50 protein-coding genes and 1 tRNA gene (1 of these 51 running past the window's edge) are annotated in these 57,671 nt (G+C 61.1%); 27 read left to right on the forward strand and 24 right to left on the reverse strand.

Annotation, left to right across the window (positions count from 1 at the left end):
- Both ABR989_RS14785 and ABR989_RS14790 read left to right on the forward strand, forming a co-directional pair.
- On the forward strand, positions 1-439 hold a 439-nt coding region (locus ABR989_RS14785), incomplete at its 5' end, for a type II toxin-antitoxin system RelE/ParE family toxin (RefSeq protein WP_428130020.1).
- Between the two features lie 19 nt (positions 440-458).
- Positions 459-860: a HigA family addiction module antitoxin gene (locus tag ABR989_RS14790; RefSeq protein WP_428130022.1), complete on the forward strand. Its 402-nt coding sequence runs from the start codon at positions 459-461 to the stop codon at positions 858-860.
- Here the strand turns inward: ABR989_RS14790 and ABR989_RS14795 are convergent.
- Positions 838-2,421 carry a xylulokinase gene (locus ABR989_RS14795; RefSeq protein ID WP_428130024.1) on the reverse strand — a complete coding sequence of 528 codons (1,584 nt, stop codon included), beginning with the start codon at positions 2,419-2,421 and terminating at the stop codon, positions 838-840. The genes ABR989_RS14790 and ABR989_RS14795 overlap by 23 nt on opposite strands.
- Positions 2,422-2,662: 241 nt before the next feature.
- On the opposite strand from ABR989_RS14795, the gene ABR989_RS14800 reads away from it, so the two are divergent.
- On the forward strand, positions 2,663-3,946 hold the full coding sequence (locus ABR989_RS14800; RefSeq protein WP_428130025.1) for a class I SAM-dependent methyltransferase: 1,284 nt from the start codon (positions 2,663-2,665) through the stop codon (positions 3,944-3,946).
- Between the two features lie 300 nt (positions 3,947-4,246).
- Here the strand turns inward: ABR989_RS14800 and ABR989_RS14805 are convergent, their stop codons facing one another.
- Complete coding sequence (locus ABR989_RS14805; protein ID WP_428130026.1) at positions 4,247-4,795, reverse strand: hypothetical protein; 549 nt, start codon at positions 4,793-4,795, stop codon at positions 4,247-4,249.
- Between the two features lie 1,126 nt (positions 4,796-5,921).
- Between ABR989_RS14805 and ABR989_RS14810 the strand changes: the two genes are divergently transcribed.
- From ABR989_RS14810 to ABR989_RS14835, 6 genes are all read left to right on the forward strand, one after another.
- Positions 5,922-7,421, forward strand: a complete 1,500-nt coding sequence (locus ABR989_RS14810; protein WP_428130028.1) for an Eco57I restriction-modification methylase domain-containing protein — start codon at positions 5,922-5,924, stop codon at positions 7,419-7,421.
- A complete protein-coding gene (locus ABR989_RS14815; protein WP_428130029.1) occupies positions 7,418-8,368 on the forward strand; it encodes a BsuBI/PstI family type II restriction endonuclease in 951 nt (316 codons plus the stop codon). Before ABR989_RS14810 ends, ABR989_RS14815 begins: the two co-directional genes overlap by 4 nt.
- A 264-nt stretch (positions 8,369-8,632) precedes the next feature.
- A complete protein-coding gene (locus ABR989_RS14820) occupies positions 8,633-9,130 on the forward strand; it encodes a Fur family transcriptional regulator (RefSeq protein WP_428130031.1) in 498 nt (165 codons plus the stop codon).
- Positions 9,131-9,192: 62 nt separating this feature from the next.
- Entirely contained in the window at positions 9,193-9,609 is a 417-nt protein-coding gene (locus ABR989_RS14825; protein WP_428130033.1) for a rubrerythrin family protein, read from the forward strand.
- A gap of 175 nt (positions 9,610-9,784) precedes the next feature.
- A complete protein-coding gene (locus tag ABR989_RS14830; protein WP_428130034.1) occupies positions 9,785-11,134 on the forward strand; it encodes an anaerobic glycerol-3-phosphate dehydrogenase subunit C in 1,350 nt (449 codons plus the stop codon).
- A gap of 3 nt (positions 11,135-11,137) precedes the next feature.
- On the forward strand, positions 11,138-11,719 hold the full coding sequence (locus tag ABR989_RS14835) for a DUF3501 family protein (RefSeq protein WP_428130035.1): 582 nt from the start codon (positions 11,138-11,140) through the stop codon (positions 11,717-11,719).
- 111 nt (positions 11,720-11,830) lie between these two features.
- Here the strand turns inward: ABR989_RS14835 and ABR989_RS14840 are convergent, their stop codons facing one another.
- Positions 11,831-13,735 (reverse strand): NHL repeat-containing protein, encoded by a 1,905-nt coding sequence (locus ABR989_RS14840; RefSeq protein WP_428130037.1) that lies wholly within the window; start codon positions 13,733-13,735, stop codon positions 11,831-11,833.
- Between the two features lie 697 nt (positions 13,736-14,432).
- On the opposite strand from ABR989_RS14840, the gene ABR989_RS14845 reads away from it, so the two are divergent.
- The 4 genes from ABR989_RS14845 (at position 14,433) to gmd (ending at position 18,665) form a co-directional block, all read left to right on the forward strand.
- Positions 14,433-16,313: a DUF1302 domain-containing protein gene (locus ABR989_RS14845; RefSeq protein ID WP_428130038.1), complete on the forward strand. Its 1,881-nt coding sequence runs from the start codon at positions 14,433-14,435 to the stop codon at positions 16,311-16,313.
- A 144-nt stretch (positions 16,314-16,457) separates the two neighbouring features.
- Positions 16,458-16,973 carry a transcription termination/antitermination protein NusG gene (nusG, locus tag ABR989_RS14850; RefSeq protein ID WP_428130039.1) on the forward strand — a complete coding sequence of 172 codons (516 nt, stop codon included), beginning with the start codon at positions 16,458-16,460 and terminating at the stop codon, positions 16,971-16,973.
- A 169-nt stretch (positions 16,974-17,142) separates the two neighbouring features.
- The gene (locus ABR989_RS14855; protein WP_428130040.1) at positions 17,143-17,505 is read left to right on the forward strand and encodes a cupin domain-containing protein; all 363 of its coding nucleotides are present in this window, start codon (positions 17,143-17,145) and stop codon (positions 17,503-17,505) included.
- A gap of 143 nt (positions 17,506-17,648) precedes the next feature.
- Entirely contained in the window at positions 17,649-18,665 is a 1,017-nt protein-coding gene (gene gmd, locus ABR989_RS14860) for a GDP-mannose 4,6-dehydratase (protein ID WP_428130041.1), read from the forward strand.
- Positions 18,666-18,704: 39 nt separating this feature from the next.
- Here gmd and metH read toward each other — a convergent pair whose 3' ends face one another.
- Complete coding sequence (gene metH, locus ABR989_RS14865; protein WP_428130042.1) at positions 18,705-22,232, reverse strand: methionine synthase; 3,528 nt, start codon at positions 22,230-22,232, stop codon at positions 18,705-18,707.
- A gap of 123 nt (positions 22,233-22,355) precedes the next feature.
- On the opposite strand from metH, the gene ABR989_RS14870 reads away from it, so the two are divergent.
- Entirely contained in the window at positions 22,356-23,276 is a 921-nt protein-coding gene (locus ABR989_RS14870; protein WP_428130044.1) for an NAD-dependent epimerase/dehydratase family protein, read from the forward strand.
- A 77-nt stretch (positions 23,277-23,353) separates the two neighbouring features.
- Positions 23,354-23,914, forward strand: coding sequence for a hypothetical protein (locus ABR989_RS14875; RefSeq protein ID WP_428130045.1), 561 nt, complete (start codon positions 23,354-23,356; stop codon positions 23,912-23,914).
- A 197-nt stretch (positions 23,915-24,111) separates the two neighbouring features.
- Here ABR989_RS14875 and ABR989_RS14880 read toward each other — a convergent pair whose 3' ends face one another.
- From ABR989_RS14880 to dprA, 8 genes are all read right to left on the reverse strand, one after another.
- Positions 24,112-25,197: a Zn-dependent alcohol dehydrogenase gene (locus tag ABR989_RS14880; RefSeq protein ID WP_428130046.1), complete on the reverse strand. Its 1,086-nt coding sequence runs from the start codon at positions 25,195-25,197 to the stop codon at positions 24,112-24,114.
- A gap of 31 nt (positions 25,198-25,228) precedes the next feature.
- The gene (locus ABR989_RS14885) at positions 25,229-26,314 is read right to left on the reverse strand and encodes a Zn-dependent alcohol dehydrogenase (RefSeq protein ID WP_428130047.1); all 1,086 of its coding nucleotides are present in this window, start codon (positions 26,312-26,314) and stop codon (positions 25,229-25,231) included.
- Positions 26,315-26,474: 160 nt separating this feature from the next.
- Entirely contained in the window at positions 26,475-28,046 is a 1,572-nt protein-coding gene (locus tag ABR989_RS14890; protein ID WP_428130049.1) for a hypothetical protein, read from the reverse strand.
- 7 nt (positions 28,047-28,053) lie between these two features.
- A complete protein-coding gene (locus tag ABR989_RS14895; protein ID WP_428130050.1) occupies positions 28,054-29,367 on the reverse strand; it encodes a glycosyltransferase family 39 protein in 1,314 nt (437 codons plus the stop codon).
- 167 nt (positions 29,368-29,534) lie between these two features.
- The gene (locus ABR989_RS14900; protein ID WP_331957993.1) at positions 29,535-29,804 is read right to left on the reverse strand and encodes an HU family DNA-binding protein; all 270 of its coding nucleotides are present in this window, start codon (positions 29,802-29,804) and stop codon (positions 29,535-29,537) included.
- 23 nt (positions 29,805-29,827) lie between these two features.
- On the reverse strand, positions 29,828-31,204 hold the full coding sequence (gene trmFO, locus ABR989_RS14905; RefSeq protein ID WP_428130051.1) for a methylenetetrahydrofolate--tRNA-(uracil(54)-C(5))-methyltransferase (FADH(2)-oxidizing) TrmFO: 1,377 nt from the start codon (positions 31,202-31,204) through the stop codon (positions 29,828-29,830).
- Between the two features lie 23 nt (positions 31,205-31,227).
- A complete protein-coding gene (gene topA, locus ABR989_RS14910; RefSeq protein WP_428130053.1) occupies positions 31,228-33,552 on the reverse strand; it encodes a type I DNA topoisomerase in 2,325 nt (774 codons plus the stop codon).
- 102 nt (positions 33,553-33,654) lie between these two features.
- Entirely contained in the window at positions 33,655-34,839 is a 1,185-nt protein-coding gene (gene dprA, locus ABR989_RS14915; protein WP_428130055.1) for a DNA-processing protein DprA, read from the reverse strand.
- 307 nt (positions 34,840-35,146) lie between these two features.
- Between dprA and ABR989_RS14920 the strand changes: the two genes are divergently transcribed.
- Positions 35,147-35,692 (forward strand): ferritin-like domain-containing protein, encoded by a 546-nt coding sequence (locus tag ABR989_RS14920; protein WP_428130057.1) that lies wholly within the window; start codon positions 35,147-35,149, stop codon positions 35,690-35,692.
- Positions 35,693-35,727: 35 nt separating this feature from the next.
- Here the strand turns inward: ABR989_RS14920 and pyrF are convergent, their stop codons facing one another.
- Positions 35,728-36,618 (reverse strand): orotidine-5'-phosphate decarboxylase, encoded by an 891-nt coding sequence (gene pyrF, locus ABR989_RS14925; protein WP_428130058.1) that lies wholly within the window; start codon positions 36,616-36,618, stop codon positions 35,728-35,730.
- A 106-nt stretch (positions 36,619-36,724) separates the two neighbouring features.
- On the opposite strand from pyrF, the gene ABR989_RS14930 reads away from it, so the two are divergent.
- Complete coding sequence (locus tag ABR989_RS14930) at positions 36,725-37,432, forward strand: hypothetical protein (RefSeq protein WP_428130059.1); 708 nt, start codon at positions 36,725-36,727, stop codon at positions 37,430-37,432.
- Between the two features lie 14 nt (positions 37,433-37,446).
- Here ABR989_RS14930 and ABR989_RS14935 read toward each other — a convergent pair whose 3' ends face one another.
- A complete protein-coding gene (locus ABR989_RS14935; RefSeq protein WP_428130060.1) occupies positions 37,447-38,127 on the reverse strand; it encodes a DNA-3-methyladenine glycosylase family protein in 681 nt (226 codons plus the stop codon).
- A 60-nt stretch (positions 38,128-38,187) separates the two neighbouring features.
- Between ABR989_RS14935 and ABR989_RS14940 the strand changes: the two genes are divergently transcribed.
- Positions 38,188-39,231 (forward strand): lysylphosphatidylglycerol synthase domain-containing protein, encoded by a 1,044-nt coding sequence (locus ABR989_RS14940; protein ID WP_428130062.1) that lies wholly within the window; start codon positions 38,188-38,190, stop codon positions 39,229-39,231.
- 13 nt (positions 39,232-39,244) lie between these two features.
- On the opposite strand, the gene ABR989_RS14945 is transcribed toward ABR989_RS14940, so the two are convergent.
- Genes ABR989_RS14945 through ABR989_RS14970 form a run of 6 tightly spaced genes read right to left on the reverse strand, consistent with a single transcriptional unit; the run spans position 39,245 to position 44,123 of the window.
- Positions 39,245-40,861, reverse strand: coding sequence for an ABC transporter substrate-binding protein (locus tag ABR989_RS14945; RefSeq protein WP_428130064.1), 1,617 nt, complete (start codon positions 40,859-40,861; stop codon positions 39,245-39,247).
- Positions 40,858-41,670, reverse strand: a complete 813-nt coding sequence (locus ABR989_RS14950) for an ABC transporter permease (RefSeq protein ID WP_428130066.1) — start codon at positions 41,668-41,670, stop codon at positions 40,858-40,860. The genes ABR989_RS14945 and ABR989_RS14950 overlap by 4 nt, the downstream gene beginning before the upstream one ends.
- Entirely contained in the window at positions 41,667-42,596 is a 930-nt protein-coding gene (locus ABR989_RS14955; protein WP_428130067.1) for an ABC transporter permease, read from the reverse strand. The genes ABR989_RS14950 and ABR989_RS14955 overlap by 4 nt, the downstream gene beginning before the upstream one ends.
- Positions 42,597-42,599: 3 nt before the next feature.
- Positions 42,600-42,851, reverse strand: a complete 252-nt coding sequence (locus tag ABR989_RS14960) for a hypothetical protein (RefSeq protein WP_428130069.1) — start codon at positions 42,849-42,851, stop codon at positions 42,600-42,602.
- Positions 42,852-42,862: 11 nt separating this feature from the next.
- Positions 42,863-43,588: a VIT1/CCC1 transporter family protein gene (locus ABR989_RS14965; RefSeq protein WP_428130071.1), complete on the reverse strand. Its 726-nt coding sequence runs from the start codon at positions 43,586-43,588 to the stop codon at positions 42,863-42,865.
- Positions 43,589-43,595: 7 nt separating this feature from the next.
- Positions 43,596-44,123, reverse strand: coding sequence for a redoxin domain-containing protein (locus ABR989_RS14970; RefSeq protein WP_428130072.1), 528 nt, complete (start codon positions 44,121-44,123; stop codon positions 43,596-43,598).
- A 262-nt stretch (positions 44,124-44,385) separates the two neighbouring features.
- On the opposite strand from ABR989_RS14970, the gene proS reads away from it, so the two are divergent.
- Complete coding sequence (gene proS, locus ABR989_RS14975) at positions 44,386-45,858, forward strand: proline--tRNA ligase (protein WP_428130073.1); 1,473 nt, start codon at positions 44,386-44,388, stop codon at positions 45,856-45,858.
- Between the two features lie 210 nt (positions 45,859-46,068).
- Positions 46,069-46,899 (forward strand): alpha/beta hydrolase family protein, encoded by an 831-nt coding sequence (locus ABR989_RS14980; RefSeq protein WP_428130075.1) that lies wholly within the window; start codon positions 46,069-46,071, stop codon positions 46,897-46,899.
- A gap of 48 nt (positions 46,900-46,947) precedes the next feature.
- On the opposite strand, the gene trpS is transcribed toward ABR989_RS14980, so the two are convergent.
- A complete protein-coding gene (gene trpS, locus ABR989_RS14985; RefSeq protein ID WP_428130076.1) occupies positions 46,948-47,946 on the reverse strand; it encodes a tryptophan--tRNA ligase in 999 nt (332 codons plus the stop codon).
- 22 nt (positions 47,947-47,968) lie between these two features.
- A complete protein-coding gene (locus ABR989_RS14990; protein ID WP_428130078.1) occupies positions 47,969-48,844 on the reverse strand; it encodes a deoxyribonuclease IV in 876 nt (291 codons plus the stop codon).
- 141 nt (positions 48,845-48,985) lie between these two features.
- On the opposite strand from ABR989_RS14990, the gene ABR989_RS14995 reads away from it, so the two are divergent.
- The 4 genes from ABR989_RS14995 (at position 48,986) to ABR989_RS15010 (ending at position 52,220) form a co-directional block, all read left to right on the forward strand.
- Positions 48,986-49,384 (forward strand): hypothetical protein, encoded by a 399-nt coding sequence (locus ABR989_RS14995; protein WP_428130079.1) that lies wholly within the window; start codon positions 48,986-48,988, stop codon positions 49,382-49,384.
- Between the two features lie 69 nt (positions 49,385-49,453).
- Positions 49,454-50,314, forward strand: coding sequence for an NAD(+)/NADH kinase (locus ABR989_RS15000; RefSeq protein ID WP_428130081.1), 861 nt, complete (start codon positions 49,454-49,456; stop codon positions 50,312-50,314).
- A 15-nt stretch (positions 50,315-50,329) separates the two neighbouring features.
- On the forward strand, positions 50,330-52,027 hold the full coding sequence (gene recN, locus ABR989_RS15005; RefSeq protein WP_428130082.1) for a DNA repair protein RecN: 1,698 nt from the start codon (positions 50,330-50,332) through the stop codon (positions 52,025-52,027).
- A 116-nt stretch (positions 52,028-52,143) separates the two neighbouring features.
- Positions 52,144-52,220: transfer RNA gene (locus tag ABR989_RS15010), tRNA-Ala, on the forward strand.
- Between the two features lie 1,242 nt (positions 52,221-53,462).
- On the opposite strand, the gene ABR989_RS15015 is transcribed toward ABR989_RS15010, so the two are convergent.
- The gene (locus tag ABR989_RS15015; protein WP_428130083.1) at positions 53,463-54,488 is read right to left on the reverse strand and encodes a DUF1646 family protein; all 1,026 of its coding nucleotides are present in this window, start codon (positions 54,486-54,488) and stop codon (positions 53,463-53,465) included.
- A 494-nt stretch (positions 54,489-54,982) separates the two neighbouring features.
- On the opposite strand from ABR989_RS15015, the gene ABR989_RS15020 reads away from it, so the two are divergent.
- Genes ABR989_RS15020 through ABR989_RS15030 form a run of 3 tightly spaced genes read left to right on the forward strand, consistent with a single transcriptional unit; the run spans position 54,983 to position 56,575 of the window.
- Positions 54,983-55,657, forward strand: coding sequence for a TetR/AcrR family transcriptional regulator (locus tag ABR989_RS15020; RefSeq protein WP_428130085.1), 675 nt, complete (start codon positions 54,983-54,985; stop codon positions 55,655-55,657).
- On the forward strand, positions 55,654-56,019 hold the full coding sequence (locus tag ABR989_RS15025; RefSeq protein ID WP_428130086.1) for a SpoIIAA family protein: 366 nt from the start codon (positions 55,654-55,656) through the stop codon (positions 56,017-56,019). The genes ABR989_RS15020 and ABR989_RS15025 overlap by 4 nt, the downstream gene beginning before the upstream one ends.
- Before the next feature lie 13 nt (positions 56,020-56,032).
- Positions 56,033-56,575, forward strand: coding sequence for a methyltransferase family protein (locus ABR989_RS15030; protein ID WP_428130087.1), 543 nt, complete (start codon positions 56,033-56,035; stop codon positions 56,573-56,575).
- 178 nt (positions 56,576-56,753) lie between these two features.
- On the opposite strand, the gene ABR989_RS15035 is transcribed toward ABR989_RS15030, so the two are convergent.
- Positions 56,754-57,671 carry the end of a plasma-membrane proton-efflux P-type ATPase gene (locus tag ABR989_RS15035; RefSeq protein ID WP_428130088.1) on the reverse strand. The gene runs 1,881 nt beyond the window's last position, so 918 of the gene's 2,799 nt are visible here — the last part of the coding sequence; its start codon lies beyond the right edge, outside the window; its stop codon occupies positions 56,754-56,756.

A 57,671-nucleotide genomic window follows, 5' to 3' on the forward strand; every position in this document is an offset into this window, starting at 1 on the left:
GCCTTGGGCATGGAACGACTCCTTGGAAATTGCGCGCTTGGATAATCCGGCGCCGGGGCCAAATATAACTTATTGTCCGGCGCTTTCCGAATTCCCGGACAGGGCATCTCCGCCAACGGTATTCCTTGACAAATGTAAATTGTCATTTTACAATCAGCACGTGATAACGGGCTTTCGCCACCGCGGCCTGAGGCGGCTCTACGAAAAGGACGACCCCGCCAGAGTTCCGGCCCATGACTTAAGCCGCATCCGCCTCATCCTCGCCGCGCTTGATGCAGCGCAGAGCGCAAAGGACTTGGACATCCATACGTTCCATCTCCACGCGCTCAAGGGCGACCTGAAAGGCTTCTGGGCCATTACCGTGCGGGCCAACTGGCGGATTATTTTTCGCTTTGAAAGAGGCAGCGTTTGCGAGGTCGATCTCGCGGACTATCACTGAAAGACAGGAGTGCCAGACCATGCCAATGAAGAATCCGCCCCATCCCGGAGAGCTGATACGGGAAAATCTCAAGGACCTCGGCCTATCGGTGGCCGATGCCGCCGCGGGACTCGGGGTAACGCGCCAGCAGCTCTACAACGTCATCAACGGCAAGAGCGGTGTAACGCCGGAAATGGCGCTGCGCCTTGAAAAGGCTTTCGGCGGTTCCGCCGATATCTGGCTTCGGATGCAGGTTAACTATGACCTTGCCCGGGTCCGCCGGCACGCTGCGGAAATCACCGTCGAACGCCTGAGCCCGAGGCTTGGCGTAAATCGCTCGTCTATTCAGAACAGCCTGCCGGGTTCCGGTTCCCAAGAATCCCGCCGCGGAGATCTCGTTCCTCCCACCGGCAGCGGAGCTAAAGCAAGGCGGCCGGGTTGAGGCGCCGGTAGATCGCGCGGTTGCGCTTATAGAACTCGAGGAACTCGCGAAACTGGCGATCGTACAGGCGCCGGTTGATCTCGATCGGCCGATACTCGGCGGTGATCTTCACCCGTGCGGAGATTTCCTCAACTGCGATCTCGCCCAGCGCGGCAAACGCCGCCATCGCGGCGCCCACCGCGTTGGCATTGCGCGGATTGGCGACCTGCCGCACCGTGCATCCGAGCACGTCGGCCTGGATCTGGCACCACAGATCGGAGCTCGCGCCACCGCCGATGAAATTGAGCTGCTCGAACGGCCGCCCGATGAACTTCTCGACGTTACCCTTGAGCCATCGCAGGTTGTACGCGACCCCTTCCATCACTGCGCGCACGTAATGGCCGCGGCCGGTGCGCGCGTTCTGATTGAAGAAGGCGCTGCGCGTCGATGAATCCTCGTGCGGCGCGAGCACGCCGTTGATCCATGGCGTGAAGATCAATCCGTCGCTCCCCGGCGCAACCTCCGCGGCGAGCCGGTTCATGTCGCCGTAAACGTCGATGGGAGAATTCGCGCCGCCGGTGGGATACAGGATGTCTTTCAGGAACTCGAGACTGCGTCCCGCGGCGCCCTGTTCCGCGCTGACCATGTAGCGGCCCGGCAGCGCGGCCGGCATCGCGCTCAGCATGTGCAGCGGGTCGGTCTTCTTCGCCGGCACGTGGCAGCTCATCCACGCCGAGGTGCCGATATAGAAGTAGCCCTCGTAGTCGCGCACTGCGCCGGCGCCCAGGGTCGCCGCATGGCCGTCGCAGGAGCCCATCACGACGCGAGTGGATGGCGCCAGGCCCAGCTGCGCGGCGACTTCGGGCTTGATCGTGCCGAGCACGGCGTTAACCGGCCGCAAGTCCGGCAACTTGGCGCGATCGACGCCCGCCATCGCAAGCAACTCAGGCACGTAGTCAATCCTGTTGGGGTTGCGAATATCGGTCAGCCAGTAAGTGAACATTGTCGCGTACGAAGCCGCGGCTTGCCCGGTGAGCCGCAGGTTGAGGTAATCCATCGGCTCGAGAAACTTGAAAGTCCGCGCATATATCTCGGGGCGCTCATGCTTGATGAAGAGGATATGCCCCAGGCCATCGACGCCCGATTGAACCGGCGCGCCGCCCGTGAAGCGCAGCCATTTGAGCAGCTTGAACAAGCCGTAGCCCTGCACTCGCGGCCATCCGCTGGCGACTGCGCGATTGTATTTCGCGCCACGGGTGTCCATCCATGAGATCGCATTCCCGATTGCGGCGCCGTCCTCGTCAACGGCCACCGTGACGGCCCACAGCGTGGTGCATGCGACGGCGATGATTTGCGCCGCGGGCACGCGCGAGGCCGCGATCGCTTCCTTCGCCGCGTCGCACACCGAGCGCCACCATTCCTCGGGATCCTGCTCGACCGCGCCTCCCTCCATCATCATGGTGTTCGTATGGCGCAATGCCGACGCGACGACTTCGCCCGCGCTCGAGACGACGGCGGCCTTTGTGCTGCCGGAGCCCATGTCGATGGCGAGCACGTATTTCAGCGTAGTGGAGGAGGGCATCTGTGTGAGTTCCGCTCGCGATTGATTTACCCGATGCTCGCGCGAGTTTGATGCGCCGCGCGAGTTCCTCAGAATGACCGCATCACGGAAAATAATCCAGCAGCCTGGAACTCTTCGAGGAGAACGCAAGGGTATCGGAGGCTCACCCTTCGCCCGCGAATTTGCCGGGAGGATCGCCCCTGCGCTTGCGCCGCGATGCGACGCCGGTGTAATCGAAGCGTCGGGCTCGGAGAATTCCTGGATGTCCAAAACTGACTCCATTGTCACATCGGGCGTCGATGCGGCTCGGGCGCGGCGTCCCGCGATCATCGATCGTTTCGCGCGCGGTGCGGTTCTAAGCCGTCTGGCGGGAATCAAAAAAGGCCGCATCGTGATCGAAGACGGCGACGAGCGCATCCCATTCGGCCAGGATGTCTCGGACGCCGATCTGCGCGCCACCATCCGCGTCAAGGACCGCCGCTTCTATTCCGACATCGCGCTCGCAGGCAGCATCGGCGCCGGCGAAGCGTACATGGCCGGCTCGTGGACGACGGACAATCTGACCGCGCTCGCGCAAATCATGCTTCGCAACCGCGAAGTGATGGAGGGCATGGATGGCGGCCTGGCGCGGCTGGCCAATCCGGTCCGCCGCTTCATCCACTACCTCAACCGCAACACCAAAACCGGCAGCCAGCGCAACATCGCGGCCCATTACGACCTCGGCAACGATTTTTTCGAGCTGATTCTGGATCGCACTCTCATGTACTCGTGCGCGATCTTCGAGCGCGCCGACGCCACGCTGGAGGAAGCGGCGACGGCCAAGGTCGATCGCATCTGCCGCAAGCTCGATCTTCGCGCCCGCGATCACCTCGTCGAGATCGGCACGGGATGGGGCGGGTTTGCGATTCACGCGGCCAAAAACTACGGATGCCGCGTCACGACCATCACGATTTCGCGCGCGCAGCACGACTACGCCGTCAAAAAAATCGCCGCCGAGGGCCTGGCGGATCGCATCACCGTGCTGTTCAAGGATTACCGCGACCTCACCGGCCAGTTCGACAAGGCCGTCTCGATCGAGATGATCGAAGCGGTCGGGCATCAGTTCCTCGATTCGTATTTCCGCAAATGCGGCGAGCTGTTGAAGCCCGACGGCATGATGCTGTTGCAGGCGATTACGATCACCGACCGCGAGTATGAGGGCGCGCTCAAGCGCGTCGATTTCATCAGGAAGTACATCTTCCCGGGCAGCTTCATTCCGTCGGTCACGGCGATGTGCGATTCGATCACGCGCTCGAGCGATCTCCGGCTGTTCCATCTCGAAGATCTCACGCCCAATTACGCCGAGACCTTGAAGAGCTGGCGAATCCGGCTGTTCGACAATATCGAACGCGTGCGCGCGCTGGGTTATCCGGAAGAATTCATCCGGATGTGGGAGTTCTACCTGTGCTACTGCGAGGGCGGCTTCCGCGAGCGCTATATCGGCGACGTGCAGATGATCCTGACCAAGCCCGATTGCCGCATTGCCCCAATTCTGCCGCGGCTGTAACCGCGCGCCCGTCAATTCACCTTATTGAATGTGAAACCCACCGTGGGTTTCACACTTCCTTGGGCAGGGGTGACCCCTGCACCCAGTGTTAAGTGATAAGAGAATCGGTACCGCCGCGGGATGCGGGCTTCGCCCTGTTAGAAGGGTTAAGGGGAAGGGAGGGTTTTCTTTGTGTCATTCTAGAGCGAAAGCTGCTGGAGCGAAGAATCCCGGTTCCGGGGTCCCTCGGCTTCGCTCAGGATGACGGATTAAGACGGGATCGGCCTAAGCTCAACTACTTGCAAGCGAGTTTCCGCGACTTCAGTAGGTCGTACATGTGGTGCTGCTACCTGCACTGGAACAGCGAGTTGTCACAGTATTGGCCCGTGCGTCCGCAGCGGCAGCGGCCCCTACCAGTACCACAAGTGCCCCCACTAGAAGTGCGCCAACTACTACTTTGCCGACGGTTCGAGCGGTATCCCCCTTATGCTCGTATTTTTGAGCTTGCTGAAGGTCGGGGAAAAAGTGGGCGTCGCCGGACCGTGCATCTTCTTGGCCCGCCAAAAACTGCGCGCTGCCGGCATTCGTGACAAGATAACCTAGTGTGGAAGTCCCTTCGCTGTCGCGCACCATCGTGAGTTTGGGGTCGTCCGTTTGAAGCAATTGATAAGTGCCGTCGGATAAGACCTTACTACCGCTGATCTGTAGCTGCACATTTTTGCAATTCTGGCCCAAGCAGATTGCGTCGATCTTACCACCATTCGCTTTACGAACGATTACCTCATGTGGAGTGACGTGATCGGGATAAACGTCTATCACGTCGCCGCTTGGGTAAACGATTTCATCGTGTTCCGATTCAGCCCCACTCATTTCTACGTGGACAGTCGCTGGTTTCGCGACCTCCGCACACGAGCTGACCAAGAAGCAAAGAGACAGTGCCACCACTAGGAATCTCATTTTGCCCCCAAAGGTAGGCGATGATGACAGGTTGATAGCGGACGGTCTATAGCGCACGGCCCGACCGCGCCTTCTCGCGCGCCATCTCCCCCTAATCGCGCCGCAACCCGGTCGTCGAAGGGCAGATTGCTGGTGCCTACCTAGGACCTAGGTGCCGCCCGAAGGGTAACGACGTCTGGATCAAGCTCCCAAGCGGCACCAGACACAAAATCCACTATCGGTCCTATTACCGGGAACCCCCAGACCGTTATCCACGAGAACTCGGAGTAAATCGCTGCCGTAGCGACCTCGCCGCAAACAGCGCCAGCGCAAGGACCATGCCATGAGGCTACTACCTGATAATCCCGGTTGCGCCGAAGGCTGACCTCACCTGGGTTGTTCACCTGCTGTCCGCTTATTGTTACGGTCGCGCCCGGTGGCTCCGTTGCCACCGACACGGTTTGCCGCGTGCCATGGACCATGAGAGCGCAACCCCCAAGCCAGAAGGCCGCCGTGACCGCCGCCAATCGCCCGATCCAATTCCTCTTCATCGTGTAGTTTTCCCCTCCGCACGCTTTTGTAGTGCATGAATTGTCGCACCGTATCAGCAAGGCACGTGCCGAGCAATACGCCTTCCTTCTATTAATGTAAAGGCCAAATCAGTTTCCAGCAGGAAACAAAACTGTTTCGCGGACGCCACAAGGTGTTGTGTTGAAGGTACGATGTCGAATGGACGCGGCCCCAACGCTGGGGCACGCGCGCCTTCAGCCGGCTTCGCTCGGGATGACGGAGAGGAAGGATCATGCGGCGCATCGGACATTCGCGCCGCAGATGTCCCTCACCCTAGCCCTCTCCCGACACAGGGAGAGGGAATTAGGAGAGAGGCAAAGGAAAAAGATCCGGGGTCCCTCGACTTCGCTCAGGATGACGGATTAGGACGGGATGATGGAGGCCACTGGAAATGCTCGCGCTTCTCCCGCCAGCATCGACACGTGCCTCTTCCCTGTTCTCCAAAACCCGCTATTGTGATGATCGAATCGAAGAACTGTTGATTTAAGGGATGGTAGACCAGTTGACCATTCAGCTACTTGACCATGCCGATGCTGTACGCCGCGACGTTGCTCCACGTCTCGCCCTGAAACGGAAATCCGCTCTGGGCCAGTTCATGACGCCCGCACCCGTGGCCCGGTTTATGGCGTCGCTGTTTCCGCCGACGACCCTGCGGACCTGCAGTCTGCTCGACGCCGGAGCCGGTGTCGGTGCTCTTTCGTGTGCCTTCCTCGACCGGTTGACCTCGGCGGAAAAACTGAATTTTCAGAACGTGGAGGTCGAGGCTTACGAGATCGACAACAACTTGCGCGCGCACCTCGAAACCACGCTGGCAAGCTACGCCGGGAGATTGCCTGTTACCTACAAGATTTCATCCGGTGATTTCATTTGGGAGGCTTCGTGCAAATGGTTCCAAGGTTCAAGGCCCTTTTCCCACGCGATCCTGAATCCGCCTTACAAAAAGATTAACAGCGCGTCGGAACACCGCCTCATTCTCCGGCGCGTGCGCATCGAAACGGTCAATCTCTACTCGGCATTTGTCGCGTTATCGCTCGCGTTGATGCAGTCGGGCGGCCAGCTCGTGGCGATCCTCCCGCGCAGTTTTTGCAACGGGCCTTATTATCGGCCCTTCCGCCAATTTCTGTTGAACCATGCCGCGCTCCGGCATATGCACCTGTTCGCGTCCAGAACCAAGGCTTTTAAGGATGACGCCGTCTTGCAGGAGAACGTCATCATCCGGCTTGAGCGCGATGGCAGGCAGGGCGATGTGACCGTTTCCCATTCGACAGATTCCAGCTTCGCCGACCTCTCGACGCATGAGCAGCCGTTTGACCGGATCGTTTTTCCCGACGACCCGGAATATTTCATTCATGTGCCGACTTCGCTTGGGCGTAACGCGATCGAGCAAGCGCCGGGCGTTCGCTTTTCCCTGGGTGAAATCGGCATCGGCGTATCGACCGGCCCCGTTGTTGATTTCAGGCTAGAGCAGCACATCCAGCAGAAGCCGAGCAGGGGAACCGTTCCCCTGCTCTATCCGGGCCATTTCGTCGACCACGCCACGCAATGGCCCAGAGACGGCATGAAGCGCGGCAACGCGATCAAGCTCAACGCCGACACGAAAAAATGGCTCTACCCGAACGGATTTTATACCGTGGCACGGCGTTTTTCCGCGAAAGAAGAGCGCCGCCGCATCGTCGCCAGCGTCGTCACACCGGCTGCGTTCCCGGAAGCGCCCATGCTTGGGTTTGAAAATCACCTCAACGTCTTTCATGAGGACAAGCGCGGCTTGCCGGAAAATCTCGCGCATGGACTGGCCGCATTTCTCAACACGACAGCGGTTGATGACCATTTCCGCGGCTTCAACGGACACACCCAGGTCAATGCGACCGACCTTCGGATGATGAAGTACCCGAGCCGACAGGCGCTTATGGCCTTTGGAAAGTGGGCGCGCGCGCAAAGCGGGCTAACGCAGGCGATGCTTGACGATCAACTGAAAAAGCTCGCCGAATGACCCGCCGGCACATCGATAACGCCCGCAAGATTCTGATCTCTCTCGGCCTGCCGCGCGCGCAGCAGAACGAGCGTTCAGCCCTTTGCCTTCTGGCGCTCCTCGACCTCCGCCCCGGCCGCAAATGGGCTGAGGCGCAAAACCCACTCATCGGCATCACTCCGATCATGGATTGGATTCGGGACCACTACAAGAAAACCTATGCGCCGAACACCCGTGAAACCTTGCGCCGCCAGACGATGCACCAGTTTGTCGATGCGGCCATAGTTCTTTACAATCCCGATAAACGCGACCGGCCCGTCAACAGCCCGGCCGCCGTGTACCAGATCGAGCCGTCCGCCCTGGCCTTGCTCCGCAGCTTCACCACGAAGGCATGGCAGAACAAGCTGACGGCCTACCTTGCGGACCGGCAGACACTCGCCGCGAGGTACGCCCGAGAGCGCAAGCAAAACCTTATTCCCGTGAAAATCGCCCCCGGCGCGGAAATCAACCTCAGCCCCGGCGAGCATAGCGAACTGATCCGGGCCATTATTGAACACTTCGGTGCGCGTTTCGTCCCCGGAGGCGTGCTGATTTATGCGGGCGATACAGGCGCGAAGTGGGGCTATTTCGACGCCGCGTTGCTGTCCAAACTCGGCGTCAGCGTCGATGCCCACGGCAAGATGCCGGACGTAGTTCTGTATTACCCGGAGAGAAATTGGCTCTTGCTCGTGGAGTCCGTCACCAGTCACGGCCCGGTGGGCGCAAAGCGCCACGCGGAGCTCGCGAGGCTTTTCTCAGACTCTAAGGCTGGCTTGGTCTACGTCACGGCCTTTCCGTCGCGAGCAGTAATGAGCCGTTATATCGGAGACATTGCCTGGGAGACGGAGGTGTGGTGCGCCGATGCGCCCTCACATTTGATTCATTTCAACGGTGAACGGTTCCTCGGCCCCTACGAGGTCGGAGACTGACAACATGCTGAGGGGACTATAAAGTCGAATAAGAAACCCTGTCCACCGCAATGATTGCGACGATTCTGTGCCCGTCACTTCCTCAGCCGCATGCCGATACAGGGCAGAGGCAGGTAACAAGTCGCGCGGAACGCGGCATCCTAACTCGGGCGAGGCTCGGGGCGCAGAATCCTGAATCGCGCGCCGGCAGGGGTGCCCCCTGCCCGTGCCAACGGGGCGCTTGACAACAGCAATAACCAGATGATAATTATTATCACCTAGGTGATGGAACTACAGTTGGTAAACGAACGGCGGCGCGGCCCCTACGCCGCCAAGCGCCTGTCCGAGTTCGCCGCGCGATGCCGCCGCGGGGGGCTGGCGGTCACGCCGCAGCGCCTGGCGATCATCAAGGCGCTGCTCGGCTCGGGCGAGCATCCGCGCGCCGACGCGATCTTCGCCGCGGTCCGTATCCAGCATCCCCATATTTCGCTCGCCACCGTGCATCGTACGCTGGAAACGCTGTGCGACATCGGTGAAGCGCGCAAGGTCACGACGCTGCACGACAGCGCGCGCTACGACGGAAATATGATCCCGCATCATCATGTGGTATGCGTCAAATGCCGGCGCATCCGCGATATCGAGATTCCCCGCCTCGACCGCATCCTCGCCGGGCAATCGGAACTGGGCGAGTTCACGGTGCTCGGCTCGTCGCTGGAGATCCAGGCGCTATGCGAGGATTGCGCGGCCAAACGCGCGAATCGGACAAGGAAGCCGCGCCGCTGATTTTTCAAACCATCTCAATAAAGTGAAAAAACGAACGGAAGTTCGAATCAGGAGAGAAGAAAATGGCAAATCTCAAAGGAACCAAAACCCACCAGAATCTCAAAGATGCGTTCGCAGGCGAGAGCCAGGCTAATCGCCGGTATCTCTATTTCGCCAAGATCGCTGACGTAGAAGGCCAGCCGGAAATCGCGGGTCTGTTTCGCGATACGGCCGAAGGCGAGACCGGGCACGCCCATGGTCATCTCGACTACCTGAAGTCGGTTGGCGATCCGGCGACCGACATGCCGATCGGCGATTCGATGCTGAACCTCAAGTCCGCGGTTCATGGCGAGACCCATGAGTACACCAACATGTACCCGGGGATGGCGAAGACGGCGCGCGACGAGGGCTTCGCGGAAATTGCCGATTGGTTCGAAACTCTCGCCAAGGCCGAGAGGTCTCACGCAGGACGCTTCGCCAAGGCGCAGGGCACGCTCTAACAGGGATAGCGCGAAGACAGCCGGCAGGCGGGCTCTGAGAGCCCGCCTGCCGTTTCAACGGCGGCAGCAGGGCTGAGCCCTGCACTCAGTGTTAAGGCCGCGCTCCGTTGTCGCGTGCAGCCGCGCACGCGGGCGCGGCCGCATAGAGTAAAGTTCGCAGCCAGGATTTTTCCCGATGAGCAACCGAATCGAGGCCAGGCCGAGCGACGGCCTTTCCTACAATTCCACAGAAGCGAAGTACTGGGACCGCGCCGGACTCGACAAGGAAGTCGAGCGCGTGTTCGACATCTGTCACGGCTGCCGTCTGTGTTTCAATCTTTGCCCGTCGTTCCCGGCGCTGTTCGACGCGACCGATCGCAACGACGGCGACGTGAGAGGGCTCACGGCGGCCGAGAAAGAGCGCGTGATCGAGCTCTGCTACGGATGCAAACTGTGCGAGATAAAATGTCCCTACACGCCGCGCGACGGTCATGAGTTCCAGCTGGATTTCCCGCGCCTCATCCTGCGAGCCAAGGCGGTGAGCGCGAAGGAAGACGGAGTGAAGCTGCGCGAGCGGCTGCTGGCCCATCCCGATCAGCTCGGCAAGGCGGGCGCGATGGCGCCGGCGCTGGCAAACTGGGGATGCCATCGGAAGTTCCAACGCGTGATGATGGAGAAATTGCTGGGGATTCATCGCGGCAAGCTGCTTCCCGACTTCGCCGCCGAGACCTTCGACAAGTGGCTCAGGCGGACCGCTTTGCCTGCAATGCCGGCCGAGCCGAGCGCGAAGGTCGCGATTTTTCCGACCTGTTTTGTCAATTACTACAACCCCGGGCCGGGCAAGGCTGCGGTCGAGGTGTTTGCGAAAAACGGATGCGCGGTGAAATGCCCGAAGCAGAACTGCTGCGGGATGCCCGCGCTCGACGGCGGCGACGTCGAGTTCGCGCGCAAGGAAGCGCGGGCGAATATCGATTCGATGCTGCCGCTGGTGCGCGAGGGCTACAAAATCGCCGCGATCAATCCGACCTGCTCGCTGATGATGCGGATGGAGTATCCGAACCTGATCCCCGGCGACGAGGTCAGGGAGTTCGCGGCGGCGGTGGTCGATTCGCACGAGCTGCTCTACGAACTTCACCGCGCCGGCAAGTTCAACAAAGAGTTTCTGTCCACGCCCGGCACCGTCGCGTATCACGTGCCGTGCCATCTCAAGGCGCAGGGTATCGGGCTGCGCTCGCGCGACCTGATGCGCCAGATTCCGGGCGTCGAAGTAGTGACGGTCGATGCATGCACGGCGCACGACGGAACGTGGGCGATGAAAAAGGAGTTCTTCGCGCTCTCGATGAAGTGGGGCGAGAAGGCCTTCGCCGGGATGCGCGAAGCCGGCGCGCGCGTGATGGCGACCGACTGTCCGCTGGCGGCCGTGCAAATCGAGCAGGCGACGGGAGTGCGTCCGATTCATCCGCTCGAAGTGATAGCGCGCGCGTATAATCGCGGCGGGTTTCCAGAGGCCGTGGCTTCGGCGTCGCAGCCGCCCAAAGGAGAATGACGATTGAAGACGATCGCTTTCGACGAAATACTTCCGCTGGCCGATTACGAACGGGTGCGCGAGCGGCTGCGGCCCTTGTTTATTCATGAGAAGGAACGGCGCCGGCTCCACGTCGGGTCTCATCTCACGTTCATTTTCGAGAACGCGCAGACTGCGTGGTACCAGATCGAGGAGATGATCAGGGCCGAGAAAATGACGCAGCGCGAAGCGATCCAGCACGAAATCGACACTTACAACGAGTTGCTTCCAGCCGCGGGCGAAATTGCCGCGACGCTGTTGATCGAGTACGCCGAGCCGCGCGAACGCGACGCGGCATTGGCCAGGCTGGCCGGCCTGGAACGCCATCTGTGGCTGAAGGCGGGGACGCACAGGTTCCCGGCGAGATTCGACGATCGCCAGATGTCAGACGAGAGAATCAGCGCGGTCCAATTTGTCAGGTTCAAGCTGGAGGGCGTGGACGCGGCCCAGTTCCTCGAACTGGCAGGCAAGGGCGAGATAGCGGTAGAGGCGGATCACCCGAGCCTGGCGGCTCGCGGCGCGATCGGCGGACTGGTGGCGGCGTCGCTGGCGGAGGATCTGCGCTAGGGCAGGGGTGACAGCATAGTGCACAGACACGAACGCCGAATCCGGGATTCCGGATTCGGCGTTCGCTGTTTCGTGGTTTCGCTTCGTTCGCCTAGCGTGTGGCCCCGATTACTAGAACTGCGGCAGGGCAACGCCAACCGGGGAGTTCATTTTAGAGGCCGGACCTGAAATGATCAGCGTCGGGGGAAGGTCCACCGTGCCAGTAATCCCAGCGACACCGGTAAACATCTCCAGCGAATTTGCACCGCTGTTTACGACGTACAGAGTATCGCCGTTCGCGCTGAGCGCAATGCCCGCCGGACGGTTGAGCTTCGTGTGTGGGCCTTTAATCTCGCCAAGCAGTTTGCCGTCGTACCAGAAGGTAGAGCCATTGAAACTCGAGGAGGGAATTGAAAAGATTTTGACGCTGGGAGGCACAGCCGGAATGGCATGCACACCCTTACTGCGAGGCGTGTAAGGCGCGCCCGCGTCTGTCACGTACATCACATCATCGAAGAAGCTTATACCATCTGAGTAGACTGTAACAGACACCGGGGTAATCAAATCGCCCACTGTTGGCGAGGGTATAGGCTCACCCGGCAAACCTATGACGGCCCACGGATATGCATCGCCAATTTCGGTCGGGTAATAGACGGTTACGAACGCGGTCGTTGGCGCCTCAGCGGTGTTCACAACGAATAGGTAGCCAAGTTCGTCAAACGTGAGGGCGCTGGGACCCAGCATGAAAGTGCTGCATCCGCCGATGGTGGCGTTCTGCGGGTAGCTAGGACCGAAACAATAATAATTGTTGTTATCTGCGGTTTCCGAACATAACTGGTCTTCATCGAAAGTGTATCCGGCCAGTTTATGCCTGATTATCTGAAATCGGTTGGCCTCGGTCACCGGATTGTTCTGGAAAGGTACAGCCTGGTCGTTGTAGCCGGATTGCAGCGTCAACCTGTCAAACTCGGTGACCGTGCCCACGGTGAAGCCTGAGCAGGTTCCGGTTCCCTTTCCCGTGCAGCAATAGTACGGCGCACCTACGCCGGTGCAGCTCGGGTTGTAGCCTGGGTCTGGGCAGTTTCCGGTTCCGCAAGTTGGTCCCGTTTTTTCGCCCGTGCAGCAAGCGTCCGGCGTACCTACGCCGGTGCAGCTCGGGGCCGTTGTTCCCGTGCAGCAAGAGTACGGCTCACCTACGCCGGTGCAGCTCTCGTCGAGGGCGGCTCCGAAAGCATAGCAGGCCGGGCTGTCAGCGGTGCTCAAGGGCTCGCCAAGCGGACCAGTTACGAACGAAAGGGTATTCGCAATCGCCACGATATCGGTCCCTGGCCAAACCCCGTCGTTGGGGTTTTCAAATGCCACGCCCTGGGGGGTGTTGACGCCCGTAGCGGGAGGGAGATAAGTGAGTGTCGTCGGGGTTGCGCCGCGACTGAACGCCGCATCCCGTGTGCCAATTACGTTTTCCGGCGCCGAGTTACCATTCGCGCCCTGAGAGAAGATCTCGGCGAAACCAGTGCCTGCAAAGGGGGCAGGGGGGACAGCGGCGTTAGCTGGCAGGTCAAGCGCGCTCCGGATGTACTCATTGCAGGCTTCCGGATAGGATGCCGCGGCTGAAGGTTCACCGAAACAGGCTTGATCGGTAAGGTCGAGCGGTACCGCTACGGCGACGCGCTGGTCGAGCGAGCTCACTGCGTCTAAAGCCGCACCGGTGCTGGCGCCCAACAGGGTGTTCGCGCCTTTGACCTGCAGGACAGGGCTGGCATTGCGGCCCGCGCCTTCCAGACAAGGCACCGAAAGCCAATTATATTTGGGCTCGCCGCAGAATGCTTCGAGGCTGCCGTCGAACGCAAAGCCATAATTCGACACAACGACGGAGTCTATCAGACCCGGGTCTCCGCTGGAGGGTGGCTTCTTATTTGATTTCGCGTAGCTGGTGCCCGCTGTCCCCGCGAGGAGCGCGGCGATCACGAACACCGCGGCCACGAGCGAAAGCCGACGAGCGACCCCCATAAGCTTCAGCGCCCGTGCGTGCGCCAATGAGGCTCCATCCCTGCCCTGAGTCATCGCCTGCATCCTTCCATGCATCATTGTTTCTAACCCCCGCCGAGTCGAATCGGTGTCCCGTCTGCTGACCCAATCAGCCTAGAAAACCCACGCGGCCGTCGGTTCGTTCCTCTCCCCGCGAAGCCATCGGAAGCCCCGCCAAGGTCCGGAAATCGCCCCGGACGCGCTTTCGGTGGTCGTACCTACACCGATCGGATGACAAATTCAAGTGCGGCGTAATTCTTTGTTCATGGTCGCTTGACGGCCAACCCTGCGATCGACCGCGAATTGCATCCGATCGAAACGGAACTTTATTCAATTGCCCGGTGGGATCGCAAGTGCCGCCCGGGACAAGGGCGGCATTCCAGCGGCCTGCATCGCACCGCCAAAGCCGACTTTGCGGGCGCCTGCCCGCTCAGATGACGGCCGGCGGGAATCGCCAATATCACGGGGCTCTTAACGGGCTGTTGCAAACATGTGACCGGCGCGTGCACCCTTCTTGACAAGATAGGCGGGGGAATGATAGCTAAACCGCGTTCGTAGATTATTGCGCGCGAACGGGGAATGAGTGTCTGACGCTTGCCTGGTGGACAATCGGGCGAGGAGTCGTAACCACGAGGGCTCCAGCTTGGGGGTGACTATGCATAACGGGAATCAGGGATTCGGCGGAACGCGGTGGCGGAGTCTGTTGGTGGCCGCTGTGGCAACGGTCGGGACGCTATGGGCGTCGGCCGCAATGGCGACGATCACGCAGGGCGACTTTTCAGTCTTTGGATTTTTCGAAACCCGCGAGTCGGGTCAGTGGGGCGAAGGCAGCTCCAGCAAAGACCCCTCGCCGGCGACGTTCTACAGCCCGACTGTCACCTCGAAGTTCGTGTATCCCGGGCAGTCGTACGGGATGACGGGCGGCAGCTTCGATTTCAATCATTGGGATCTAGCCGAAGCGCGCCAACTTGCAGACGTGCGGCCCGATTACCACATGGTCAAGAACTACAAGTTCCTCGGCCGTTTCGACACGCTGTTGATCAAGGATGCGGACTTTTTCGCGTACTACCGGCCCTGGTACGACGCGTACGGTTCGATCAAATCCGATGGCCGGCAGGAGCCGAACACGGATGTGGTCCCGTACACATCGCGGACGCTGCAGGCTCAATACTTCAAGAACGATCTGCGCGAGTGGTATGCGCAGTTGAACTTTACCGACAACCTCTCCGCACGTATCGGCAAGCAGCAGGTGATCTGGACGGAAGCCGACGCGCTGTCAGGAACCGAAGTCACCAACCCGGTTAATGCGACATGGCACGGAGTTTCAAGCGCAGAGTCGCCGGAAGACACGCGCACAAACGTGCGGATGATCAAGCTGAACTACATCCTGCCAGACTTCTACAAGACGGCCAACAACGAGTTAGAAGCCTTCATCATCCCCGGCGACTTCGAGGGCGCCGCGATTGACGTCCAAGAAGACCCGCGCAATCCGTGGGTTGCTGCGAGCTCACTCGGCGGTGGCTGCCCGATCACGACCTGTGGCTTTGGCGGGCTGGATACGCCGTTTCCGGTGAACATCAACCAGAACGGGCAGAGCCTCAACGTCAGTGAGCTGCCCAACGGCGGTGGATATCACTTTCTACAGTCGATGGTTTGGGTACCCATCGGGCCTACCGTATATCCGCCTGGCAAGACCAAGGGCAGGACGTATGGTCAATTTTACGACTTTATCGCGCAGAGTATCGGCAGGACCCCGTCAAACTCCCTGGAAAACAGCGAATTCGGCGTGCGTTATTCGACCCTGCTGCCGATTGGCAACGGACTCCAGGCCAGCTTCATCTACTTGTACGAATTCCGCGATGCACGCGGTTCAGCTTGCACGAACTGCGGGCTGGGCATCACGGGCATACCGGGCACGGTTAAAGTTGGCCCGGGCGAGTTCATAGCCCCCACCCTTGTTCGCACGCCTCGTCCGGGTGTGGCCGTGGCCGGGACGCTTTTTGACGTTTCCGAGACCGACTATCGGCGCAACAATTTCTTCGGCGCGACGGGAACCTACTACGATAAAGACCTGACCGACATCGTGTACCGCTACGATGTGCTGTACCAGCCGGATCATGCGGTCGGCGTTCCGAGTTTCGTCAGCCCGACGGGATCGGCCTGGACCCAGTTTACACGCTGGATTATCGCGGGTGACCGTCCGACGTACATCCCCTGGTTGTCGAAGCAGCACACGTTCCTGACGGCTCAGTACACGCTGACGTGGCAGCCGGATCGTCCGACCGATGCGATGTTCGCCTCCCCCCAAGGCGGCAAGAACCGTGAGATTCAAAACGTAGCGTTCCTAGCGGCAACGAACTGGCTGATGAACGGCCAGTTGACGGCCCTCAACACGGTCGTGTGGGACATCGACGACAACGTCGGTTACCTCTCGACGACCAATGTTTACCGGTATTCACGAAACGTTCTGTTCGGGCTGAATTCCTATTGGTTCCTCGGACGCAGCGGCCGCTTCACGGATCCGGACCTGTTCAGCCGCTCGCAGCGTTTCAACGAACTCGAGTTCACCTTCACGTACGAAATCTAGAAGTCGATTGGACTGATCGGGCGGCTGTGGCGTATGCTACAGCCGCTTTCTTTTTTACCGGCAGGATGAGGACATTGCCGCGTCGAGCGGCCGGCGACGGCGTTTGTTTCGCCTCCATCTTCCACGCTGTCCGCGCATATCGCGATGAACGAGAACCCACAGACAGACTGGTACCTGGTTCGCACCAAGACCGGCAAGGAGCGCTGGGTCCGCGATCAACTCGCCAACGTGGTGCCGGAGGTGTTTCTGCCGATGCTCAAAGCGAAGGCGCCGCGATGGGGACGGATGGTGGTGTCGATAGCTCCGCTGTTTCCATGTTACGTGTTCGCCAGGTTCGATCTTCAGCGCCAGTACTTCGACGTAAAATATATGGCCGGAGTGCGCGCGATCGTGTCGGCGGGAATCGATCCGCTGGCGGTGCCCGCGGCGATAGTGTCGGAGATTCGCCGCCGCGGCGTGGACGACGTGATCGAAATACCCGATAAACCATTCGGCACGGGCGAGCGGGTGGTTGTGGTTGAGGGTCCCTTCCGTGGATTCGAGGCAATTTTTCAGCGTTATCTTTCCGGCGCGGAGCGAGTGGCGATTCTGCTCAGCGCCGTCGAATCGGGCGGGCTGCGCGTCGTGCTGTCAGCCTCGGCGGTCGCCAAAGATACCTGACAGACGGCGTCGCCGCGCGCACTCACAATTGTCCGCGCAACGCAGCAATTTGGGGACATAACGTAACAATCAGATCGCTGTCATCAATGCTACCGACTGGCGGCAGTAGCGGCATTGCGGCTGCCGCGCCCCGATGCAATAGTCGCCGAGACCGATCGCGGGAAAAGAGATGAATCGAGCACGAAAGCCGGTCCGGATTGTGCCCAAGGGATGGGGCCGCGAGGTATGGATCGCAAACGGCGATCTCTACTGCGGGAAAATTCTCGAAATCCGCAAGGGCAAGAAGTGCTCGTTGCACTACCACAAGCTCAAGACCGAATCGTTCTACCTGCGCAGCGGTAAGTTGATCGTGCGAATCAAGGAGTCGCCGGAAAGCGCCACGATCGAGGAGTTCGAATTGAGCGCGGGCGAATGCATGGACGTGCCGACCGGGCTGGTGCATCAGATGGAAGCGATCGAGGATGCCGAGCTGTTTGAATTTTCCACCCAGCACTTCGACAGCGATTCGCATCGGCTGGTGCGCGGGGACTGACTCCGGGACCGGCGCAAATCGATCGATGCGCCTGCCAAGGCGCGGCGAAATACGCCGCGCTTTTTTGGTTCGCGGCTGCGGGCTGTCTTTTGCGCTGCGGCGGAAGTGGTATATTATTCGGCACCGCCCGGCGCGGCGTCGCGATGGCAAAAGTAGCATTGATTACCGGCGTGACCGGACAGGATGGTTCCTACCTCGCCGAGTTTCTTCTGAAAAAGGGCAGCGAAGTGCACGGGATGGTGCGGCGCACTTCGAGTTTCGCCACGGGACGAATCGATCATCTGCGCAAGGGCTTCGGCCCCGGTTCCGAAGGTTTGCAACTGCACTACGGCGATCTCGGCGACGGCACCGGGCTTAGGCGAATCATCGAGCAGGTGCGTCCCGACGAGGTTTACAATCTCGCGGCGCAATCGCACGTGCGCATCTCATTCGATCAACCCGAATACACGGCCGACGTGGTCGGCCTGGGAGCGCTGCGGCTGCTCGAGGCGCTGCGCGATCACAACAAGCGCCGCGGGCGGGCGGCGCGGCTGTACCAGGCGGGCTCGTCGGAGATGTTCGGCAAGGTGACCGAGAGTCCGCAGTGCGAGACGACGCCGTTTCATCCGCGCAGTCCTTACGCGTGCGCCAAGCTGTATGCGCACTGGCAGACGATCAATTATCGCGAAGCGTACGGGCTGTTCGCGTGCAACGGAATCCTGTTCAACCACGAGTCACCGAGGCGCGGCGAGAATTTCGTGACGCGCAAGATCACGCGCAGCGCGACGCGAATCAAACTGGGCCTCCAGGAGAAGCTCGCACTGGGAAACCTGGACGCGCGCCGCGACTGGGGATTCGCCGGCGACTACGTCGAGGCTATGTGGCTGATGCTGCAGCAGGAGCAGCCCGACGACTACGTAATCGCCACCGGCGAGGCGCATCAGGTGCAGGAGTTTCTCGAAGTCGTGTTCGATCGCCTGAAATTGAAATGGCAGGATTACGTCGAGATCGATCAGCGATTTTTCCGTCCCGCGGAAGTCGATGTGTTGATCGGCGACGCCTCGAAGGCGAAGCGCCAACTCGGTTGGGCGCCCAAAGTGAAGTTCGAAAAGCTCGCCGAATTGATGGTCGAAGCGGATCTTGAACTTGCCGAACGCGAACTGCGCGGCAAGGCGCACTAGCAAATCCTGTTACCAACCAACTTGACCGACCAGGTACGGCTAGCCGGCGGCGCGCTTGACGGCGGCGGCTTCGAATTCGCGCTCGAGCCGCTCGATATTGGCCGCTGAGAGGCTGAAATATCCGGCTTCGGGATGATGGAAGACGACGGCGCTGACGGAGCTTTCGGGGTCCATCATGAAACCCTCGGTCAATTGCACGCCGATCGCATTCTTGTCGACCTCGAGCAGCCGGAACAGCGGCTTCTGATCTTCGAGACGCGGGCAAGCTGGATAACCGAACGAGAAGCGCTTGCCGCGATAATGCGCCTGCACGAGATCCTTGAGCGAGAGTCCCGGCGGGTCGCCGATTCCCCACATCTGGCGAATTTTCGCGTGCAGCAGCTCGGCAAACGCCTCGGCGCCCTCGAGCGCGAGCACCTGCAGGATATGCGAGCGCAGATAGTCGCCCTTGTTCTTCCAATTCTCCGCTAGTGCGCGCACGCCGGCACCGATGGTGGTGACAAACATGCACAAATAATCGGTGCGGCCGGAATCGCGCGCTGCGACGTAGTCGGCCAGGCACAAATGCGGCGCGTCGCTCTGGCGGCCAAAAGTGAACGACTCGAGCACCGTTTTGCCGTCCGGCGAAAAGATCATGACCGTGCGATCGCCGTCGGATTGCGCGGGGAAAAACTTGTAAACGGCGTTGGCAGAAATGTCCCCGCGCGCAAGAATCTGTTGCGCGACTTCCTCGACCCGATCGTGAAGTTCCCGCGCCTTCGAGTCGCCGGCCTCGAACGCCTCGACAAAGTTCTGAAACCCGAGATGCTTGGCGTAAAGACTCTTGGGATTGATGTACTCGAAAATCTCGCCGAGATCGTAATTGCGGATCGTATGAGTCTTCAGGTCGGGCGGTTTCGGAATCTCGACGTCGCGACGCACCGATGAAGTGCGAGGCGCCGCGTCCGCGCTCGCGTCGACGACCTTTGGCGCGGCCTCGAGCATCTTCCTGGACTGCTCGGCAAGCACGTGCTTCAGCGATTCGCGCCGTTCGAGGTCCATGATCTGATTCGCGAGGTCGAGCCCGTTCATCGCGTCGTTGGCGTAGGCGACCAGACCCTCATACTCGGGCGCGATTTTCATCCGCGTGAACCGGTTCGAGAGCGCGGCGCCGCCGACCAGGATCGGACAATCGATTCCCGCAGTCTTCAAGTCCTGCGCCGTCGCGACCATCATCTGCGCCGACTTCACGAGCAACCCGGACAGTCCGATCGCGTCGGGTCCGTGCTCGCGGAAGGCCTTGATCAGTTCCTCGGGCGGCACCTTGATTCCGAGATTGACGACCCGATAGCCGTTGTTGCTCAGAATGATCTCGACCAGGTTCTTGCCGATATCGTGGACGTCGCCCTTGACCGTCGCGAGAATAATCTTGCCCTTGGCCGCGCTTTCGGACTTCTGCATGTGCGGTTCGAGGTGCGCGACGGCTGCCTTCATCGCCTCGGCCGATTGCAAGACTTCGGCGACGATCATCTGGTTGGCGTTGAACAGCCGGCCAACCTCGTCCATGCCCTTCATCAACGGGCCGTTGATGATTTCGAGCGGTCCGCGGGCAGCCAGCGCCTCGTCGAGGTCTTCGGCCAGGCCGTCCTTCGAACCTTCGAGAATGTAGCGGGCAATGCGATCGTCCAGCGGCATCGACTTGCGATCCTCGGCCGTCACAGTGCTTTTGCGCGCGCGGAAATAGGCGGCAAATGCCGCGATTGGATCGTCGCCGCGCCACCAGATCAAATCCTCGGCGAGTTTGCGCTCCTCTTCGGGAATCGACGGATAGCGATGAAGTTTTTCGGAGTTGACGATCGCGAGGTCGAGACCCGCCTGCACGCAATGATAGAGCATCACGGCGTTGAGCACTTCGCGGCCCGCCTCCGGCAGGCCAAATGAGACGTTCGAGATGCCGAGGATCGTCTTGCAATTCGGCAGCGCCTGTTTAATCAGCCGGATGCCTTCGATCGTCTCGACGCCGGCGCCGATATAATTTTTGTCGCCGGTGCCGACCGGGAAGACGAGCGGATCGAAGATGATATCTTCGGGCTCGACGCCGTACTTTCCGGTGAGCAGCTTGAACGATCGCTCCGCCACCTGCAGCTTGCGATCGCGCGTAACGGCTTGCGCCTGCTGCTTGTCGTCGTCGATGCATCCGACCACGAGCGCGGCGCCGAAGCGGCGCGCCAGCGGCACGACCTTCTTGAAGCGATCTTCGCCGTCTTCGAGATTGATCGAATTGATCAGCGACTTGCCCGGTGTGCGCTTGAGCGACTCTTCGATCACGCGATGATCGGTCGAATCGATCATCAGGGGCACTTTGACTTTTTTGACTTCGATTTCGAGAAAGCGCGTGACATCCGCCATCTCGTCGCGATCAGGATCCTGCAGGCATACGTCGAGGATGTGCGCGCCGCGGCGCACCTGCACGCGTCCCACTTCGGAAGCTTCCTCGAACTTGCCGTCGGCGACGAGCCGCTTGAACTTGCGGCTGCCGAGCACGTTGGTCCGCTCACCGACGATCACGGGGCGCGTGTCGTTGTCGATGACCAGCGTCTCGATTCCAGAAACCACCGAGCGCCTGACGGTCGAGCGCTGTCGCGGACGCTTGCCCGCCACCGCTTGAACCAGCAGCCGGATATGTTCCGGCGTCGTGCCGCAGCATCCGCCGACCAGATTGACCCATCCATTTTCGGCAAAGCGCGCGATTTTCCCCGCGAGCATCGCGGGCGTCTCGTTGTAATGCCCTTCTTCATCCGGCAATCCCGCGTTGGGCACGCAGGCGACAAAGAATCGCGAGATGGCCGAGAGAGTGCGCAGATGATCGGTCATGAAGTCGGGGCCGGTGGCGCAGTTGAGGCCCATCCAGAGCAGGTCGCGATGCGCGAGCGAGGTGTAGAATGCCTCGATATCCTGCCCGCTCAGCAGAGTGCCCATCGTCTCGATCGTTCCCGACACTGCGACCGCGGGCGCGACGCCGAGTTTTTCGATCGCAGCCTCGATTCCGACCAGGCCGGCCTTGCAGTTCAGCGTGTCGTTGACGGTTTCGAGGAGCAGGATGTCGGCGCCGCCCTCGATCAACCCCTCGGCCTGCACCTGGTACCCGTCGCGCATCTGATCGAACGTGACGCCGCCGGTGACCGAGATGCTCTTGGTCGTCGGGCCCATCGAACCCGCCACGAAGCGCGGCTTGCCGGCGGTGCTGAATCGTGCGGCTTCCTCGCGGGCGAGAATCGCAGCGAGGCGGTTGAGCTCGCGCGCGTCCTGTTCGAGATCGTATTCGGCGAGCACGATGGGACTGGCCTGGAAACTCGCAGTCTCGATTATGTCGGCGCCCACTTCGAGAAACCCGTCGTGCATGCGGCGAATCAGCTCCGGCCGGGTGCGGACGACGTTCTCGTTGCAGCCCTCGTATCGAGAGCCGCCGTAGTCGGCGGCGCTCAGATTTTCGCCGAGCACGAAGGTGCCGAATGCGCCGTCCAGAACGAGGATTCGTTCGGCGAGCAACTCCTTGAGGAGCTTGATCCTGTGCGCATCGGTGGTCATTGTTGGATGCCCGCTTAAGATGCGGGCGGTAACGAACTAAGTTATCCTAGCGATGCAAGCCACGCAATTTTGCCCGATGCGCGTGCGTCCGCGCGGCGCATGGGCCGCAAACGGCTTCTCTCGATGAGCACAAACTCGCAATCGCAAGCACCGGGACGTCTCGTGCTGGTGACGGGCGGCGCGGGCTTTATCGGATCGCATCTGGTGGACGCGCTGGTCGCCGCCGGATTGCAAGTCCGGGTGATCGATAACTTCGCCACCGGCCGGCGCGAGTATGTGAACCGCGCGGCCGCGCTGGTCGAAGCCGATATCCGCGACGCGTCCTCGATCGGCGACGCCTTCGACGGTGTCGATACGGTGTTCCACGTCGCCGCGCTGCCGCGCATTGGGCTCTCGATCGCGAAGCCGGTCGAAACGCACATGACCAACGTGGTTGGAACGCTGAACGTGCTGATCGCGGCGCGCGACCGGAAAGTCCGGCGGGTGGTGTACTCGGGATCGTCGTCGGTGTACGGCGAGCAGGCGAAGATGCCGCTGGTCGAGACGATGACCCCGAATCCGCTCAATCCGTACGCGCTCCAGAAGTATGTCGGCGAGCAGTACGCGCGGATGTTTCATCGGTTGTTCGGGATGGAGACGATTACACTCCGCTACTTCGGCGTGTACGGTCCGCGAATGCCTGGCGAGGGCTCTTACATGCTGGCAATCGCAGCGTTCCTGAAGGCGCGGCGCGAGGGCCGTCCGCTCGAAATTCACGGCGACGGCGAGCAGACGCGGGATTTTACGCACGTCAGCGACGTGGTGTCGGCGAACCTGCTCGCGATGGACTGTGAAATTGCCGACGGGCGGGCGATAAACATCGGGCGCGGCGAGAATGTCAGCGTGAATCGGATTGCGGCGATGATCGGCGGCCCGACAGTCCGCCGCGCGGCGCGCGTCGGCGACATGCGCGATACGCTCGCGGATTGCGGCCAAGCCGAGCAGGTTCTTGGATGGCGCCCGCGCGTGTCGATCGAGGACGGGATCGCCGATTTGCTGAAGTGATCATGGCGAGGAGAAGTGTGCACTCGACGCAGACTGCGCTGCTTGGAAGGGACGAACTTAGGGGATAAAACCGCCGTATGACTAAAGAAGACCGATTTGTAGTGAATCCGTTGATTCGCTGGTTTAAGGAGCAAAAAGCGGATTGGACCCTTCACAAACCCTCACACGGCACTTCCGCTACGGGATGGGACATTGAGGCGAGTCGAAACAAACAAGACCTGCTCATCGAGGCAAAATACATTGCCGGCCCGGCCCTAGCCTCATTTGCGGGCTTGGTCACAGCCCCTTTGGCGAAACGTGCTCAACATTCCATGGTCAGGAAATACCGGAGTTGGTGCCATGGTGTCTGTTGGGCCATCGGTATTGAACCCCCCCGAAACATGTATCAGATTCTCTTCGACTACATGGCCCGGAATCCAAAGTTCTGGAAGCATTACGGTGAGGACCTCCGAATGAAGTACATCTTCTTCGTGCATGAGGGAGAGGTGACGAGGATTTCATTCACCGCTTTTTTACGCAAGACGAAACTGTACGGTGACCGCGCTGATGGTAAAACACTTGGGGTGCGGCGGCGGATCGCCGAGGATTTGATGAGCCCATATCTGAAACGCTCTGCCAGCGCAGCCGCACAGATATAGCGCACTACCCTCTGGGGCGGCATAGACAGTCAGAGTGCCGAACACCGACATCGACGACGTGGGATTGTTGAAGCGTATTTTACGAAACTGGGGCGTTTCGGACGACGTTTTCATCAATGTATGAAAGCTGACCGGAAAAGCGAGGGCCGATCGGGGATCCGACCGGCCCTCTTTGCGTGATTCGTTTTGTAGGCGGTCTACTCGAACATCAGGACCGTGCGGGCGACTTCTCCGGCCTTCATCGCGCGGAACGCCTCATTGACGTCCTCGAGTTTGCCGCGGCGCGTGATCATGTCGTCGAGGTCGAGCCGCCCCTGCTGATAGAACTCGATGATGCGCGGCATGTCGATGCGGAAGCGGTTCGAACCCATGAAGCATCCCTGGATGCGCTTCTCGAACAGGAAGGAGAACCCGTCCATTTCGACTTTCTGCCCGAGCGGAACCATCCCGACAATCGTGGCGACGCCGCCGACGCCGATCGATTCGTAAGCCTGCTCGGCCGCCAGCTTGAGCCCGATCGCTTCGAAGGAGTAATCGACGCCGCCGCCGCTGAGCGCGCGAATCTGGCTGACCGCGTCGCCCTTCGACGCATCGACGGCGTGAGTCGCGCCGAGCTTTTTGGCGAGTTCGAGCTTGGCGGGGAACTTGTCCACCGCGATGATCATTCGCGCGCCGGCGATGCGCGCACCCTGGATGATCGCGAGGCCGACTCCTCCCGCGCCGAAGACGGCGACGGTGGAACCCGGCGCAACTTTCGCGGTGTTAAGCGCGGCGCCGACGCCGGTCATCACGCCGCATCCGATCAGCGCGGCACGATCGAGCGGCACGTCGTTGCCAATCTTCACGAGCGCATTTTCGTGGACCAGCATCTTTTCGGCGTATCCCGACAGGTCGGCGAACTGATTGATCAGCTGGCCCTTCTGCGAGAGGCGCGGCGGGTCGCCGGGGGCGCGTTGGGTGGCCTCCTTGTTCGAGCAGAGGTTCGGATGGCCGGACATGCATTCCTCGCAGTAGCCGCAAAAGACCGACAGGCACGCGATCACGTGGTCACCGGGCTTAAGGTACGAGACCTGCGAGCCGACTTTCTCGACGACGCCGGCGGCCTCGTGGCCGAGGATCGCGGGGGTCGTCCAAAAGTACAGGCCGTCGACGAAATGAAGATCGCTATGGCATACGCCGCTGGCGACCGTGCGCACCAGGACTTCGCGGGCTTTGGGTTCGTCGATATCGACCTGCTCGATGGTGAGTGGCTGACCGGGACCGTGGAAGACAGCAGCTTTCATCTGGATTGCTCCTCTTTTCAGTGAATCCGCGCTAGTTGAACATCAGGACCGTGCGCGCGACCTCGCCGGCCTTCATGGCGCGGAAGGCCTCGTTGACGTCCTCGAGCTTGCCGCGGCGGCTGATCATGTCGTCGAGATTGAGGCGGCCCTGCATGTAGAAGTCGATGTAACGGGGCATGTCGATGCGGAAGCGGTTGGAGCCCATGTTGGAGCCTTGCAGCTTGCGCTCGGTCAGAAACATGTAGCCGTCGATTTCGACCTTCTGGCCGACGGGAATCATGCCGATCACGGTCGCGGTGCCGCCGGGCTTGAGCGCGTTGAACGCCTGCTCGGCGGCCTTCTTGAGTCCGATCGCTTCAAACGAGTAGTCGACTCCGGCGCCGGTCAGTTTTCTGATTTCATCGACGGGATCGCTGTTCGACGCGTCGACGGTGTCGGTCGCGCCCAGCCGCCTGGCCATCGCGAGCTTGCCCTCGAACATATCGACCGCGATTATTCTGCGCGCGCCCGCGATCCGCGCGCCCTGGATCGCGGCCAGTCCAACGCCGCCCGCGCCGAAGACCGCGACCGTCGAGCCGGGTTCGATCTTCGCGGTATTGAGCACCGCGCCGACGCCGGTGGTGACGCCGCATCCGATCAACGCCGCGCGATCCAGCGGCAGGTCTTCGCGAATCTTTACCACCGCATTCTCATGCAGCAGCATCTTCTCGCAGTAAGACGAGATGTCCAGGAACTGATAGACCGGCTTGCCCTTCTGCGAGATGCGCGGCTTGTCCTGGGGGTTGCGCTGCGTGGCGGCCTTGTTCGAGCATCGATTCGGATGTCCCGACATGCATTGCTCGCAGTTGCCGCAGAACACCGACAGGCAGCAGATCACGTGATCGCCCGGCTTCACGTAGGTTACCTGTTTGCCGACTTCTTCGATGATTCCGGCGGCCTCGTGGCCGAGCACCGCGGGCGCAGGGTAGGGGTAGAAACCGTCGACGAAATGCAGGTCGCTGTGGCATACGCCGCTGGCGACGGTCTTGATCAGGACTTCGCGGTCCTGCGGTTTGTCGAGTTCGACGTCCTCGATACTGAGGGGCAACTTGGGCCCGTGGAAAATAGCGGCTTTCATTCTGAGTGCTCCTTGAGTGTGGCGATAGTATTGGCACGCGCGGGCAACGAACAACGAAAAACGGAAAACGTCCTGCGCCGCGCGAGCGCCGTGGCGACTACCTTACTACCATACTGACGGCGCATTTCCAGTGCGGGAATTCGCGGCGCCGATGACAGGACTACGGAAACATCGCCGGACGGGCTGTGCCCGCGAACGGAACGCCCTCGAGCCGGGCGGCAGGTGAGTCCGCGCGCGCGTACAGCCGGGCCTTGTCGTCGCCATAGATGAGCCGCCAATCGCGCCGGGAATCCATCAGCTTTACGGCCGGCGAATCTCTCTCGATCAAAACGAAATCATGCGGATACGCCGCCAGCGTATGCGATCCGCCGGCCATGTTGTTGGCGAGATCAAGGTAGTCCCGGATCACTGCGGGAGGATAGGCCAGGTCATAGCGGCTGTCGATGAAGACTTTCATGCCCGGCGCGCCATGCCAAATGACGTACTGACCCCATGAGTACTGCGTCAGCACGTTTCTCGTGAACCGGTGGTTGTTCATGAAGTTGACGGCATCGGCAGGATTGTCGGATGCGTCTATGCCGGGCGACAGAATTCCGCTATGCCGCGCGAACCCGATGGCGACGACTGCGATCAGGATTTCAATGACCAACCGACCTGCCCGCGGCATCGCACGAACGCTCGCAGCGCGGGCGGCGGCGGTGGCCTCGCGCGGCCGCAGCAACAGGCCCAGGTGGTTCGCGAGCACAGGAGCGATAGCAATCGCCGCAATCGGGATGTTGCGGACGGCCGCGAAGGCTGCCGCAAGCATTACGGCGGCGACCGCGACCAGCGTCGTGTCGCCACCTTTCGGTGTGAGAACCACCGATACGACTGCGGCGGCAAAAAAGAAAAGCACCACGACGAAATACTTCCTCTCGATGCTCCCGCTTTGCGCGGTCGTCAGAGTAGCTATCAGCGGTTTCCAATCCACAATCGCGTAATGCGTCATCGGATTCAGGATCGAATGGATCAGCGTGTACCAGGTGTCGCGCGCCGGCGGGATCAGGAACGTGCACAAAGTAGATGCGGCGGCGGCAGCGGTAATCGCAATAATGCCAAGCCCGCGGCGCGGACCGTGGCCCGCCAGGATGTCGGATACCACGGTCGTTGCGGCATACACGCCCATCGCGACGAGGCCTATGAAGAATCCGCCGTGGAGATTGCTCCAAACCGCGACGATCGGGATCGCAACCCATAGCGGCGCCGAACCGCGCCAATTGTGACGGGTAAGCAGCGCGATGATCGCCGCCAGCGCGATGAAATCGAAAAGTTGCGGCCGAAACTGCATCACCGGCGCCAGGATCAGCGCCACGACCAGCAGGATTGCCGCCTGCACGAACGCTGGCGCCACCGCTTCGGACTCAGCGAGAACAATAAAGCAGATAGTGCCGGCCGTGCACGTGAACTTGAGCAGCTTCAAGCCGAACGGGCCGAACTTGTCGAACATGGCGGCCATGAGGACTTCGCTCAACCATTCATGACGCAGCCACAGGAAGCCCGGCGCCGAATACGAATAAGGATTGCCGCGCGGCAGCGAGCCATGAGCGAGCAGCTCGCGGCCCCACAGAACGTGCCCCCATAGATCCGGATCACTGAGCTGGCGTGCGTCCGCGACAACGATCGCGAACAGGATCAGTGCCGGGGAGTAGCGCAACAGCGAGACGCGGGCGGGACCGGCGGCCACCGGGCTCATCGCAGTTTCACCTTCGCAGCACCGTTACGCCGCGCAGCCGCGCGACCACATCCGGATATTCCTTTCTATATGACCGGGCGGCACGCGGCGCGAGGTTCTGATCGCCAAGAATCAACACGGCAGCCGCTGATGCTGACGCGTCATAGCGAACCGCGCGATTGAATTGATCGGCGGGAAGATAATATCGGATCACTTCGATCGCATACGCCGGAACAATAGTCATGACGTCGCCCGGCTTGAGCGCGGAGGAGGCCGCCGCAATTGCTTCGCGATACTGCGCGTCGTGCGGCTTGCGGTCGTACGAAACGATATGGCCGACCGAGAATGCGACTGCGAGCACCAGCGCCCCGACGCGGATGAGATCGCTCTGCAACTCGAATATCCCCAGCGCGACGAGGATGAAAAATGGAACGAAGCACGACAGCGCGTAACGCTCGACGAACACCGGCGCAATCGTGTACGACGCTGCCACCATCATCAGCGGTGGCGCCCACATCCAGAGGAGCGCGAAGCCGACGGCATCGCGCGCGCCGCGGCGCCATCCGCGGACCGCACCCCAAATCGCAAGCGCCGCGAGGATCGGGAACGCGAAGCTGCCGGTTGCTTTATTGAATAGCGCGAAGGGCGCGTATACCGCCGGCGGCTTCCGCCATCCGCCGACGCTCCCGGCCGAAGCCGTGCGCAGAGATGAAAGAAGTTTCGGCACGAGAATCAATCCTGCCGCCGCGAGCAAAATCGCAAGCGTCCACGCTCGCCGCGCGTTCGCATGGTCAGGGCGCCATCGCGCGCGCACGACTACATTCAGCAGCCACAGGCCTTCAGTCGCTGGCACCAGCAATCCTGCGAAGTTCGAGGCGATCGCAATTGCCGTCAGCAGCACGACCGCCGCGTAGTTCGCGAGGCCGCCGACGCGAAACGCGCGGATGAACATCGCTACTTGCGCGAGAATCGCCGCGAGCATCAGCGGATACATCCGCGCCTCGCGCGAGTACTTGATCGTGACGAGGTTCACGGCAAAGACCAGCGCGGCGAGCCCCGCAACTATCCCGATGTCGTCGCGGGTCAGCGCCGATTCTCCTTCAGGCCCGAGTGCGAACAGTTCGCATACGACAAGATAAACCAGCAGTATCGACACGACGCCCAGGGCCGCCGACATCGCGCGCATCGCGGCCACGCTGGAGCCGAAAAGTGCGATCCATCCATGCAGCATCAAGTCATGTATCGGCAGCTCGCCGGGATTGAGCGCTGGTTGGCGCGCGATCACTTCAGCGGCGGTCGGCGCGGAGGCGGCCGCCCATGACGCGCCCTCGTCCGGCGACATCTCGAGCGCGCCGAGATTGTAAAAGCGCAGCGCGCCGCCCGCGGCGAGAGCGACGATGAGCAGGATGAGACTTAGCGCACGGGCCGAAACGATCGGGCGGGATGTCGTTTGATCGTGCGGATGATCGCGTGGTTGATCGCGCTCGTCGGCTTTGGATACGGCCGTCGTCAGAGACCCTTCCTTAGCTGCGGCGCCGGGCGAAAGCCCACCGTGCGAGCCGCCGGAATCGTCATTGGCGCGTTCGTGCGTGGATTGAAGCCGGCGCGTGCGCGGCGCCGGCGCACGGAAAAAGTGCCGAAGCCGGGCACCCAGAAGCGCTTGTCCTTGCGAATCGAGCGCGCAATTTGTTCGAATGCCAGGTCCAAGGTAGTGGCGACCAGCTTTTTGGGCTGATCGGTGGACCGCGCGATCGTATCAATCAATTCCGCTTTGGTCATCGACGAGGACCTCCAGCGATTTTCTATAGCTGAAGTGCGCGCGGAGCCATAGCCGCAGGTGGTTCGATTTGATTGCGCTCGATCCACCCGTCGATTGCCGCCAGCGCACGCGTACCCATCTCGATTTTCTTCTGACGGCCTCGCGCACGGATCTTCAAATCAGGCATCAGGCCGTAGTTCGCGTTCATTGGCTGGAAGTCGCGCCGCGTGGGATCGGTGATATACGCGACCAGCGATCCGACTGCGGTCTCGCGCGGTGGAACGATCAATTCGCGATTCATAACCAGGTTCGCGGCGTTGATTCCCGCCAGCAATCCCGCGGCGGCGGACTCGACGTAGCCTTCGACCCCGACCATCTGGCCGGCCAAAAACAAATCGTCGCGCGCCTTGAGCTGGAGTGTGGGACGGATCAGGCGCGGCGAGTCGACAAACGTGTTGCGATGGATCGAGCCGAGGCGCACGAACTCCGCCTTTTCCAGTCCGGGTATCATTCGCAGCACGCGGCGCTGCTCCGGATAAGTCATCTTGGTCTGGAATCCGACCATATTGTACAGGCGGCCGGTGGCGTCGTCCTGTCGCAGCTGCACGACCGCAAACGGCCGGCGCCCGCCGCGTGGCTCTGTGAGCCCAACCGGACGCATCGGACCGAACGCGAGCGTCATCGGGCCGCGGCGCGCCATTTCCTCTATCGGCATGCATCCCTCGAAATAAACCGGCTTCTCGAACGGGTGCAGTTCGATTTTTTCAGCCGCCACTACCGCCGCGACGAAGGCCTCGTACTGAACCGCGGTCATCGGGCAATTGATGTAATCATCGCCGCCCTTGCCGTAGCGCGAGGCCTTGAACGCCACGTCCATGTCGATCGAATCGGCGGCGACGATTGGCGCGATCGCGTCGTAGAAATATAAGTTGCGCGGACCGATCAGGAGGTTCAGCGACTCGCCCAGCGCCGGGCTGGTTAGAGGACCGGTGGCGAGAATTGTCAGACCGGCGGGTATCTCCGACGCCTCGGCGCGTGAAATCTCCACCATGGGATGCTGCTCGAGCGCCGCGGTGATGGCGCGCGAGAAGTCATTGCGATCGACGGCGAGTGCGGAACCCGCCGGCACCCGCGCGCGATCGGCGGCCGCAATCACCAGCGAGCCGAGCCGGCGCATCTCTTCTTTCAGAACGCCGACTGCCGTTTCCATCGAATCGTTGCGGAGCGAATTCGAGCACACCAGCTCCGCAAAATCCGCCGTCCTATGCGCTTCGGTCATTTTGACCGGCCGCATCTCGACGAGCCGCACCGCGATACCCCTGCGCGCGAGCTGATAGGCAGCCTCGCTGCCCGCGAGTCCCGCTCCGACAACGGTTACCTGGCTTTCACGAAAAGCTTGCAGGCGGGAAGAATCTGACACAGCGAAACAGCGAAACGGAGGCTCTACGCGGGAGGCGTCGAGGCCGGCGCAGCGGCGGGCTGCTCGACGACCGGAGCGGGAGCTTTGTAGCCGCATTCCTTGTTGGCGCATTGCCAGGTGATGCCGGTGCGCTTCAAGTTCTTCTCGACCATATAGTTTGCGCCGCAAGACGGGCATGGATGCGGGACGACTTTGTCCCAGGCTGCGAATTTACATTTCGGATAGCGGCCGCATCCGTAGAAAATCTTTCCGCGGCGGCTGCGACGCTCGAGGATTTCGCCTTCCTTGCATTCCGGACACGCGACCCCGGTCTTCGCCGGCGCCGACTGAAGGCGCTTGATTCCGTCGCAGTCCGGATACCCGGAGCATCCCAGGAATTCGCCGAAGCGTGAGCGCCGCTTGACCATCGGCTTGCCGCACTTCTCGCAGACCTCGTCGGTGGGCACGGGCGCCGACGGAGCCTTGAGCGTGATATTGCCCTGGTCGTCGCGCGCGATCTCCCCGGTGTTGGTGCATTTGGGGTAGTTCGAGCAGGCGACGAACTCGCCGTTGCGTCCCCATTTGATCACCATGTCTCCGCCGTCGAGCTCGCATTTGAGCCCGGTGGGCAGGCCCTTGCGCTTGACCTCGGGCATTTTCTGCTTCGCCTCGGCAAGGTCCTTCGCGAACGGGCCGTAAAAGCGCCGCAGCGTCTTCACCCAGTTCTCGGCGCCCTCTTCCACCTTGTCGAGATCCTCTTCGAACTGCGCGGTGAAGCCGGATTCCAAAATGTCGGGAAACGCCTTGACCAGCATGTCGTTGACGACCCGCCCGAGCGATGTCGGACGCATCCGCTTGCTCTCGTCTTCTTCGACGTACTCGACCCTCAGAATGCTCGTCATGATTGCGGCGTACGTCGAGGGACGCCCTATCCCCTGCTCTTCGAGCTCCTTGATGAGCGTGGCTTGCGTGAAGCGCGGCGGCGGCTGCGTGAAATGCTGCTCCGGGTCCAGCCCCAGCAATTTGAGCGTCTCGCCTTCGGTGAGCAGCGGCAAGGCGCCTTCTTCGTCATCGCCCGACGTATCGTCCTGGCCTTCGATATACACGCGCATGAAGCCGTCGAACTTCATCACTTGCCCGGTCGCGCGGAAGATGGCGTCGGCCGATTCGATGTCCACGGTCGTGCGGTCGTACACCGCCGGCGTCATCTGGCTCGAGACGAAGCGATTGTAAATCAGCGTGTAGAGCGCGAGCGCATCCTTGTCGAGGTAGCGGGCGATCGACTCGGGGTCGCGCTCGACGGCGGTCGGGCGAATAGCTTCGTGAGCGCCCTGCGCCTGCTTGCCGGATCGATAAAAGTTCGGCTTGTCGGGAACATACTCTTTGCCATAGCGCGAGCCGATATGATTGCGGACGGACTCGAGCGCCTGATCGGAAACGCGCGGCGAGTCGGTGCGCATATAAGTGATAAGCCCGACCGCGCCCTGCTCGCCAAGCTCGACGCCCTCGTACAGCTTCTGCGCGATCTGCATCGTGCGCCGCGGCTGAAAGTAGAGCTTGCGCGAGGCCTCCTGCTGGAGCCGCGAGGTGATGAACGGGGGTGTCGGACTGCGGCGGACTTCCTTGCGCTCGACACTTTTGACTTTGAAGGGCGCGGCCTCGACCGCCGCCATGATCGCGCGCGCCTCGGCCTCGGGCAGCTTGCGGGATTTATTGTCGATGCGCTTGTCTTTGTAGCTGGAGAGCCGGGCCTTGAACGGCGGAGGATTCTTGCCTGAAAGGCGGGCGTCGAGCGTCCAGTACTCTTCGGCGCGGAATGCCTCGCGCTCGCGTTCGCGATCGACGATGATTCGCAGCGCAACCGATTGCACGCGCCCGGCGCTGATCCCGCGCTTGACCTTGTCCCACAGCAGCGGACTTATCTTGTATCCAACCAGCCGATCGAGCACCCGGCGCGCCTGGTACGCGTCGAACAGGTTGTGATCGAGGTTCGAGGGATTGGCAACGGCCTCCTTGACGGCGGCGGGTGTGATTTCATGGAGCAGTACGCGACGGACGTTGGACTTGGTCTTGCCAAGATGTTCGGCGATATGCCACGCGATCGCCTCGCCTTCGCGGTCGGGGTCGCTGGCGAGGTAGATGTTTTCCTTGCCCTTGGCGGCGCTCTTGATCTCGCCGATTACCTTCTCTTTGCCCTTGATTACAACGTAGTCGGGCGCGAAATCGTGCTCGACATCGACACCCAGCTTGCTTTTGGGCAGGTCCACCACATGGCCGACCGAGGGCATGACCTGGTATTCGCTGCCGAGGTAACGCTTGATGGTTTTCGCCTTTGCGGGCGATTCGACGATTACGAGATTTTTTGCCACCGATCTATCCGCCTCCAGCTCCCGTTCCCGCCTTTCCCAAGGATGCAGGTTCCGTGCGAGGGGCGATCCCCCGACGTTCGCAGGAGTTACACCCTGCCAGACTTATGCAAGCGAGAAAAGCTTCCCCGGATGCTGGGTAACGCGGCCCTCAAGTTCCAGTTCCAGCAATAACCTAAGCACGGTTTGGGCATTTAGCCCGGAGGACTCGATTATCGAATCAACATGGAGCCTTTCGGATTCTTTTAGATTCTCTAAGATTGTCGTAGCGTCAGTTGCTATTTTGAGAGCCTTGGCGCCTTCGACCGAGTCGGCAATGGGAGAGACTTCAGCTCTCGTGTCGGACGTTGCCTGCGTCGGAGCCCGTTCTACAGGCTCGTTAGGCAGGCTGCGGGTCGCCACTGGCCGGCTGGCCATCTGAGGCGCCAGCTCCTCGATCACGTCCTCGACGCATTCGACCAGCTTCGCGCCGTCCTTCAGCAGGCGATTGCTGCCTCGCGTTTTGCCGGAAAGCGGACTGCCGGGGACGGCGAACACCTGGCGATCCTGTTCGAGCGCCATTCGCGCCGTGATCAGCGAGCCGCTCTTTTCAGCCGCCTCGACGATTACGACGCCCAGGCATAGACCCGACAGGATGCGGTTGCGAGTCGGAAAGTTCTCCGCCAGCGGCTGCGTTCCAATCGGGAGTTCACTGATGAGGGCGCCGCCGCCCGCGAGGATCGCTTCGGCCAGCTTGCGATGCTCGGCGGGATAGATGACGTCAACGCCGCATCCCAGCACGGCGAATGTTTTGCCGTGCGCGTCGAGCGCTCCCTGATGCGCCTCGCCGTCGATTCCACGCGCCAGGCCGCTCACTACAGTGAAGCCCTTGGCAGCCAGCTCGAGGCCGAGCCTCTGCGCCATCCGCCGGCCGATATCGCTGGCCGCGCGCGCGCCGACGATTGCGATGCAGGTGGGATCGCCGAGCTGGGCTGTGCCGCGCACGAACAGGAACGGGGGCGGATCGGCGATTTGGCGCAAATTTGGCGGATAGTCGGCGTCAGTCCATTTGACGAGGCGCGCGCCGATGTTCGGCAGCTCGCACAGCTCTTTCTCGAGCGGCTCGAAGTCGCGAAATTCTGCGATATTGCGCGCGGTGTTGCGCGGCACGCCGGCGGCCGCGATCTCGTCGGCATTGAGCTGGAATATTTTTTCGGGGGCGCCGAACTTTTCGATCAGCAGCTTGCAGGTTCGCGGACCGACTCCGCGAGCACTTCTCAATGCGAGCCAATAAACGTCTGGTGACGGCATCGCGCACCACCCGCGACAATCGCGCGGCTGCCCCTCGATGGACAGCCCGCAACTTCGCGCCGTGATATAAATAAGTTGTTCTTAACGCCGAAGATTCGCAACCTGATCATCAAAGCGGCGTATTCCCAGGACGGCCGCCGCAGCGAGCACCCGCGGCCGCGTTTTATTGACCGTGCGAAAGGAATCGCATAAGTTAAGCGTAACCGTTTCATCTGCTAATATTACATATTGGCCGTCGTTTTTTTGACGGTTGACGGAGGACGAGGTATTGGGCGCTACAGCACTTGCAACGAGGGATTTCGCCAGAATGTCCGCAAACGAGAAGCAGATTCTCATCTTTAGCTTCTATCGCGATGCCGAATTGCGGGGGGCGCGCTTGCTCTTCAATCTCCTGGGACACATGAAAGACGGCGAGTCGCTGCTCAAGATGACGGCTCATCTCGCGGACGAAACGCGCCATGCTTATCTATGGACCAAGCGAATCGCGGATCTGGGCGGCGCTCCGGTCCTTATCGACGACGGCTACCAGCGCCGGCTCGGACTTCGCACCGGCGTGCCCAAAACGATTCTCGATCTGCTCGCATTGACTGTCGTGGTCGAAGAGCGCGCGCAAAGCCGTTACAACGCGCATATCGCGCTGCCCAACGTCGATCCGGAGACGATGGAAGTCCTGCGGTCCGTCATGAAAGACGAACCGTGGCATCTGTCGTGGATCGAAAAGGAAATGCACGAAATCGCCAGGCAGCAGGGCAACGAAGAGCAGGCGGAAAAGGCGCTCGAGCGCTACCGGACGATCGATCGCGAAGTTTACGCCACGCTGGCCGCGGACGAAGCCGAACTGCTGCGCGCGTAGCCGCGTGGGCGGCTAACCCGATCATTGTGCATTCATCACGCGGTGTGCGATAACCCTTCGGTGCGGCGCGCGGCAAGCGCGGCATTCAATTCCAGGCGCATCGCCTCGGCGTACTCGGCGGCAGCCTCGCCGGGCTTGCCGCCGTCCCTTTTCTGATACGCGTACATCAGGCTTCGGCTCGCATTCACGATGCACCCTGTACCGTCCGTGCGCGCCGACGCGACCGCGTCTGCCGCCGACGCACCTTGCGCGCCATATCCCGGCGCCAGGATCGTCGCGGCCGGCATCAATTCGCGCGCGCGCCGCGCATGCTCGGGATAAGTCGCGCCGACTACCGCGCCGACGGGGCTGAGACCGCTGGCGCCGGCGAGAACGTAATCGGCGCCCCATCCGTTCACGCGCGCCGCAACCGACTCCCATAGCGGACGCCCTGATGCGCTCAGATCCTGAAATTCCCCCGACGAGGGATTCGACGTCCTCACCAGCACGAACACCCCGCGGCCGTCTCTCACCTTCGCGAGAAACGGCATCAGCGTGTCGCTGCCCTGGTACGGGTTGACGGTCACGGCGTCGCAACTGAAGTCGCCATCGCCCAGAAAAGCCTCGGCATAGGCAGACGACGTCGTGCCGATATCGCCGCGCTTCGCATCCGCGATCGTAATCAAGCCGAGCCGCCGGGCCAGCTTGACGACCTCACAAAACGCGCGCATCCCCTCCAGCCCGCGCGCTTCGTAAAACGCCAACTGCGGCTTGACCGCGACCGCAGAGCGCGCGCACGCCTCGACGATTTCGCAGCAGAAGCGCGCCAGAGTGTAACCGCGCGGGATTCCGGGCGCGCCCGGCGCATCGAGCTGGGGATCGATGCCGAGCACCACGACGCTCTCTTTGAGACGCGACGCTTGTGCAAGGCGATCGGCAAAATTCATCGCGCGGATTATCGCATACTGCGGCCCGCACGTCACATCGGGTCGTTGCGTTTTCGCGTCCGTCGCGGGCATCCTTTTGGGACGGCAACGACAGGAAAAAACCGGCATGAACAACCTGACTATTGTCACCAAGCTCCGTTTTATGGCCGCGCTGGCGCCGGTGATTCTGTTGCTGGCAGCCGCGCTGATTGCAGGCGCGTTTCACGTCTTCGGGACGGCGCCGGGGGATATCTACGAGAACGAGTATGCGGCGGCGCGCGCGGCCGAGGGGATGGAAAACGCACTTTACAAGATGGATTGGGGACGCACGCAATCCGACGCATCTCAAATCGTGCTCGATCAGCAGCGTGGCTTCATTTCTGAAATCGAGATCGCACGATCGCATATCGGAAGCCGCGAGCAGGCCGAACGGATCGAGAAAATCGCCAACGACGCACGCCCGCTGTTCGACGCGCTGCGCGCGGCACAGCCGGGCGACGACAGCCTCGCGCCGCGCCTGCGCGATCTGGAAGGGACGGTGGCGGATTTGATGAGCCTTGATGACGCGGCTTTGATCGCGGTCGCTGCCGGCGCCGAATCGCAGGCGCGCATCATGATTGCGATCACAATTGTGGGACTGGTCGTCGTCCCGTGGATTTGTTTCGTCGTGATCGCGCGCCTGTCCGGCGGTCTCTACACCGAACTAAAGGAAATGCGCCGCCGCGTAGACGCGCTCGCCGAGCGCCAACCAACTCCGTGCGACGAAGCGCGCGCGCTTGACGAATCGCTGTCCAGGCTAGGCTTCCCAAAACCGAACCCAATGCTCGCCGAGTAGCCCGGCGCGCAATCTTACCGCTTCTTGCGTTTCGCGACTGCCTTGGCCGTCGTCTTCGCTCCACCGTCGGGCAGCACGATGTCGAGGCTGCGCCACAGGTACCATGCCGCCGCGGTTCGGTACGGACGCCATCGCTCGGCGTGCTTGAGCAGGCGCTTGCGATTGGGCCGTTGGCGCATCCTGTAGTGCCGCATGACTGCGTTCTGGACGCCGAGATCGTCGGCCGGCATCACGTCGGGCCTTCCCAGGTTGAACATCAGGAAGATTTCAGCCGTCCACTTGCCGATTCCCTTCACCCGCGTGAGATCGGCGATGATCTCCTCGTCGGTCATTCGATGGAAGCGATGGAAGTTGAGCTTGCGGTCTCGAACGTGCGCGGCGAGGTCCTTTATGTAGAGCGCCTTCTTTTCCGAGAGGCCCACGCTGCGCAGTTCCGAGTCGGTTTTGGCCATCACTTGCTCCGGCGAGGGAAATTCCACGCCGGGGAACAAGCCGACAAAGCGGCCGTAGATCGCGTTGGCCGCTGCCCCCGCAAGCTGCTGGAAAATGATCGTCCGCGCCAGTGCCTGGAAGCGCTCGCGGCGCGGCTGGATTCCAAGCGCACCGACCTCGGCAATAATCTGTGCGAGGACCGGGTCGGCCTTGCTAAGATGCATCCGCGCCTGGCGCGCGTACGGGACTCTTTCAGTTGGCATCGGATTAAAACCGCGGTTCGCCGAATCTTGCACGCCTGCTAAAGTCGTTCAATCTGTCCGATGAGCGAAGACACACGACTCCCGATGCGCCCCGACAACCTTGCGCCGCGCGATGAGATCCCGGCGCCTCGCGCGACACCGTTCTGGCGCAAGGCGATTCCGTACCTCGGGACGATCGTGATCTTTGCGCTGATCTTCTGGCGCATCCCGATTCGCAAAGTCGAGCAAGCGCTGTCGCAGGTGCCGGTGCTCAAATTCCTGGCGGTGTTCATGCCGTACTCGCTGTTTTACTGCGCGATCGATTCGGCCTGTCTCACCTGGGTCGTACGGCGCTTCAACGCGCGGATGCGCTATCGAGACATCCTGCCGATTCGCGCGAGCATGTACGTGCTGGCGCTGATTAACACCAGCCTCGCCCAGGGCGGCGTCGCGTATTACTTGCATCGCAAAGCCGGAGTCAGTTTCCTGAGCGCGCTCAGCTCAGTGCTTTTCATCGCGATGCTCGAAATCTACCAACTCTTTCTGTTCTCGACGCTCGGGGTAATCTTCTACACGCCGGTCGGCGACGCGCAGGTAAGAATAGTTGCGATACTTCGCGTTGTGTACATCGTGGCGTGGGCGATGCTGGCGGGAATCATCACTTTCTTCGCGATTGCCCGGCGCAGCACGCCGATCCGGAACTGGGTCGAGACCGGAAGGGCGGGCGCATTGCTGGCGACTTTTATCCAGGCGCGCCCTTTAGACTACCTGGTGGTGCTGGCGATCAAGGCGCCGACCTTCCTCGCCTCGGTCGTCGCGCAATATTATGCGCTGGCGCTGTACGGAATCGCGGTTCCGTTCGTGAAGCTGATGCTGTTTCTGCCGCTGGTGTTCCTGGCTGCCGCGCTGCCGATCGCGGTGGCTCATCTCGGGACCAGCCAGGCGGCGTGGCTGTTGTTCTTCTCGGGCAACGCATCGGCGGCGAAGATCGTCGCCTACAGTCTCGCGGCGCAACTCACCTTCATGCTTTGCAACGCGCTGATCGGAATGGTGTTCCTGCCGCGCGCCAGCCGCGAACTGACCGCGCTTCGCGCCGAGACCGCAAGCACGTCAGCAACCGTGTGAGACTCATCGCTCGTTAATCCGGGTGCGGGGAGAGCCAGACGTGCTCGAAGCGCGTCGGGCGCATCGGATTGATCACGTAATCGTGCACCCACGGCTGGCGGATTATGTAAGTCACCGGGTAGTAGAGAAAAACCCACGGCGCGTCGGCGACGATGATCTTCTCGGCCTGGTCGTAAAGCCCGTAGCGCTTCTTCATGTCGGCTACGGGCTCGGCTTCATCAAGCAGTTGCTCGACTTCGGGGTTGGAATAAAAGCTGTCGTTGTTGGAACCCCACTGAGCGCGCGAAAGCAGCGCCCCAAGAAAATTCTCGGGATCGGGGAAATCAGCCTCCCACCCCTGCATGAACGATTGCACCGTATGCGGCTGGCGAATCGCTTCGAGAAACGGCCCCCACGCGATCGGTTTCAGCCTGGCGCGGATACCGAGCGGCGCGAGATCCTGCTGTATCGATTGCGCGAGCATCAGGATGGTCTGATCGGCGCGCATCCAGATTTCAAACTCGAAGCCGTGTGCGAGATGCGCTTCTTCGAGCAGTGCGCGCGCCTTCGTCGGGTCATAGTCGTAACCCTTGAGATCGGGGTCGTAGCCGGGCAGGTTCGGGGGCATGACGCCGCGCGCGACGATGCCGCGTCCGTTCAAAATTGCGATCAGCTTGTGGCGGTCAATTGCGTAACTCAGCGCGCGGCGCACGCGAACGTCGGTAAACGGCCACATCTGACAGTTCATGCCGAGGTAGCGGGTGGTGACCGTCGTTTTCGCCAAGGTCAACTTTCTGAACGCCGGAGTCTTCATGACGTAGGGAAACTCGGCCGGCGGAATATCGACCACCGCGTCGATTTGGCCCGCATCGAAGCGCAGCCATTGCAGCTCCTGGCTCACGCCGACCGACTCGACGATCGCGTCGAGATGCGGCAACGGCTTGGCGAAGTAATAGGGATTCTTCACCAGCACAAGGCGTTGCCCGCCAATCCAATCGCGCAGCATGAAGGCGCCGCTGCCAACCACGTGGCGGGAAAAATCGTCGCCCCATTTCTCCGCGACGTCGCGCGGGATAGCCGACGCAAACGGCATCGCGAGCTTGTGCGCGAAGATCGGGTCGGGTGCGCTCAAATGGAAAACGATTGTCGAATTGTCAGGCGTGTCGATGCCGCTCACGTGCGGGTTGCGATGCGCGGCGAAATCGGCCGAGCCCGCGATACCGCGGTAGTACTCCATCCCTCTCGAGCGCGTGGCGGGATTCAGCACGCGTTCGATTCCGTAGCGGAAGTCGCCGCTGGTTACGCTTCGTCCATCGGAAAAACGGGCGTCGGCGCGCAGGTGAAAGGTAAAAGTCGTCGCGTCGGGCGAGCTTTCCCACGCGGTTGCGATATCGGGTTCGAGTTCGATATTGCCGTCGCCGTAGCGCACGAGGGTGTCGAAAATTGCCTGCTCGAAAGTCCAGGAAACGGTGTCGTATCCCGCGGCCGGGTCCAGCGTCGGTATGTCGTCGGCATCCGCAAGCCGGATTACCATCGCGTGCGGCGGTAAGTTGAGCGGGGGTGGTCCGCCGCCGCATCCCACGGCAAATGCGATCTCGATCGCGAGGAGCAACAGCGCGATGCGCGCCGGCTTGAGTCTTCGACGCATCATTGCGAGCGCCGGCGCAAAAATCCGTAGCCGAGCAGATTGAAGCTCAGCACCGCGTAAAAGATCGCCAGACCGGGAAAGGTCGCCAGCCACGGCGCCGTGCGGAAGTAAATCGTCGCCTCTTCGATCATTCGGCCCCAACTCGGCGTTGGCGGCGGCACGCCCAGCCCGAGAAAGCTGAGCGCCGCGTCGAGCAGCAGGGTGTCGGAGGTTCTGAGCGCCGCCATCACGACGATTATCGGCAAGACGTTGGGCAGGATATGCAGGGCGATCAGCCGGCGCGACGGCGCACCCAGTGCCTTGGCGCCGACCACGAAATCCCGCTTGGACATCGCAAGCGTTTCCGCCCGCACCACGCGTGCGATCGACGTCCATGAAACGAGCCCGATGACGATGAAGATCGTGCGCAAACTCGGTCCCAGCACCGCTACCAGCGCCATCGCGAGCAGCAGCGGCGGCAAGGACAGCATCAGGTCCGTGAAGCGCATCAGAAGAAAATCCACTGCGCCACCGAAGAATCCCGAGCACAGGCCGATCGCGATGCCGATGGTCATCGTGACCGCCATCGCGGCGACGCCGACGGTGAGCGATATTCGGGCGCCGAAGATGATGCGCGAGAGCACGTCGCGACCGAGTTCGTCGGTGCCCATCGGGAATGCGAGTGTGGGCGCGCCGGGATCGCCAAAGGTAGGCGCGACGACGATTGTCGGATCGTGCGGCGCCAGCATGGGCGCAAAGATCGCGACGATCACCAGCACGGTGACCATCGCAGCGCCAACGGTTTCGAGCGTGACGAGGCGGCGGATATTCATCCGGTCTCCGCCAGCCGGATGCGCGGATCGAGCCACGCGTAAAGCAGGTCCACCAGCAGGTTGACGACCACAATCAGCAACGCGGAGAACAGCACCGTGCCCATGATCACCGGGATGTCCAGATTGAAGATCGCCTCCGCCGCCAGCCGCCCGATTCCCGGCCAGTTGAAGACCGTCTCGGTCAGAACGACGCCCGAAAGCAGCCCCGCCAGATCGAGCCCGGCCAGCGTGACCAGCGGCAGCAGCGCGTTTGCCATCGCGTGCTTGAGCATCACGCGGACGCGCGAGAGACCCTTGCCGCGCGCGGTGCGCACGTAATCCTGATCGAACGCATCGGACAAGCTGGTGTGAAGAACGCGCGAATAGTAGCCGGCCGAGCCGAGCGCGAGGGTCAGCGTCGGCAGGATCAGGCTCGCGGCGCCGCTGTAACCGCCAAGCGGAAATGAGCGAATGGTGGCTGCCACCGCGATCAGCAGCATCGTGCCCAGCCAGAACACCGGGATTGACACCAGCGCCAGCGAGATGACCAGCAGGATGTTGTCGGCTGCGCGGCCGCGATACGCGGCGGCTATCGCGCCCATCGCAATTCCAAGCATCAATGACAACGCCATTGCGGCGCCCGCCAGCATGGCGGTTGCGGGAAGCCGATCGGCTATCAGCCGCGTCACGCTCTCGCGCCGGATGTACGAACGGCCCAGGTCGCCGTGAATCGCGCGATCGAAGTAGCGCGCGTACTGGACGTAGAGCGGCTGGTCCAGACCCATCTCGCTACGGATCGAGGCGAGAGTTTGCGGATCGGCCTTCGCCCCGGCCATCGCGACCGCGGGATCGGCGGGAACGACGAACGCGATCGCGAACGTGATGACTGACGTTCCGATAAGGACCGCCGCGCCAAATACGATTCGCCGTACGAGGTAGGCGAGCATCGTTCAGCCCGCGACGATCCCGCGTGCGGCAAGCTCGCGGCGGAGCCGGAGCTCTGCGCGCTCGCGATGGCGTTTGGCGCGGGCACTGTCTTCGATGGTATCGAGTGCGGCGCGAGCCTCAGGCGCAAGCGTCGCGATCGCCGCTGACATCCCGGCGAATAGCTGCTCGTCGTCGGAGCCGCGGGATGGGTCCGATTTGAGCGCGTGATAGTGCGCCAGAAATGCGGTCAACGATGAGTACGCAGGAACTTTCATGGCGGCCACCGTCAGCCCGCGGTCGCACCCAGCGGCGAGATCGCGAGTCCGATCAGATAGCCGGCCGCCGCCGCGCTCATCGCGATTGCAAGAAAGCGTATGCCCGACCGCCAGCGATCATCGCGATGCGCAAGCCATCCCTCGAAGTATCCAACCCCGAACAAGGTGAGCGCGGTTGCGGCGAGCGCGCCGCCAAGGTCGTAGCGAGGAACTGCAATCAGCATGTACGGCAGCAACGGCACCACCGCGCCGACCAGGAATGCGATTCCCATCACGACTCCATCCAACGCCGGCCTGCCGATCATCGCGCCGCTGAGCCCGAACATCTTTGCCTCGGCGGTCGATGCGAGAGCCTTGGGAGAGGTGCTGAGCAACCGGACGACGCGATAGGCGCCCTCGCGGCTGAGGCCTTCCTTGCACAGCTCGTCGAGCAATCCTTCCTGGACGGTGTACGGCTTGGCGGCCGCCTCGACGCGCACCAGGTCGAGCTCGGCGCTCAGCACCTCGGTTTCCGCGCGCGTGCCCAAGTAGGCTCCTGCAGCCATCGAGAGCGCGCCGGCCGCGGTGGAAGCCAGGGCGGCGAGCGCGACCTGCGAATGCTGTGAGACGGCGCCACTGAGCCCGCACAGCACGCCCGCGGTCGTCAGCACGCCGTCCTGCACGCCGAACACAATTTCGCGGACGCTCGAGAGCCGCTCGAAGAGCCGCCTTTTTTTAGCGGGATCGATTGCGGCCAAGCTCGTCCTAGAACTCGCGGCTGGCCGGACCGAACTCGACGCCCGGCGTCCAATCGGCGGGGCAGAGTTGGCCGGTCCGGAGCGCGCGCACGATTCGAAGCGTCTCGATCACGCTGCGCCCAACGTTCAGCGGGCATGATGCGGCGAACACAACCTTGCGTTTCCGATCGAGGATGAACGTCGCACGCAACGCGACTTTTTCCTGGTCGTCGAAGACGCCGTAGGCGCGCGCCAGCTTGCCATCCGGATCGGCGAGCAGCGGGTAGCCGATTCCGCCGAGCTCGCGGGCCCATCGCAGATGGCTTTCAACGTCGTCGATACTGACACCCACGATCGTCGTTTCCTCGGCGGTAAATTCCTTCAGCGCCTTGTTGAAGCCCGTGACTTCGGTGGGACAGATGAAAGAAAAGTCGCGCGGATAGAAAAAGATCAGAACCAAATCGGAAGAAATTTTCGCGAGACTCGAGCGTGCGATACGCCCATTAAGGGCGCATTCAAGATCGAACGACGGTGCGGGATCGCCGGGCTTCAGCATCGCGGCCTCAAGTGCATGCTTGGTCGATAGCGCAAAAGCAAAACCTACTCAATCTCGAAGGTGAGAGAAACCGTCGCCGATCCCCCGACGCAGCGGGAGCGAACACCGGGATTACAATCGCAAGCGCAAGGCCGACGGCGGCTGCTCGGGGTCTCGGCTTCATGACTTTCACCTCGGACGCGCTCCGGAATAAGTTGATTCGAGCCGATTTTATCCGGAGACTGTATCAATTGACGATAATCACAATGGTCACGCAAGACGAATGGCGGAAAAACAAGCAAAACAAAATGAGAAGAAGGTAACCCCTCGCAGCGAGGACTTCGCCGCGTGGTACAACGACATCTGTATCCGCGCGGAGTTGGCGGACTACTCGCCGGTGCGCGGATGCATCGTGTTTCGTCCCGACGGTTTTGCCATCTGGGAGGCGATCCGCGACGAGCTCGACAAGCGCATCAAGAAAACCGGCGCCCGCAACGCATACTTCCCGCTGTTCATCCCGCAGAGCTTCCTGCAAAGGGAGGCGCAACACGTCGAGGGGTTCGCGCCCGAGCTTGCGGTCGTTACGCACGGCGGCGGCAAGGAGCTCGAAGAGCCGCTAATCGTGCGTCCCACCTCCGAGACGATCATCAACCATATGTTCGCGCAGTGGATCAGATCGCATCGCGACTTGCCGATGATGCTCAATCAATGGTGCAACGTCGTGCGATGGGAGATGCGCACCCGCATGTTCCTGCGCACTACCGAGTTCCTCTGGCAGGAGGGGCACACGGCGCACGCCACGCGCGAGGAAGCCGAACGCGAAACGCTCACGATGCTCGAGGTGTACCGGCAGTTCGTCGAGGAGTTCCTGTCGATTCCGCTGATCGTCGGACGCAAAAGCGCGGCCGAGCGATTCCCGGGCGCCGTCGAGACCTATTCGATCGAGGGTTTGATGGGCGACGGGCGCGCGCTGCAATGCGGCACCTCGCATTTTCTCGGCCAGAACTTCGCCAAGCCGTTCGAGATCCGCTACCTCGACGATCAAAATCAGATGCAGTTCGTGTGGCAGACGAGCTGGGGTGTATCGACGCGGCTGCTCGGCGCGATCGTGATGGCGCACGGCGACGACCAGGGACTGCGGCTGCCGCCGACGGTCGCATCGACGCAAGCGGTCGTCGTGCCGATATTTCGCAAACCCGAGGAGGGCGAAAAAGTGCTCGCCGCAGCCCGCGGCGCGCTGGAATCGCTGACGCAGGCGGGAATCCGCGCGCGCATCGACGATCGCGAAGGCCTGACGCCGGGTTTCAAGTTCAACGATTGGGAGATGCGCGGCGTGCCGGTGAGAATCGAGATCGGACCACGCGATGTCGCCTCGGGCGAAGCAGTACTCGCGCGGCGCGACAAGTCGGGACCGGAATCAAAGAGCAAAGCATCGCTCGCAACGATCGCGGATGCGGTCGGCGTGCTGCTGGGCGAGATTCAGAAAAATCTCTACGCGCAGGCAAAGGCCGCGATGATCGCGAATACGCGGAAGTTCGACGACTACGCCCAGTTTCGCCGGCACATGGAAGGCGAGGGCGGCGGCGGATTCGCCGACGTCTATTGGTGCGGGAATCCAGTCTGCGAAACGCGGATTAGCGAAGAGACCAAAGCGACCTGCCGCGTAATTCCACTCACGAGTGACGGGGCCGCGGGCAAGTGCATGGTATGCGGCGAATCGGCGCCGGAGCGCGCGTATTTCGCCAAGGCGTATTGAGCAAAAGAGACCGCGTAGGGATTAAATCTAGACGGACCGTTGTTGGTTTGAGTCTAAAGCAGGATTCAAAATGGAAATTCCGGGCTACTGCTTCAACCGTTGCAGGCAACCGCGGCGACGTGGACGAAATGGTTGCCACTGAGGCGTGGGCTGTCAGCACCTCTTTTTGGGGGCAGGGTTGGGCCGAGGCAGACGAGATAGGGGAACATGATGAATCTTCGACTTCTGTTTGGCGGCTTCCTGATAGGAGTGCTGCTCGCGGGATGCAACGTCCAAGCGACCCACGCTTCGGAAACCGTATCGTTTAAGAGTGGCGGATTGGTCCTCCACGGCCTGCTGTATAGGCCGGCAGGCGCGGGCCCGTTTCCGGTGGTCCTATACAATCACGGTAGCGCACCCGGCATGCTCAACAATGTTGCATTCGAAGCACTCGGACCGATGTTCGTGGCCCACGGGTGGGCTTTCTTTGCGCCCTATCGGCGAGGACAAGGTCTAAGCAGCGACGCGGGTCCCTACATCGGAGACGAAATCGCGGCCGCACGCTCCCGTGGCGGCGAAGCTCAGGCCGCCGACACTATGGTCAGGCTGCTCGAGACCAATCAATTTCAAGATCAGATGGCGGCGCTTGCCTGGCTGAAAAATCAGCCCTTCGTTCGCCCGACCAATATCGCGGTAATGGGAAACTCGTTCGGCGGCGTCGAGACTGTCCTGGGGGCCGCGCAGGGTGGATATTGCGCAGCGGTAGATGCTTCGGGCGGCGCGGAGAGTTGGGATCAGGCCCCCGCCCTGAGAGACTTAATGTTGAAAGCGGTCCAGCATTCAAAGGCGCCGATCTTGTTCTTTCAGGCCAAAAATGACTACAGCATAGTGCCGAGCGAGACACTTTATGCGGCCATGAGGACCGTCCGGAAGCCAGCTGAGATCCGCATTTATCCACCGTATGGAAATTCCACTGAGGATGGACATAGCTTTCCTTATCGCGGCGGTGGTGTATGGAAAGACGAGGTCTTTCGATTCTTGGACGCGAACTGTAAAGGCTAGCGGCATGTTTGGTGAAGAGTGCGTTGGCCCCGATCGCGGCATTCTCGGTTAAAATTTGTAGCTGATCTTCATCGCGGTGCGCACTTCGGCCATCGTCTCTTGCGCGACGGCGCGTCCTATCCGCGTGCCCTCGACGATGATCTCGCGGACGTGCTCGGGCTTCGACGCGAAATGCGCGCGGCGTTCGCGAATCGGTTCCAGAAAAACGTTCAGCGCCTTGAACAGCTTCTCCTTGACCTCGACGTCGCCGACCGTGCCCTTGCGGTAGCGCTCCTTCAGGTCTTCGATTTCCGCCTTATCCGGATTGAACACGTCGTGATACGTGAAAACGGGATTGCCTTCGACGTGGCCGGGATCCGTTGGGTGCAGCCGCGTGGGATCGGTGTACATCGACATCACGCGCTTGCGCACGACGTCGGGCGAATCGCCAAGGTAGATGCAATTGCCGAGCGACTTCGACATCTTCGCTCCGCCGTCCGTCCCCGGCAGCCGCGCCACTTGGCCGACCAGCGCCTTCGGTTCGATTAGAACTTTGTCGTACATGCGATTGAAGCGCCGCACGATCTCGCGCGCCTGTTCGATCATCGGGAGCTGGTCTTCGCCGACCGGGACGAGATGCGCCTTGAAGATCGTGATATCCGAAGCCTGCGAAATTGGATAGGTGTAAAAGCCGACCGGCAGACCCTTGGTGAAATTCCTTTGCTTGATTTCGTCCTTGAGAGTCGGATTGCGCTCGAGCGTCGCGGTGGTGACAAGGTTCATGAAGTAAATCGTCAGCTCGGTCAGCTCCGGGACCATCGATTGAACGACGATCTTCACCTTGTCCGGATCGAGGCCGACCGCCAGGTAGTCGAGCGCGACCTCGAAGATATTCGCTTCGAGCTTTTCGGGATGCTCGAAATTGTCGGTCAGCGCCTGGATGTCGGCGATTAGTAAGTAGGTATCGTATTCTTCCTGCAGGCGTACGCGGTTTTGCAGCGACCCTACATAATGACCGAGATGCAATGGCCCGGTGGGGCGGTCTCCAGTGAGTATTCGTTTAATCATCGGTCAATAGTCAGTCCAATAGTCAGTTCGTGAATAGACTGCGCAACGTCGCCAGGTTCTCGATATCCTCCTTCAGGTCGGGACCCTTGGGCGTCTCCAGGCACATCGGCAGGCCGAAAAAGCGCTGATCGTTGAGGATGCGGCGAAACGCGTCGATTCCGATAAATCCCTTCCCGATATGCTGATGGCGATCGACGCGCGAATGGAAGTCCTTGATCGAGTCGTTGAGATGAAACGCGGCAAGTGTTTTGATTCCGATAAGCTTGTCGAGTTCGCTGAACGTACTTTCATATCCTTCCGGAGTGCGCAGGTCGTAGCCGGCGGCGAATGCATGCTCGGTGTCGAAGCATAGCCGGAGGCGCTCGTTTTCAACGACGGCGTCGAAGATTTGCGCCATCTGCTGAAAAGTGTGGCCCAGCGTGCTGCCCTGGCCGGCCGTGATTTCGAGCGCGATCTTCACGTTGAAGCCTTTGCATGCGGCGTGCGCCTCGTCGATCGACTTTGCAATCGTCTTGATCCCATTCTCAACCCCCGAGCCGACATGAGCGCCCGGATGCGCGACCAGCGTGGGCACGCCGAGCGCCTCGCATCGCTGCAGTTCGTCGATAAATGCCTTGACCGACTTGGCCCGCAGAGCTTCATCGGGCGCGCCGAGATTCACCAGGTAGGAGTCGTGCGCGATCACGATCCCGATGCCGGTTTCGATTTGATGGCGTTTGAAATTCTCGATTTCCTCTTTGCTGTACGGTTTCGACGCCCACTGTCGCGACGACTTGGTAAAAATCTGAATGCATTCGCAGCCGATCTGATTGCCCCGGGTCAGCGCCTCGCCGACTCCCCCGGCGATCGACATATGCGCGCCAAGGATTGGACGGCTGAATTTGCCGGTATTTGCCATCGTGACATGCAGCCTTTACGCGCCGGGCTTTGCGGACGCAAGCGCATCGCGATTTTATACGAATGAACGCCCAAAGCGAGCAGCAGCAACCCGCGCAACCGCTCTTGCCCGCCACGCCCATCGGTGGATACTTCATTACTCGTGCGAACCGCGATCATCATAGGATTGACGATTGCCGCCGCGGGATGCGCTCACGTCATTTCGCTGCCGCCGCAGGTGACGCTTGCGGAAGTGGAGCCGTCGGGCCGCGCCGCCAAGCCGCCCGATTGCAACATGCCGGTGTTGCGCCATGAGCCGCTGAGAGATTTTCGCAAGGTCGCAATCGTGGAGGGATTGGGAAACGTTTATGCGAGCGAGGCCGACGTGCTGCCCGCCGTGCAGCGCAAGGCCTGTGAAACGGGTGCGGATGCGATCGTCATACTCACGAGCAGAGCGCAGACCAGCGAAGCCAGCACGGGCTACTACATCAATTCGGTCGCGATCGTGTACGGCAAAGAAAATCCGGCCGCAGCCGGCGCCGCGTATAAAATGCTTCGGTGAGAGTGCGAATGGGCATTTATTGCTTTCGCGTTGCCGCCGATTTCAGCGCATGATAAGTGCCTGATTGCGGTGGCGAAGCGATCCATAAAGACGGTCGGCCTGGTCGTCAAGCACGAGCGGCCCGAAGCGATCACCATCGCGCGAACCCTCACCCGCCTTCTCCGCACCAGGCATAAGACTCCGCTCGCGGACACTGAGACGGCGAAAAAGATCGGCGCCGAGGCCGTCGAACGGCATCAGCTCGCCGATCGTGCCGATCTGATCGTCGTGCTCGGCGGCGACGGCACGCTGCTCGGCGTCGCGCGCCTGGTCGCATCGAAGGGGATTCCGATCCTGGGCGTAAATCTTGGCGGACTTGGCTTCCTGACCGAAGTGACTATCAAGGAGGCGCGAGCCGCCCTGGGACGCGTACTCGACGGCGACTACGAAGTCGATCGGCGCATCATGCTCGAGGCAATCGTCGAACGCGCATCCGAGGATTCAACCCAACCCTTTCTAGCACTCAACGACGTGGTCGTCGGCAAAGGCCCGCTCGGCGGGATGCTTCGGCTCGACGTAGTCGCCAATCACAAAGCCTTCTGCTCATATCGCGCCGACGGATTGATCATCGCAACTCCCACGGGCTCGACCGCATACGCGCTCTCCGCCGGCGGGCCGATCGTTTTTCCCACTCTCAACGCGATCGTGGTCGCGCCAATCTGCCCGCATACTCTGAGCAACCGTCCGGTGGTGCTGCCGGATTCGTTCGAAATCGAGATTCACGTGATGGCGCCGGATCACGACGCGGCTTTCACCGTCGACGGCCAGGAGTCGGCGCAACTGGGGCCAACCGACGTAATCAGAATCCATCGCGCACGCCACGTCGTTTCGCTAATCCGCTCCGCTCATCCGAATTTCGAAATCTGGCGCGACAAGCTCCACTGGGGATAGGCGCGCGCGTCGCAGATGCTGCTCGAACTGCACATCCGCAACTTCGCGATAATCGAGGAAGCTCATCTCGAGTTCGGCGCAGGCCTCAACGTGCTTTCGGGGGAGACAGGCGCCGGCAAAACGATCATCTTGAGCGCGCTCGGATTGCTGCTCGGCTCACGCGCGTCGCCCGATATGATTCGCACCGGCGAGAAGGAGGCAGTCGTCGAGGGACGGTTCGAGCTCGAGGGCGAGGCCGCGATGCCTGAACTGGCCGAGCGCAGGCGCGACGGCGAACGCCGCGAGTTGATCGTGCGCAGAGTGATCGCCGAGGGCGGTGGGCGCTCGCGCGTGACGATCGACGGCGAACTCGCCACCGTGCAGAGCCTTGGCAAGATAGGCGCGCCGTTGGTTCAGGTTTATGGACAGCACGAGCAGCATTCGCTGCTCCGTGCCGAGAGCCATCGCGAGACTCTCGATCGTTACGCGAACCTCGATGATGAACTCGCGTCCTATCGCGAACGTTACGCGCGCGCGGAAGACATCCAGTCCCGCCTTCACGAACTAAACCGCCGCGAACGTGAACGCGCGGATTTGCTGGAACTGGCAAGGTTCCGCGCGACCGAACTCGAGCGCGCCGGCCTCGTCGCCGGCGAAGATGAAGCGCTATCGCGCGAGCGAACCGTGCTCTCCAACGCAAGCAAGCTCGCCACCGCCGCGCTCGAGGCCGAGCAGGCGCTCTACGGCGCCGACGGCGCGGCGACAGATACGGTTGCGCGAGTCGAGGCGCGATTGGTCGATGCGGCTGCGCTCGATCCGAAGCTTGGCGATGCACTCGAGATGATCAAGTCGGCCCGCGCGAACCTCGAGGAGGCGGCGCGCACGCTCGGCGCGTACGCGTCCAGGATCGAGGCGGACCCCGCGCGTCTGGAGGAAATCGACAACCGGCTTCAGGAACTGACGCGGCTCAAGCGCAAATACGGCGGGTCAATCGATAGCGCTATCGAGACGTTGGAGCGATCGCGGGCCGAGATTGGCGAGCTCGAAGGGATCGGCGAGTCGAAAGCTCAAGTCGAAGCCGCGATGGCGGCGGCGCTCGACGAACTCACCGGGCATGCAAATAGACTGTCCTCGATTCGCCATCGCGCTGCCACCGAGCTCGGCCGCAAGATGGAAGCCGAATTGAGGACGCTTGGGATGCGCTCGCCGGGTTTCGAGGCGCGGCTCGGCGCGCTCGGCTCGGACGAAGCCGGCTTCGTGCATGGCGGCGTTGCGCTCGGTCCGTTCGGCATCGATACGATCGAGTTTCATCTGTCGCCGAATGTCGGCCAGCCTGCGATGCCGCTGCTGAGAATCGCCTCGGGCGGCGAGCTTTCGCGCGTGATGCTCGCGCTCAAGCGCCTCGAGGCGCAGCGCCGCGGTGTTGCCACGATGATTTTCGACGAAGTGGACGCCGGAATCGGCGGCGCAGTTGCCCAGGTGGTTGGCCGCAAACTGAAACAACTCTCGCGCTTTCATCAGATTTTGTGTGTCACGCACCTGGCGCAGATCGCGGCGTTCGCGGACCGTCATCTCACAGTCGAAAAAGAAGAGCGGCGCGGTTCGACTCGCAGCCGTGTGGCGGTTCTGGAACCCGGCGATCGCACCGAGGAGATCGCTCGGATGCTCGGCGGCGAAGTATCCGACAAATTCCGCCGCGCTGCGCGCGAACTGCTCGATCGCGCCCGGGAATGACGCGCGCTTGACGCCAATTCGCCGCCGTTATGAAACCGATCTCCAATGACAAGCGCGGCCCCGGTCGGTTGACTCCACGGACGGTATCCGGTTAGCTGAAAAATCTCGCCTGCGGTGGGGCTGTAGCTCAGTTTGGGAGAGCGCCTGAATGGCATTCAGGAGGTCGCGCGTTCGATCCGCGTCAGCTCCACCAATAAAATCAAGCACTTAGCCAATATTCGCCACGATGTCGCCAGCGATTAGGTGGCACATAGGTGGCACCGTAGACATAAGCCGATTTCACGATATAGACCTGACCAGACCCATTTTTCATGGCTCTGAGCAACCGGCGCAGCGTGAAAAGCTACGAAATTTTGGTTTTTGAAGCTCGCTCGGTGGCTTCCAGCATTTGGCCCCGAACACCGCTGCTCACCTCGTCGCGCGGAAATCAAAGGCTCTTTCATCCGAGCGCCCTGCCAGATTTATTGCTTTGCAAACTGCTCCGGCAGGCACCGATAGCGATCGCTACGCGTCTTGGACGCGTGTACAGTGAGCGACTTGGAAATCCTCCAGAAGTTCCATTGTCGTCGATCCGCGCGGCGGGCCGCTGCATCGGTGCCCTCACGCCTGGAGGAAATTGAGCCGCGTTCACGACGTGAGAGGTGGTGGGAAAGTCGTCCTCGCGCGTCCAAATCAAGCGAAACTGCGGGGTTTTATTTCCGCCCGCGTACCCTTCATCCGCCCTTGTCCAAGCCCGTGGCTGTCAAATTGGCTGTCAAAACCATCGCGCAAGAACGCATCAGATTTTCGATCTCGCGTACCAGCTATCGGTACCGAGACTTTGAATCCACCTCTTTCCGGGGGGGCGAGGCTGTCTGAGCAATCTTCTCCTTTAGCGGGACCTTGGAGGACCTTGACGCCCAACAGGTGACAAATCGCGACGCTGCAACAAATAACGCCCGGCAATTCGCCACCGAAGTCATCGGGATGCTCCGCCATAATGCGGCGAGCCAGCCACGGCGGAGATCGCGTGACGTACGGCAGGTGAGCGAGCATTTTCGGAGACGACGCCGAACTAGACCTTAGCGGCTTCGTTCCCCGACCTGCCGAGAATCCCTCACTCCACCCGACAAGATCAAGACAATCTCTGGAGCAGCGAACTTCGTGAGCCGTGAGCCGAGAAGGCAAACCTCATCGCCCGAACCGGCAAAACCTGAACCTAGACGACACCGCACGGGGCGGAACGTCCAACTCAACATCAAAGCCACTGCCCACACGGTCGAACGCTTTCACAAAATTGCCGACAGCAACCGCTGGATACTTGGCGACACCTTCGACCGTGCCATTGCCGCGCTCGAGCGCGAATTAGCATCCTCCACCTTGTAGTCAAAGACAGGCGCCGCCTGCGGAAAGGCTTCCACAATAAGACCCCTTTTTCAGGTCATTACGGGGCCGGTCAGCCAAGAACCTTTAGTACAGCAAAATAAATGCCCAGCATGGCGATTCCCATCGGCATGCCGACCGTCGCCCACTCGCGGCTGGTAATGCGCAGCCGGCTGGCAGCAACAATGTTGGCGATGTTGCCAGGAACAAACATCCCACCGCTGATTAGCAAACCGAGCAATGCCGCGCGCTGCTGATTCACGCTGAGCGTCGGCCCCATCTCCACTACTGCCAGGGTCGAATTGTTGACGACTGCGGAAATCGTATTGAGCCAAAATAGCGATTCACTTGGGAGCCGGGGGACGTACGCATCGAGCAAAGGCCTGAGGCCTTCCGATAGTGCGACTAGTCCGGCGATAAAGACATACACTTTACCCGGTCGAGCGAGGAGGACAACCCACCACGAATCCCGCGGTGCGATTACCACGGTCTGCTCCAACTCGATTGAGCCAATCCGCAAAAGCAACGTCGGTAGCGCGCTGAGCACGATTCCGACCACAACGAAGGGACCAAGCAGTCGGGTCAGGTACCAAAAGTCCGCATGCAGGGCGTGCAGAACCACCGCGATTCCGGGCATGCCCACAGGCGTGAGGCCTGCGCCAAGACCGATAGCGAAACATGCAGATACCGTCACGAAAATCTCGGCCGGCCGCTCAAGGCGAAGTACAGAAATCGCCTCCACGAATACCAAGGCAGAAACAACCGGAGTTATGATTGCCGCGAGAAACCCAAGAATGATCGTTAGCAAAAAACAGACCGCCTTTGGGTCGAGCACTTGAACTACAGAGGCAAACAGTTCATCGAGAAAGTCGCGCAGAAGGCGAAACCCTGCGCCAAACACCAGAACCGCCAGCGTGAATGACAAGGGCTCGCGCAGGGCTGCCCAGATTAGCGCCGAGCTGAATTGTCCCATGAGACAAGCGGTCGCCACTCCGGCCACCAGGAAAAAAAGCTCAACGTTGCGTTTGATCGGCCCGATAAAGACGGGACCGACCAGAACTGCGAAGACCATTAACGCGGCAAGGACCATCGTGAGCATCTTCCCGCAACTAATGCATTAATACGGCGTTCGTGTAATCCGGAATTTCCATATTGAATCTTGATTCAGACCCGCATCAAGACCAGGTGGTTTGCAAACGGGAAGCTCGAGCCAGATTTTGAGTCCAAAGAGCTTTCCACGGCGCCGCAACCAGCCAGTTCTGCCTCGCGTTGGCATGAAACACGCGAAACTAGCACTTCCCCCCTATCTCATCACCGGAATCTGCTCCACTCTGCACACCGCGCCGCCGGAGGTACCCGAAGTCGACATGCAGCGCGGGCAGGACCAGCGTACTGGCCGGCATCCCCAGGGGCGTCGTGACCGCGAATGGGCCGCGCACGGCCTCCGCACCGGAATGCTGCTTCTCATTTGTGTTTCGGAGTTTTGGGCCTCATGGCTGCTTTCTGACAGCCTTTTCCAGTGGTCGTTCGCTCAAAGATGAATGTATTCAGTTTTACTTGCCACGAGAGTGGACCGGCGCTATAAAATAATGAATGGATTCATCTTTAGAGAATCGACCAGTCGGACTTCGCGACCGGCAGAAGCAGGAGCGGGAGCGCCGTATTATCAAGGCCGCCGAGCGACTGTTCGCCAGGAAGGGCTACGTCGAAGTCGCTATGGAAGATGTAGCGGGGCGCGCGGGCTTCGCGGTCGGCACGATCTACAACTATTTCCCGTCCAAATCCGCGCTGTTGCTCGCGATCGTCAGGCGTGAAACGGAATCGCTGCTCGCGAGCGGACGGAAGATCCTCGAAGACCCGCCGCGCAACCCGGTCGCGGGGGTTTCCGCGTTCACCGGGATTTTTTTCGACGACTTCACGCGTGACGACCGACGGCTGTGGCGCGAACTGTTCGGCGCTGCGATTGCGGAGCCGTCCACCCTGGGACAGCGCCTGTTCGAAGCCGATGTGCAACTGGTGACGCAGCTCGCCGCTCTGCTCGAGCGATACCGCTGCGACGGGATTCTCGCATCCGACATAGAACCCATGCCCGCGGCGACCGTCCTTTACGGCGTCTGCTTCACCTGGATGACCGCTTATCTGATGAACGACGCGATCAGCGCCGAAATGGTGCGCAACGAGATTCGCCGCGGCACCGCGATCGCAATGCGCGGATTGTTTCGCGACGCCGACGCAATCTCAACTATTACCGGAGGTGCTGAACTATGATCGAGATTATCGAAGGCCTTCCCGACCATGTAGTGGGAATCCTGGCAAAGGGCGAAGTGACGAGAAAGGACTACCTAGAGGTGGTGATACCGGCAATAAAAAAGTCGCTGAAGCAAAATGCCAAGCTGCGGCTCTATTACGAGCTGGGTTCGCAATTCACCGGAATCGACTTCGGCGCCGAATGGGAAGATTTCAAACTCGGAATTGAGCATCTTTCACGTTGGGAACGGATGGCCGTCGTGACCGACGTCGCCTGGATCAGGAATTTGGTCGGTGCTTTTCGCTTTCTGATGCCCGGAAAGATGAGAATCTTCACGACCGCCCAGACATCAGAGGCCCGCAAATGGATCGTCGCGCCGTGAGCGGGAGCCATCCATGAGAATCTTCGGAGATCCTTTCTTTTGGGCACTGGTCAGCATGTTCGGATTGGCAAGCGCCACGGCCGGGGTGGGCAGCACGAGGCTGGGGAAATTTAGATCACTGGGATTGGTAACCGTGGGAATGTTCACCTTGGGGCGAGTGGTGCTGGTCCTGCCCGCGGTAACTCAGCCGAGACTCGTGGCGGGTGACTGGATCTGGGTTGTCGGAGGCGTGATCTTTGCCGCAGGAATGGTTTTCGCGCTTCCTGCGTTCGCGATCAGGCCGTTCACAGGGCCCGAGGCTGGTGTGAGCCTGAGGACCGGAGGATTTTACCGGATCGTCAGGAATCCTCTCTATCTTTCAGATGTGTTGTGGTGCCTCGGTTGGGCAGTGATGTTCCGCTCCGAGATCGGCATCGCTCTCGTTCCCGTGTGGTGGGCGGGTCTGTGGCTGCTAACTATAATCGAGGAGGAGAGCCTCGAGCGGAAACTCGGCCAGCCGTACATCGAGTACAGGCGACGAATCCGTGGACGTATCCTCCCCGGCCTGCCACTATGATCGCACCGAGCCCAAATCCGCGCGGGAATGAGGGGGACCGCTCCTGATGCCGGACAGATTGAGGTATTTCGGTGATTGCCGACATCGCCAACTGGTGCTGGGTGCGCGCCCAAAAGCGGTTGGACCTTTCGATCGACGGCCTCGGAAATCTGCGACACACGACTATCCAGTGCTGCCCTTAAGCGGTCGGAGCGGCCGCCTTGGCGGGGACTGGGGCCGGATGAAGGCTGGCGTTGACTCTCGCAAGGTGGCGCTGATGGCGTGCCGTGCCCAGATGCATCAGGCGGTAAACCTCAACCTTCACCATGTCGTTGATGAAAAACCATACGAGCGCATAGCCCCACACTAACAGTGCGTACTTCCATCCCAGCGGCGTCATGCCCCATCCATAGACCGCGGCCAGGGTTCCGATGACCTGGGTTGTTTCGCAGGCAACGACCAGACGCCAATTGGGCCACGGGCGCTGCCAAAACGTTCCCACGCTTCGCGTGATGTAAATGGTGAGGTGCCCGGCGACCAGCAGCTTGAGGAAGATGAGGCTTTGAACGACGGGCCGGGGGAGGTGAAAGTATTTCTCTGCGATCCAGAAAAGGCCGAATGCAGAGATAACTCCCATCACGCCGAGCACCGAGCTGACCGTGAGTACGCGTTCCATGTCCCAGCGCACCGGGCGTGGAGCTACAATGGTGTTGTCGTAGGCGATCATCATGATCGGGAAGTCGTTGAGGACCGCGATGAGCACGATCATGACCGCGGTTACGGGGTAGAAGTTGAACACCACAATCGCGAGCGTCATGAAGAGCAGGACGCGGATGGTTTCCGAAATCCGGTAGATGGCGTAACTGTTCATGCGTTCGAATATCTTGCGCGCTTCTGCAATGGCGGCGGTGATTACCGAGAGACCTGTGGCCGTGAGCACCAGATCCGAGGCGGCGCGGGCGGCGTCGGTCGCGCCGCTTACCGCGATGCCGCAATCAGCCTGTTTGAGCGCGGGAGCGTCGTTGACGCCGTCACCGGTCATTCCGACGATATGTCCACCCGCCTGGAGGGCCTTGACGATCTTGAACTTATGCTCAGGAAAAACCTGTGCGTAGCC

It is taken from the genome of Binatus soli (SeqCode) (genome assembly GCF_050015535.1).
Lineage (GTDB): Bacteria > Desulfobacterota > Binatia > Binatales > Binataceae > Binatus > Binatus soli.

What these genes read in the sequence shown, in the direction of transcription:
- ABR989_RS14790 (WP_428130022.1), top strand. Translation starts at nt 459, where the DNA reads ATGCCAATGAAGAATCCGCCCCATCCCGGAGAGCTGATACGGGAAAAT.
- ABR989_RS14795 (WP_428130024.1), bottom strand. Translation starts at nt 2,421, where the DNA reads ATGCCCTCCTCCACTACGCTGAAATACGTGCTCGCCATCGACATGGGC.
- ABR989_RS14800 (WP_428130025.1), top strand. Translation starts at nt 2,663, where the DNA reads ATGTCCAAAACTGACTCCATTGTCACATCGGGCGTCGATGCGGCTCGG.
- ABR989_RS14805 (WP_428130026.1), bottom strand. Translation starts at nt 4,795, where the DNA reads ATGAGTGGGGCTGAATCGGAACACGATGAAATCGTTTACCCAAGCGGC.
- ABR989_RS14810 (WP_428130028.1), top strand. Translation starts at nt 5,922, where the DNA reads ATGGTAGACCAGTTGACCATTCAGCTACTTGACCATGCCGATGCTGTA.
- ABR989_RS14815 (WP_428130029.1), top strand. Translation starts at nt 7,418, where the DNA reads ATGACCCGCCGGCACATCGATAACGCCCGCAAGATTCTGATCTCTCTC.
- ABR989_RS14820 (WP_428130031.1), top strand. Translation starts at nt 8,633, where the DNA reads ATGGAACTACAGTTGGTAAACGAACGGCGGCGCGGCCCCTACGCCGCC.
- ABR989_RS14825 (WP_428130033.1), top strand. Translation starts at nt 9,193, where the DNA reads ATGGCAAATCTCAAAGGAACCAAAACCCACCAGAATCTCAAAGATGCG.
- ABR989_RS14830 (WP_428130034.1), top strand. Translation starts at nt 9,785, where the DNA reads ATGAGCAACCGAATCGAGGCCAGGCCGAGCGACGGCCTTTCCTACAAT.
- nusG (WP_428130039.1), top strand. Translation starts at nt 16,458, where the DNA reads ATGAACGAGAACCCACAGACAGACTGGTACCTGGTTCGCACCAAGACC.
- ABR989_RS14855 (WP_428130040.1), top strand. Translation starts at nt 17,143, where the DNA reads ATGAATCGAGCACGAAAGCCGGTCCGGATTGTGCCCAAGGGATGGGGC.
- gmd (WP_428130041.1), top strand. Translation starts at nt 17,649, where the DNA reads ATGGCAAAAGTAGCATTGATTACCGGCGTGACCGGACAGGATGGTTCC.
- metH (WP_428130042.1), bottom strand. Translation starts at nt 22,232, where the DNA reads ATGACCACCGATGCGCACAGGATCAAGCTCCTCAAGGAGTTGCTCGCC.
- ABR989_RS14870 (WP_428130044.1), top strand. Translation starts at nt 22,356, where the DNA reads ATGAGCACAAACTCGCAATCGCAAGCACCGGGACGTCTCGTGCTGGTG.
- ABR989_RS14875 (WP_428130045.1), top strand. Translation starts at nt 23,354, where the DNA reads ATGACTAAAGAAGACCGATTTGTAGTGAATCCGTTGATTCGCTGGTTT.
- ABR989_RS14880 (WP_428130046.1), bottom strand. Translation starts at nt 25,197, where the DNA reads ATGAAAGCTGCTGTCTTCCACGGTCCCGGTCAGCCACTCACCATCGAG.
- ABR989_RS14885 (WP_428130047.1), bottom strand. Translation starts at nt 26,314, where the DNA reads ATGAAAGCCGCTATTTTCCACGGGCCCAAGTTGCCCCTCAGTATCGAG.
- ABR989_RS14890 (WP_428130049.1), bottom strand. Translation starts at nt 28,046, where the DNA reads ATGAGCCCGGTGGCCGCCGGTCCCGCCCGCGTCTCGCTGTTGCGCTAC.
- ABR989_RS14895 (WP_428130050.1), bottom strand. Translation starts at nt 29,367, where the DNA reads ATGTCGCCGGACGAGGGCGCGTCATGGGCGGCCGCCTCCGCGCCGACC.
- ABR989_RS14900 (WP_331957993.1), bottom strand. Translation starts at nt 29,804, where the DNA reads ATGACCAAAGCGGAATTGATTGATACGATCGCGCGGTCCACCGATCAG.
- dprA (WP_428130055.1), bottom strand. Translation starts at nt 34,839, where the DNA reads ATGCCGTCACCAGACGTTTATTGGCTCGCATTGAGAAGTGCTCGCGGA.
- ABR989_RS14920 (WP_428130057.1), top strand. Translation starts at nt 35,147, where the DNA reads ATGTCCGCAAACGAGAAGCAGATTCTCATCTTTAGCTTCTATCGCGAT.
- pyrF (WP_428130058.1), bottom strand. Translation starts at nt 36,618, where the DNA reads ATGAATTTTGCCGATCGCCTTGCACAAGCGTCGCGTCTCAAAGAGAGC.
- ABR989_RS14930 (WP_428130059.1), top strand. Translation starts at nt 36,725, where the DNA reads ATGAACAACCTGACTATTGTCACCAAGCTCCGTTTTATGGCCGCGCTG.
- ABR989_RS14935 (WP_428130060.1), bottom strand. Translation starts at nt 38,127, where the DNA reads ATGCCAACTGAAAGAGTCCCGTACGCGCGCCAGGCGCGGATGCATCTT.
- ABR989_RS14940 (WP_428130062.1), top strand. Translation starts at nt 38,188, where the DNA reads ATGAGCGAAGACACACGACTCCCGATGCGCCCCGACAACCTTGCGCCG.
- ABR989_RS14945 (WP_428130064.1), bottom strand. Translation starts at nt 40,861, where the DNA reads ATGATGCGTCGAAGACTCAAGCCGGCGCGCATCGCGCTGTTGCTCCTC.
- ABR989_RS14950 (WP_428130066.1), bottom strand. Translation starts at nt 41,670, where the DNA reads ATGAATATCCGCCGCCTCGTCACGCTCGAAACCGTTGGCGCTGCGATG.
- ABR989_RS14955 (WP_428130067.1), bottom strand. Translation starts at nt 42,596, where the DNA reads ATGCTCGCCTACCTCGTACGGCGAATCGTATTTGGCGCGGCGGTCCTT.
- ABR989_RS14960 (WP_428130069.1), bottom strand. Translation starts at nt 42,851, where the DNA reads ATGAAAGTTCCTGCGTACTCATCGTTGACCGCATTTCTGGCGCACTAT.
- ABR989_RS14970 (WP_428130072.1), bottom strand. Translation starts at nt 44,123, where the DNA reads ATGCTGAAGCCCGGCGATCCCGCACCGTCGTTCGATCTTGAATGCGCC.
- proS (WP_428130073.1), top strand. Translation starts at nt 44,386, where the DNA reads ATGGCGGAAAAACAAGCAAAACAAAATGAGAAGAAGGTAACCCCTCGC.
- ABR989_RS14980 (WP_428130075.1), top strand. Translation starts at nt 46,069, where the DNA reads ATGAATCTTCGACTTCTGTTTGGCGGCTTCCTGATAGGAGTGCTGCTC.
- trpS (WP_428130076.1), bottom strand. Translation starts at nt 47,946, where the DNA reads ATGATTAAACGAATACTCACTGGAGACCGCCCCACCGGGCCATTGCAT.
- ABR989_RS14990 (WP_428130078.1), bottom strand. Translation starts at nt 48,844, where the DNA reads ATGGCAAATACCGGCAAATTCAGCCGTCCAATCCTTGGCGCGCATATG.
- recN (WP_428130082.1), top strand. Translation starts at nt 50,330, where the DNA reads ATGCTGCTCGAACTGCACATCCGCAACTTCGCGATAATCGAGGAAGCT.
- ABR989_RS15015 (WP_428130083.1), bottom strand. Translation starts at nt 54,488, where the DNA reads ATGCTCACGATGGTCCTTGCCGCGTTAATGGTCTTCGCAGTTCTGGTC.
- ABR989_RS15020 (WP_428130085.1), top strand. Translation starts at nt 54,983, where the DNA reads ATGGATTCATCTTTAGAGAATCGACCAGTCGGACTTCGCGACCGGCAG.
- ABR989_RS15025 (WP_428130086.1), top strand. Translation starts at nt 55,654, where the DNA reads ATGATCGAGATTATCGAAGGCCTTCCCGACCATGTAGTGGGAATCCTG.
- ABR989_RS15030 (WP_428130087.1), top strand. Translation starts at nt 56,033, where the DNA reads ATGAGAATCTTCGGAGATCCTTTCTTTTGGGCACTGGTCAGCATGTTC.